This is a genomic window from Giesbergeria anulus (assembly GCF_900111115.1).
Lineage (GTDB): Bacteria > Pseudomonadota > Gammaproteobacteria > Burkholderiales > Burkholderiaceae_C > Simplicispira > Simplicispira anulus.
In genome coordinates this window covers 23,471-81,141 of sequence record NZ_FOGD01000009.1, presented here as the reverse complement: position 1 = coordinate 81,141, position 57,671 = coordinate 23,471, and the positions used below count along the sequence as shown (strand labels likewise).

The 57,671-nt window shown below is 58.1% G+C and carries 47 protein-coding genes and 1 riboswitch (1 of these 48 cut by a window edge); of the genes, 24 read left to right on the top strand and 23 right to left on the bottom strand.

The genetic code is table 11. The features are described 5' to 3' along the window. Positions 1-41: the 5' end (the start) of a hypothetical protein gene (locus tag BMX55_RS12535; protein WP_091458227.1), read on the bottom strand. 1,954 nt of this gene lie to the left of the window's left edge; 41 of the gene's 1,995 nt are visible here — the first part of the coding sequence; it begins with the start codon at positions 39-41; its stop codon lies beyond the left edge, outside the window. A gap of 1,195 nt (positions 42-1,236) precedes the next feature. Between BMX55_RS12535 and BMX55_RS12530 the strand changes: the two genes are divergently transcribed. Both BMX55_RS12530 and BMX55_RS12525 read left to right on the top strand, forming a co-directional pair. Then, entirely contained in the window at positions 1,237-2,133 is an 897-nt protein-coding gene (locus tag BMX55_RS12530) for a hypothetical protein (protein WP_091458225.1), read from the top strand. Between the two features lie 241 nt (positions 2,134-2,374). Beyond that, entirely contained in the window at positions 2,375-3,247 is an 873-nt protein-coding gene (locus BMX55_RS12525; protein WP_177172903.1) for a GIY-YIG nuclease family protein, read from the top strand. 500 nt (positions 3,248-3,747) lie between these two features. Here the strand turns inward: BMX55_RS12525 and BMX55_RS12520 are convergent, their stop codons facing one another. Further along, complete coding sequence (locus tag BMX55_RS12520) at positions 3,748-4,062, bottom strand: DUF6471 domain-containing protein (RefSeq protein WP_281242840.1); 315 nt, start codon at positions 4,060-4,062, stop codon at positions 3,748-3,750. Positions 4,063-4,376: 314 nt separating this feature from the next. Between BMX55_RS12520 and BMX55_RS12515 the strand changes: the two genes are divergently transcribed. The 6 genes from BMX55_RS12515 (at position 4,377) to BMX55_RS12490 (ending at position 12,382) form a co-directional block, all read left to right on the top strand. Continuing rightward, on the top strand, positions 4,377-5,051 hold the full coding sequence (locus BMX55_RS12515; protein WP_177172902.1) for a TnsA endonuclease N-terminal domain-containing protein: 675 nt from the start codon (positions 4,377-4,379) through the stop codon (positions 5,049-5,051). After that, positions 5,048-7,033 carry a DDE-type integrase/transposase/recombinase gene (locus tag BMX55_RS12510; protein WP_091458218.1) on the top strand — a complete coding sequence of 662 codons (1,986 nt, stop codon included), beginning with the start codon at positions 5,048-5,050 and terminating at the stop codon, positions 7,031-7,033. Before BMX55_RS12515 ends, BMX55_RS12510 begins: the two co-directional genes overlap by 4 nt. After that, on the top strand, positions 7,030-7,980 hold the full coding sequence (locus BMX55_RS12505) for an ATP-binding protein (protein WP_091458216.1): 951 nt from the start codon (positions 7,030-7,032) through the stop codon (positions 7,978-7,980). Before BMX55_RS12510 ends, BMX55_RS12505 begins: the two co-directional genes overlap by 4 nt. Before the next feature lie 31 nt (positions 7,981-8,011). Then, positions 8,012-9,826, top strand: coding sequence for a TniQ family protein (locus BMX55_RS12500; protein ID WP_091458215.1), 1,815 nt, complete (start codon positions 8,012-8,014; stop codon positions 9,824-9,826). A 199-nt stretch (positions 9,827-10,025) separates the two neighbouring features. Then, entirely contained in the window at positions 10,026-10,952 is a 927-nt protein-coding gene (locus BMX55_RS12495; RefSeq protein WP_091458213.1) for an S-4TM family putative pore-forming effector, read from the top strand. Next, positions 10,949-12,382, top strand: coding sequence for an SMODS domain-containing nucleotidyltransferase (locus BMX55_RS12490; protein ID WP_091458211.1), 1,434 nt, complete (start codon positions 10,949-10,951; stop codon positions 12,380-12,382). Before BMX55_RS12495 ends, BMX55_RS12490 begins: the two co-directional genes overlap by 4 nt. Before the next feature lie 273 nt (positions 12,383-12,655). Here the strand turns inward: BMX55_RS12490 and BMX55_RS12485 are convergent, their stop codons facing one another. Together BMX55_RS12485 and alr are read right to left on the bottom strand one after the other, a co-directional pair. Beyond that, positions 12,656-12,838, bottom strand: a complete 183-nt coding sequence (locus tag BMX55_RS12485) for a hypothetical protein (protein ID WP_091458209.1) — start codon at positions 12,836-12,838, stop codon at positions 12,656-12,658. Positions 12,839-13,285: 447 nt separating this feature from the next. Next, positions 13,286-14,410 (bottom strand): alanine racemase, encoded by a 1,125-nt coding sequence (alr, locus tag BMX55_RS12480; protein WP_091458208.1) that lies wholly within the window; start codon positions 14,408-14,410, stop codon positions 13,286-13,288. A gap of 156 nt (positions 14,411-14,566) precedes the next feature. On the opposite strand from alr, the gene lplT reads away from it, so the two are divergent. Then, complete coding sequence (lplT, locus tag BMX55_RS12475) at positions 14,567-15,871, top strand: lysophospholipid transporter LplT (protein ID WP_091458206.1); 1,305 nt, start codon at positions 14,567-14,569, stop codon at positions 15,869-15,871. 66 nt (positions 15,872-15,937) lie between these two features. Here lplT and BMX55_RS12470 read toward each other — a convergent pair whose 3' ends face one another. From BMX55_RS12470 to BMX55_RS12455, 4 genes are all read right to left on the bottom strand, one after another. Then, positions 15,938-16,315 carry a PH domain-containing protein gene (locus BMX55_RS12470; protein ID WP_091458203.1) on the bottom strand — a complete coding sequence of 126 codons (378 nt, stop codon included), beginning with the start codon at positions 16,313-16,315 and terminating at the stop codon, positions 15,938-15,940. Between the two features lie 36 nt (positions 16,316-16,351). Next, on the bottom strand, positions 16,352-17,701 hold the full coding sequence (locus BMX55_RS12465; protein WP_143059672.1) for a hypothetical protein: 1,350 nt from the start codon (positions 17,699-17,701) through the stop codon (positions 16,352-16,354). 96 nt (positions 17,702-17,797) lie between these two features. Further along, entirely contained in the window at positions 17,798-19,753 is a 1,956-nt protein-coding gene (locus BMX55_RS12460; RefSeq protein ID WP_245751438.1) for a methyl-accepting chemotaxis protein, read from the bottom strand. A 224-nt stretch (positions 19,754-19,977) separates the two neighbouring features. Then, positions 19,978-20,211 carry an FmdB family zinc ribbon protein gene (locus BMX55_RS12455; protein ID WP_091458200.1) on the bottom strand — a complete coding sequence of 78 codons (234 nt, stop codon included), beginning with the start codon at positions 20,209-20,211 and terminating at the stop codon, positions 19,978-19,980. A gap of 136 nt (positions 20,212-20,347) precedes the next feature. Here BMX55_RS12455 and recQ point away from each other — a divergent pair, with 136 nt between their 5' ends. Then, positions 20,348-22,216 carry a DNA helicase RecQ gene (gene recQ, locus BMX55_RS12450; RefSeq protein ID WP_091458198.1) on the top strand — a complete coding sequence of 623 codons (1,869 nt, stop codon included), beginning with the start codon at positions 20,348-20,350 and terminating at the stop codon, positions 22,214-22,216. A 7-nt stretch (positions 22,217-22,223) separates the two neighbouring features. Here recQ and minE read toward each other — a convergent pair whose 3' ends face one another. The 3 genes from minE to minC all read right to left on the bottom strand — a co-directional run bounded on the left by minE (position 22,224) and on the right by minC (position 24,132). Continuing rightward, complete coding sequence (gene minE, locus BMX55_RS12445) at positions 22,224-22,487, bottom strand: cell division topological specificity factor MinE (RefSeq protein WP_091458196.1); 264 nt, start codon at positions 22,485-22,487, stop codon at positions 22,224-22,226. 7 nt (positions 22,488-22,494) lie between these two features. After that, the gene (gene minD / locus BMX55_RS12440; RefSeq protein ID WP_091458194.1) at positions 22,495-23,310 is read right to left on the bottom strand and encodes a septum site-determining protein MinD; all 816 of its coding nucleotides are present in this window, start codon (positions 23,308-23,310) and stop codon (positions 22,495-22,497) included. A 72-nt stretch (positions 23,311-23,382) separates the two neighbouring features. Next, entirely contained in the window at positions 23,383-24,132 is a 750-nt protein-coding gene (minC, locus tag BMX55_RS12435) for a septum site-determining protein MinC (RefSeq protein WP_091458193.1), read from the bottom strand. Positions 24,133-24,380: 248 nt separating this feature from the next. Here minC and fahA point away from each other — a divergent pair, with 248 nt between their 5' ends. The 5 genes from fahA (at position 24,381) to BMX55_RS12410 (ending at position 32,605) form a co-directional block, all read left to right on the top strand. After that, positions 24,381-25,730, top strand: coding sequence for a fumarylacetoacetase (fahA, locus tag BMX55_RS12430; protein WP_177172901.1), 1,350 nt, complete (start codon positions 24,381-24,383; stop codon positions 25,728-25,730). A gap of 142 nt (positions 25,731-25,872) precedes the next feature. Further along, entirely contained in the window at positions 25,873-26,718 is an 846-nt protein-coding gene (locus tag BMX55_RS12425) for a metallophosphoesterase (protein WP_091458190.1), read from the top strand. Positions 26,719-26,757: 39 nt separating this feature from the next. Next, the gene (locus BMX55_RS12420; RefSeq protein WP_091458189.1) at positions 26,758-27,183 is read left to right on the top strand and encodes a universal stress protein; all 426 of its coding nucleotides are present in this window, start codon (positions 26,758-26,760) and stop codon (positions 27,181-27,183) included. 134 nt (positions 27,184-27,317) lie between these two features. Then, positions 27,318-27,806 carry a C40 family peptidase gene (locus tag BMX55_RS12415; protein WP_091458187.1) on the top strand — a complete coding sequence of 163 codons (489 nt, stop codon included), beginning with the start codon at positions 27,318-27,320 and terminating at the stop codon, positions 27,804-27,806. Between the two features lie 329 nt (positions 27,807-28,135). Continuing rightward, on the top strand, positions 28,136-32,605 hold the full coding sequence (locus tag BMX55_RS12410; protein WP_091458185.1) for an EAL domain-containing protein: 4,470 nt from the start codon (positions 28,136-28,138) through the stop codon (positions 32,603-32,605). 33 nt (positions 32,606-32,638) lie between these two features. Here BMX55_RS12410 and BMX55_RS12405 read toward each other — a convergent pair whose 3' ends face one another. Together BMX55_RS12405 and BMX55_RS12400 are read right to left on the bottom strand one after the other, a co-directional pair. Continuing rightward, positions 32,639-33,301 (bottom strand): Spy/CpxP family protein refolding chaperone, encoded by a 663-nt coding sequence (locus BMX55_RS12405; protein WP_091458183.1) that lies wholly within the window; start codon positions 33,299-33,301, stop codon positions 32,639-32,641. A gap of 74 nt (positions 33,302-33,375) precedes the next feature. Continuing rightward, positions 33,376-33,606, bottom strand: coding sequence for a hypothetical protein (locus tag BMX55_RS12400; RefSeq protein ID WP_091458181.1), 231 nt, complete (start codon positions 33,604-33,606; stop codon positions 33,376-33,378). Between the two features lie 191 nt (positions 33,607-33,797). On the opposite strand from BMX55_RS12400, the gene BMX55_RS12395 reads away from it, so the two are divergent. Next, entirely contained in the window at positions 33,798-34,796 is a 999-nt protein-coding gene (locus BMX55_RS12395) for a recombination-associated protein RdgC (RefSeq protein WP_091458179.1), read from the top strand. Between the two features lie 67 nt (positions 34,797-34,863). Further along, on the top strand, positions 34,864-35,112 hold the full coding sequence (locus BMX55_RS12390) for a DUF3297 family protein (protein ID WP_091458177.1): 249 nt from the start codon (positions 34,864-34,866) through the stop codon (positions 35,110-35,112). Positions 35,113-35,124: 12 nt separating this feature from the next. On the opposite strand, the gene BMX55_RS12385 is transcribed toward BMX55_RS12390, so the two are convergent. Next, the gene (locus tag BMX55_RS12385; RefSeq protein ID WP_091458175.1) at positions 35,125-35,322 is read right to left on the bottom strand and encodes a heavy-metal-associated domain-containing protein; all 198 of its coding nucleotides are present in this window, start codon (positions 35,320-35,322) and stop codon (positions 35,125-35,127) included. Between the two features lie 62 nt (positions 35,323-35,384). Here BMX55_RS12385 and BMX55_RS12380 point away from each other — a divergent pair, with 62 nt between their 5' ends. After that, positions 35,385-37,616 carry a heavy metal translocating P-type ATPase gene (locus BMX55_RS12380; RefSeq protein ID WP_091458172.1) on the top strand — a complete coding sequence of 744 codons (2,232 nt, stop codon included), beginning with the start codon at positions 35,385-35,387 and terminating at the stop codon, positions 37,614-37,616. 4 nt (positions 37,617-37,620) lie between these two features. Here BMX55_RS12380 and BMX55_RS12375 read toward each other — a convergent pair whose 3' ends face one another. The 3 genes from BMX55_RS12375 to BMX55_RS12365 form a co-directional block, all read right to left on the bottom strand. After that, positions 37,621-39,186: a methyl-accepting chemotaxis protein gene (locus tag BMX55_RS12375; protein ID WP_091458170.1), complete on the bottom strand. Its 1,566-nt coding sequence runs from the start codon at positions 39,184-39,186 to the stop codon at positions 37,621-37,623. A 106-nt stretch (positions 39,187-39,292) separates the two neighbouring features. Next, complete coding sequence (locus tag BMX55_RS12370) at positions 39,293-40,693, bottom strand: sensor histidine kinase (RefSeq protein ID WP_091458168.1); 1,401 nt, start codon at positions 40,691-40,693, stop codon at positions 39,293-39,295. 9 nt (positions 40,694-40,702) lie between these two features. Then, a complete protein-coding gene (locus BMX55_RS12365; RefSeq protein ID WP_218144497.1) occupies positions 40,703-41,317 on the bottom strand; it encodes a response regulator transcription factor in 615 nt (204 codons plus the stop codon). A 203-nt stretch (positions 41,318-41,520) separates the two neighbouring features. On the opposite strand from BMX55_RS12365, the gene otnI reads away from it, so the two are divergent. Both otnI and BMX55_RS12355 read left to right on the top strand, forming a co-directional pair. Continuing rightward, positions 41,521-42,333: a 2-oxo-tetronate isomerase gene (gene otnI / locus BMX55_RS12360; RefSeq protein WP_091458166.1), complete on the top strand. Its 813-nt coding sequence runs from the start codon at positions 41,521-41,523 to the stop codon at positions 42,331-42,333. A 10-nt stretch (positions 42,334-42,343) separates the two neighbouring features. Further along, positions 42,344-42,565, top strand: coding sequence for a hypothetical protein (locus tag BMX55_RS12355; protein ID WP_218144496.1), 222 nt, complete (start codon positions 42,344-42,346; stop codon positions 42,563-42,565). Positions 42,566-42,580: 15 nt separating this feature from the next. Here the strand turns inward: BMX55_RS12355 and BMX55_RS12350 are convergent, their stop codons facing one another. Next, positions 42,581-45,553, bottom strand: a complete 2,973-nt coding sequence (locus BMX55_RS12350; protein WP_091458284.1) for a class I SAM-dependent DNA methyltransferase — start codon at positions 45,551-45,553, stop codon at positions 42,581-42,583. Positions 45,554-45,662: 109 nt separating this feature from the next. Beyond that, the gene (gene exaC, locus BMX55_RS12345) at positions 45,663-47,183 is read right to left on the bottom strand and encodes an acetaldehyde dehydrogenase ExaC (protein WP_091458164.1); all 1,521 of its coding nucleotides are present in this window, start codon (positions 47,181-47,183) and stop codon (positions 45,663-45,665) included. 355 nt (positions 47,184-47,538) lie between these two features. Between exaC and BMX55_RS12340 the strand changes: the two genes are divergently transcribed. Then, positions 47,539-49,479 (top strand): sigma-54-dependent Fis family transcriptional regulator, encoded by a 1,941-nt coding sequence (locus BMX55_RS12340; protein WP_091458162.1) that lies wholly within the window; start codon positions 47,539-47,541, stop codon positions 49,477-49,479. Between the two features lie 3 nt (positions 49,480-49,482). Here the strand turns inward: BMX55_RS12340 and BMX55_RS12335 are convergent, their stop codons facing one another. Together BMX55_RS12335 and BMX55_RS12330 are read right to left on the bottom strand one after the other, a co-directional pair. Continuing rightward, complete coding sequence (locus BMX55_RS12335) at positions 49,483-50,316, bottom strand: hypothetical protein (RefSeq protein ID WP_091458160.1); 834 nt, start codon at positions 50,314-50,316, stop codon at positions 49,483-49,485. An 86-nt stretch (positions 50,317-50,402) separates the two neighbouring features. After that, positions 50,403-51,467, bottom strand: coding sequence for a homocysteine S-methyltransferase family protein (locus tag BMX55_RS12330; RefSeq protein ID WP_091458158.1), 1,065 nt, complete (start codon positions 51,465-51,467; stop codon positions 50,403-50,405). Positions 51,468-51,573: 106 nt separating this feature from the next. Continuing rightward, positions 51,574-51,672, top strand: a riboswitch (S-adenosyl-L-homocysteine riboswitch). A 27-nt stretch (positions 51,673-51,699) separates the two neighbouring features. Here BMX55_RS12330 and metH point away from each other — a divergent pair. Together metH and BMX55_RS12320 are read left to right on the top strand one after the other, a co-directional pair. Beyond that, the gene (gene metH, locus BMX55_RS12325) at positions 51,700-54,438 is read left to right on the top strand and encodes a methionine synthase (protein WP_091458156.1); all 2,739 of its coding nucleotides are present in this window, start codon (positions 51,700-51,702) and stop codon (positions 54,436-54,438) included. 81 nt (positions 54,439-54,519) lie between these two features. Next, a complete protein-coding gene (locus tag BMX55_RS12320; RefSeq protein WP_091458154.1) occupies positions 54,520-54,975 on the top strand; it encodes a tellurite resistance TerB family protein in 456 nt (151 codons plus the stop codon). Between the two features lie 146 nt (positions 54,976-55,121). Here the strand turns inward: BMX55_RS12320 and BMX55_RS12315 are convergent, their stop codons facing one another. Continuing rightward, positions 55,122-56,234 (bottom strand): tetratricopeptide repeat-containing glycosyltransferase, encoded by a 1,113-nt coding sequence (locus BMX55_RS12315; RefSeq protein ID WP_177172899.1) that lies wholly within the window; start codon positions 56,232-56,234, stop codon positions 55,122-55,124. A 56-nt stretch (positions 56,235-56,290) separates the two neighbouring features. Then, complete coding sequence (locus tag BMX55_RS16610) at positions 56,291-57,157, bottom strand: hypothetical protein (RefSeq protein ID WP_218144495.1); 867 nt, start codon at positions 57,155-57,157, stop codon at positions 56,291-56,293. A gap of 152 nt (positions 57,158-57,309) precedes the next feature. Here BMX55_RS16610 and BMX55_RS16605 point away from each other — a divergent pair. Next, positions 57,310-57,671: hypothetical protein (locus BMX55_RS16605; RefSeq protein ID WP_218144494.1), on the top strand; the 362-nt coding region annotated here is incomplete at its 3' end.

The following is a 57,671-nucleotide window of genomic DNA, read 5'->3' as shown; positions in this document are numbered from 1 at the left end:
ACCAAGCCTATCGAGATGATGGCGAAAATTAATGAGAACATAGAGCTATCAAAATAGTTGAGCTACGGTTTATGACCACCGCCCACCATCAACCCAGCTGGTTTCAATGTAGTAGGAGGCGTTCAGCGTATAGCTTCAAACTTTGGGTTTTTGGCTCTATCCAGTTCCTTATTTTTGGCAGAAAGCTACTTTTATTGGTTATGCGTATGAATTTTGCTGTTCAAGGGCAGTTATGGGAGAGAAACTTGGCTATACATAGGGCAAACTTCAGAAATGAAGGTTGCCGCTTGGCTGGTCGGGTTTGATAACGACAGCGGCCAAGGGATAACCCTGGACTGTGGGATAGTCTTGAGAATCAGGGCGGAGCGGCGAAGCTAGCACTCCGAAGACGAAAAGGCTGGCGGGCGATGCCGGCTCCGCAGTGCCAGTTGAAAAAGCGGGGATGGGTCTGAAGGCTTCTTGCAGATTATTGACTGCAGGATGGCTGGGCTCATCCTCACCACAATGCCATCAATATGCTACTAAGTGTAAAAGAATGGATGAGCCTAAGGGCTGCAAGAGGCAAGAAGCACCAAAGGTGTGCTACTAGGTATTCAGATTAAATGCAATGCATATTGTAGGAAAGTACTTGATTGAGGCTTTAAGCAGCTGAGGTCAAGGGGGAGGCTCACGAAGTGAGGGGGCGAAGCCCCATCTGGCATAGTATCCGATGCGGGATATTTGGTAGAGGCTGAGGGGTCTCAGTTTACCCAGGTTCTGAAGGGCTATTCGGATTATTCGGTTGGAATGTGGTTGTAGCAGCCTCTGCCGTGCTGGTGGAAACGCTCCTCGCACTCGATGCATATCAGGACAGCGCTATCGATTGCTGAGGGGAATGTCTGTGTATTCTCTCTAACAGGTGCCAGCCGCTTTTCCTTGATAGCCATATTCCGTGGGCGGGATAGACCATGACACAGCACAACCCAAGAACGTGCTGGTACCCAAAATGCTCAATGGCAAGCTGTAAATAAAACTCGCTGTTTTTCCCACCAGAGATTGGCTCCAGTACTCTCGTGCCCTATCATTTAAACCGTTTATTCCGGTTTTCGAGTGTATGAAAGTTCTACTGTTTCAACCACTTATTCCGGATAGCCGTTAGGTCTTAGCTCAGGATAGGCCCCAGTGAACACCCTCATCGGAGGGTGTTTCTCTTTGTGAAGCATCGGCTAAGATAACCCTACTAACTGGGAGCTTTACATGAAGATTGGGGTCTTGTCCGTCGCAGTTGCCTCCCTGGCCCTGCTGACTGCCTGCGGTGAAAAAAACACAGATGTACCGTCATCAGTAGCCCAAAAAACTGCTGCGCCGACACCTCCAACGCCTTCCCCCGAAGAGAAGGAAAAAGAGACGCTGGCCGGATGCACGGCCCGCACCATCAGCATCGAACCTCCAAGTATTGAAGCCTTGGAAGGTCTTCAAGGTCAGATGCGGTGCATCGAAAACTTCCTGGGCGACTACAAGAACACGGCCCACTGGAAAAAAGCCTACGCCGACCGGGCCAAGGCCATGGAAGATTCCATGGTGGTCATCAATGCACTGAGCGGCCCACCTGCGGGCAACGGTGATGGCGACATGGTCAACGCTCAACGGATGTTGATGGACCGCGAGAAGTTAAAAAAACTCAAATCGGAAAACTATTACTTCGTGAAAAGAGCTATTGAGGAAATCACCATTTCAATCCACCATGCTCTATTCCGAGAGCTTCGGGACGGTGGAATGCAAATGGGAAATCCTCAACGGAAAATAGAACAATCAAATCGTATGGCAAAACAAACTGGGGTTTGGGAAGAAAGTGTCTCCGAAGTTCGGGAAGGTGGACAATTTGTCGTAACAAGTTGGGTAGCAGATAAATCTCCTATGTTCATTATTGAGGGTTATGGCTCCACTTCTGTCGTCATCAAGATTGAGGATAGATACTTTGATGACAATGGAACGTTTTCTGAGAAATGCAAAGTCTATTTGGGCATGACTCGAAAAGGACTCTCCTACGATTGCCCTCAATATTTGTCGGGAACTATGGGCCGGGAAGTTCTTGACGCTATGAAAGAACTTATCAAGGAAGATATGGCATTGAAGGCAAGTCGGGCGAATTGAAGGATTGATGGTAGAAATGAAAACACCCTCGTACAGAGGCTGTTTAGAGTGGCTAACATAACTTAGAGCCACCAACACCATTTCCCCTGAGATTGGCATGAAGCTTTTTATGCTTCATGCTTTCATGGCCAGACAGCTCTTACACTCGTTCCGGTGAACGTTGTACAAGACTGTGGAGTGTAGGATGAGGCCGTTTTCGATTCGATTGTTTTCACCTTCCGGGGCACCAGATGGTATCTTGGTGGCATCCCGCGATGACTGGCCAGGACGAGCCGTCATCTTTCCTCGTTCGCTTGCCGGAGAGGTCAAAGGTCGTAAGGAGTACCAGCAGCCAGGGGTCTACCTCTTGGTTGGCAGCAAGCGCATGTACATCGGTGAGGGTGACCCTGTCGGCGACCGAATCGACTCGCATGTCAAGCACAAAGATTTTTGGAGGAAAGGCGTTTTCTTCACGGCAGAGGGAGGGCGTCTAAACAAAGCCCATGTCCAGCACTTAGAGTCCCGTCTTATTTCGTTGGCCAAGTACGCTAACCGGGTACCGTTGGACAATGTCAATCAGCCAACTGTGCCAGCGCTTTCGGAAGAAGACACGGCCTTTACTGAAAACTTTCTCCATGAAATCCTCCTGATGCTTCCTTTGCTCGGTTTCTGGCAGCTTTCTGAAGACGAAGACACCGATGAGGCACAGGAAGATGCTGAAGCCTCTGCACAGGGGGATGAAGCCAGCGTAGGTAGTACCGGGAAGCGCGCGGCGCTCTATTCAAGCATCCCTAAAGGCTTGCAGTTCAAGCTAACAGCCCGCAATGCTGATGCCGCGCTCGAGGTTGTTGAAGGCGGTGTCGTCATCAAAAAGGGCAGCCGTGTGGCAGACCCTGTGGCAGAACGCTTCGAGCTGGATGCCCCCAGTTATGCAGCTCTTCGTCGACAGCTATGTGAATCAAACGTCATCGCACAAACAGCAGGAGGTTGGATATTCACAAAAGACCAGTTCTTTTCGTCTGGCTCCGCAGCTGCTGCTGTTGCGCGAGGAGCCATCAGTAACGCGGATTGGTGGAAAGGTAGTCAGGGCAAGTCTCTAGGTGACTACATTCGTGAGGTGAAGGCTAAAGCATAGGTTGCCGATAGGCAGACCACAGAGTCCGACCTGTGTCGTCTACTTGCGGTATTCAGGCAGAGCTGAATGCCACCGTGCTTCTATGCCGTATGTCGCGCATGTCTCCGGCAATGTGGAACCCACCTGAAAGTCAGTGCACAAGGCCCCCTGGGTATCTTTCCTCCCGCCAAAGTGACGCAGATTGTTCAAGTTCTGGATGTCATCCGAGAGAGAGCGGTTGCTTGATGCCGCCTTGGCAGGCTGTCAAGTCGGTGTTTGTTTTGCTCCCGTCGTCCTGATTCATGCCACGGGCAAAGAAGGCAGGTGCCCTTCTTAAGGGCTTGTGGGTGGTTTGCTACTGTCAGTAGAATCATCGCATCCGACTTACGGATGTTTTGAACTGACATTTCGTCTCATCACGCTCTTCTTGGGTGGGTGGCCCCTTTTTATGAAAGGGGTGAGCGATGGATGCAGTATCTGGACTCAGCAGCAAACGCCAACCTGGCCCGGTTGGCCGGGTGTCAATTCGCAATCCAAGTCTGCTGCTTGCGGTCTTGCCCCGGTGCGAAATCCAAGGTGCCCCCACAGCTTGGGGCCCCGGCCATGTCAATGCGGTGGACTTTCAGTGCGGCCATCACGGCAAAAAAGAACCCAGCATCAAAGGTTCCTCTGCCAATTTTGCGGCCCAAGACCTTCCAGGCAATAGCCATCCCATAGGTCTGTTGCAGCAGCTCAGACAGCTGCCGATACGTCATGTTGCGCTCCAGCAGAGCGTCTTGAAGCAACCCTCGGGCATACCCCTGCCAGGTCTGTTTCAACTTGGCTGTGGTTGTCATCGCCCGTTTCCTCTCTTAGTTGATTGTCCGCCATGGTGGCGCGTCCGTCCTACGACAGCAGGGCAGCAGCATTTCGCCCCTAAAACCTGGAAGGTGTCATTTTTGACACCCTATCGTACCTCTTACCTATACCCCCGAGCCTGCCCTGAGTGCAGGCGTTTTCCGTGGGTACCAAGCCCATGGGGTCGAGAACATAAACCAGAGCTTGATTGAAGGGGTCAGCAATGAACCAACAGTATGGGAAGCGCCCTAGCCTTTCCAGGGTCGATACCGGGGCGCGTCGTGTAGCACCTTCCTACGGGAAGGAGTCCTTTTTGACCTTTGGTCAGAAGTCACAAGGGCTGATGGTGGTCGAGCAAGAGGCCGAGCGCTTGACTTCCCACATGCTGGGTATGGACCCCAGCGTAGTCGGCTACCAATCGCAGCCTTTTGTCGTTGATTTGATAGACCACGCCATTTTGAGAACTGGGGAGCAACGCCAGCAAGCTAAAGCCAAGCACAAAGACAGGCCAGGCCCGAAGCTCTTCACTCCGGACTTTCTGGTGCAACTCAGCGGCGGCAGACAACGTGTGGTGGAAGTCAAGCTTGATGGTTATCTCGGCGATGCCGCCTACCAGCAAAAGCTCGAACTGGCCCAAGCCATCCTCTGGGACCACGGCTATGAGTTCATGCGTGTAGTCGTGCCGATATCACCCAAACATCCACTGCGACTGAACGTCCCGCTATTGCACCAGGCCACGCTGCGCAAAGACCTCATGCCTCAAACAGATGTTTACCGTGAAGTGGAACAGCTAGCGCAGCAGGGGGCTCACACCATGTCGGAGTTCTGCACAGGACTGGCTGTGAGCACCCGCATGGCACCCGTGCTGCTGGCATTTGGTACTTTGAGCATGGATTTGACCGCGTACCAGATTCGGGGAGATGCACCTGCCGAGCCGGCATTCGGCAGTTTAGACCACCTGCAGCTGCTTTGGGGTCTAGGCACATGACACAGCATTTGCTCAAGGGTGACAAGCTCTTTGATAAACGCAGCGGCGATGTCACCCAGCTTGTGATTGACCCGATGCCTCTTGCCGGTCGCATCAAGTTGCTTGACCTGCGCCAGAACATGGATGTTTACGTCGAGTACGAACAGCTGCGTCAGGATATCGCGGCTGGAACCATCACCGTTCAGCGCACGGGTGCCCCAGAGAAAGCAAGCCACTACCGGCTTGACCCGCGACAGCAAGACGAACTCGCTGCCGCATTGGACATCACGAGGCGGTTACAAGAATACGCAAGAAGCAAGCACACCAGCTTTCGGCAGGCCTATTCAGACCTGAAAGCCGAACACGATAAGCACCCGGAAATTGGCCATATTTTCCCCTCGCTGGCCACGGTCTACCGCCATCTGAACCGGCATCGACAAGGTTTGCCACTTCTTTTTAGCAACAGCAACAAAGGCAATCGCAGTCCACGCCACTCCGAGCAAGTCGAATCAGTGGTGACACGGGTGGTTGAACACCACTTACTGCAACCGCTCTCGCGCTGGAGTCTGACCGGTGTGCTGAAGCTGGCCAACCAACTCTTGCATGACGAGCGACTCATCCCTGTTGACGAACAAGTCAGTAAGAAATATGTGCGCCGCATTTTGAGCAATCTGACATCTGACCCGCAACTCGAACGCATGGACCCCAGAACCGCGGCTGCGGCTAAATCGATTGCCAAACATCCCATTCGCGTATCGGCTCCGCTCATGCGCGTCGAACAAGACGCCTTGCACTTGCCCTGGAGGCTGCAAACACCGGATGGTCATTCCACATCCATTCACTTGGTGCATGCCATCGACTGCTATACCGGCATGCCCGTGGGCTGGCATTTGGTGGTTGGCTCACCGACTGTCTCCGACAGCCTTAGGTGCGTGCAAAGCATCCTGTTTTCAAAGAAGGAGCGCTTTGCTGCATTAGGGGTGGACTGTGCGTTGGATTGTTATGGAACGCCTTCTCTTTTGGTATTCGATAACGGCCCGGAAACCAAAGGCGAGCGTATGCAAAAGCTCACCCATTTGGGCATTGACCCTAAGCATTGCAAAGCCCGCCACGCCCAAGGCAAGCCGTACATCGAGCGCCTGAATCGGTCTTTGAAAGAGGCTCTGGAGACCCTGCCTGGGTGCACTCGCTTTGACGGGGTAGATGGGCAGCGCAAACCGGAAGAGCTTGAGGATTTACCGATGAGCCTTGAGGAGTTCGAGCACTGGATTGTGCGTTGGTACTACGAAGAATGGGCCAACACCGAACTTAAAAGGCATGTGCGCTCCATATTCACGGAGACCACCCATTTAGGCAACACACCAGCCCAGCGCTGGCGCACCATCACGCAGGAACATGAAGTTCCGTTGCCATTGCCACCGAGCATTCGCGATTGGCAGATGACCCTTTACGAACGCACGGTCAGGGGGCTATCGCGCAAGACGGGCATTACCTACGAAGGCTACTCCTTCCAGGGCCCACCCATCCCCTACCTCCTCAAGAAGTACGGGGAAGAATCCATCGAGATATTAGTGGACCCAGAAGACTTCCGTCGCATCTACATACAGGATGGCCCCGATGGGGAGCTGGTGGAACTCATCAACCACGATGTAGATGAAACGACACCCGCTTATTCGTTTGCTCAAGCCAAGAAGATGGTGCAAGAAGCCGCAGGTCGTACACCCGAGGAAATCGCGCAAGTCACAGCCTTCCGTCGTGACCTCTTCCTGCGCTCAACCGAAACATCCGCGAAAGCCAGCAAACCCTCGAAGAAATCCGTCGAAGAGTCACGGGAAACTGCCCGTCGCAGTAAGGAAACCAGTGCATTAAACCGCGCCCGGAATAACCCGCTGCCAACCCCTACTGCAGCATCTGGCGCAGACAGTACCAACACCACCCTCAGTGCGGGGGACATTCCGACCCTGCCCGTGCTGGACCGGAAAACCAGAAAAACCATCCTATGAACAGCGCCCTTAACCTGCGTCGCCGTATCGAAAACTGCGAGCTGCCGCACCATTTCTTTGTTGAACACTACACGGCACTGAAACGCCGTATTGACGACACCCTAGCAGGCTTAGCTCCCCGCGTCGATTGGGTCGTCGGCCCGTCCAGAGTCGGCAAGTCCATGCTGCTCAACGCCCTGGCCAGCGAGTACCCAGCACAGCGCATTGGCAACGCCCGCCATGTACCAGTGCTGACGGTGCCTGTGTCGTCGTCGATTTCTTCCAAACTGCTGCCCATCAGTGTGCTCAGTGCATTGGATGTTCCGCTGCCGCAACGAGGTTTGACATCTGGGGTGATGTTCAACCGGATGGCGGACCAATTGCGTCTGGCAAAGACTAAGGTGTTGCTGTGGGAAGAGGCCAGTCACTTGGTGGAACCTGGTTCGCGGGTGCCGCCACGCGCCTCTGGCGATTGGTTTAAGGACGTATACGAACAGTTGGGGGTCACGCTGATTATGTTTGGCGTTCCACGGCTTCAACGTCTTTTCGAGAGCAACGAGCAGCTTAGGCTGCGCGCTTCCGCCAGACGGGAGTTTCGGCCCTACAACTTCAAATCAGAACAAGAGCAGCAGGACTTCTCGTCATGCGTTCGAACCTACGCGATGCTGTTTAGCGAAGCGGGTTGGCCGATTCATGTGGACTTCGATAGCTTGGTCAAGAACTGCTACTTGCTATGCGGCGGGCTCGTGGGCGTGCTTAGCCGGTTTATGCAGGAACTGGCCAGCCAAATAACCTACGAAAAACCCCGTGCGCTGACCTTTGCGGACTGTGCTCGCGCTGCCCAAGCCATTGAAAGCGGGGCCCATCCACACTGCCCGCCATTTGTGTGTGAGGTAGTCACGGCCATTGAGCTCAATCAAGCACATGCCCACGTGCTGGAGTTCAGTGGCATGGCACTACGCCCTTAAAGAAATTTGACCAATACATCAAAGAATTTACATGCAACTTGCCATTATTTTTGGGCCCTTGGATAGGGAGTCATCGCTGGGGTACTACCGCCGCCTGGCCGAATCTAATGCCCTTTGGCATTGGAAAGAACTTGCCAAAATGGCGCAGGTTTCACCCTCTCGCTCGGGCTTACTCGGTCAACCACAGTACATGGCTGAGGCCTTAGGCTTGGATGAGCAGTGGACGGCAACCGCTGCACAACAAGAGCAACGTGCCCGGCGCTGGCGTGGCCTACATCGCAATCAACATGACGCTGTGTGCCCGTTGTGCTTTAAGGAGTCGGTTTATTTGCGCGACCATTGGGAACATGGCTACGCTGTAGCCTGCCATAAACACGGCGTGCAGCTTGTAGACCGTTGCGGGTCTTGTGGTGAGCTTCTCTCTACAACCCGGGAGCATATTGACCGATGTCCGTGTGGTCAGAACCTGTGTGAGCATGTCACTCAGCCTGCAACGCATGGGCAACGGTGGTTGGCGAGACTGCTCGCTGAAGATGGCAGCGCACCTGAGTGCGGGGATGGCCCATTCATTTCAGGTGTGGACATCATGGATTTGACCAAATTGGTTCGAACCCTTTGCCTGTTCAACGACCCACTAGCGGCTACACCTCCCCGAAATGCCGCTTCGGCGGGCACCATCAGAGAAGCTATCGAATTTCTGCATCCTCTTGAGCGCTTGCTCACCCACTGGCCATGTGGATTTGAGACGCATGTGAAAGAGCGTATCGCTGTAGGCAATTCCCAGGCGCGCACCCTTAACAGTTTGTTAGGGAGGTGGTATCAGCAACTTAAGCCGCTGACGACCAGCGGGCCACTGCGCCCATTTATGGATACCTTGCTCCGAGTGGCAGCTTCGAAATTTAATGGAGTCATCGGTCTAGACACGGCTGCTGCAAGCACCGCGCATGGCATCACGCACTTGTTACTCAAGCAGGTATCCAGCCAGACTGGTGTGAGTCGGGACAGCCTGCTGAAACTCATCAACCAAGATTTGCTGACCTATCGCACCAAACGTTATGGTACCCGGGGCCTAGTCTATGAAATTCCTGTGTCGGAAGTCGAACGCATCCAGGCAGCACGCGGACAATGGATGAGTCGGTTCGAGGCGTGCCAGTTACTTGGAGTACCGGCCAGTGTGTTTGAACACATGGCTACAGCGGAGCTTGTGACCACAGACCCGCATTGGCGTGATGACCCGTTCAAGTCAGGGCCCGTGAGCCGCCCTTCAGTGGATGCTCTGGTGAGTAAACTGCAAAGCCATGGTGTTCGACCCGCCAAAGATGAAGAGCTGACAGCGTTTTGCGAACTCACCAGTCGCCGCATGGGAGACAAAACCGCGATTCAGTCAGCGATGAAGGCCATTTACGCTGGTGAATTGCTGCCTACCGCCACTGCCAAACAGGTGGGCAAGCTGCAATTCAGACTGGCCGAGGTCAAGCAATACTTTGGGACTCCAGTTCTGGAAAACGGGCTGGCAGTCAACCAGCTAAGCAAGAAGACCGGCTGGAAGTGGGAGAGTATCAACCACTGGATTGAATTGGGCCTACTGGAATCCGAAAGCATCATGCTCAGAGGACAGCCGTGTAGGGTGGTGACACCAGAACACTTGCTGCATTTTTCACAGCAGTACATTCCTCTAGCCGAGCTAGCAAAGAACATCGGCAGTAAGTCCTCCGCTCTCATGGAGCAATTGGACATCGAGTTGGTGGGGGCTAAGCTACTACCCAACGGATTGCAACGCGGCGCTCTGGTTAGACTCTCCGACCTGACACGACTGGCATTGAAAGCCTCTGCCGGGCGGCGGTGACCTTGCCTCCACCTCAGTATTCCTGAGCAGCCTAGAGGACCTTATGGGCACCGTAGACGGAAATCAAGGTCTCGATGCTGCTACCAATCCCGTTGACTACCCCGACCCGCAGCCCACACGCTGGGCCTGAACATCTATTATCGGACTAACTCGCTGAACACTGCTTAACAAGACCAATTAACCAGATTAACAAATCATAGTGAACAACACACATCAAATCAACGTTGAGCAGAACAAGCCTGAACGGCTGGTTCTACTGCGTGCCCAAAGACTGTTCTATGCCCGTGCGAAACAGTACCAAGCTTGGTTCACTTTGCTAGCACTGGTGCTTCCCCTGATGGGAGTAATTTTCGGTGCCAGCCATCCCGAGATTCGACCTTATCTGGGCTTCGGCTCGATAGTGGTCTTGCTTCTGGAAGTGGGAGTTGTCGCGCGTCTGCAGAAAGAAGATTGCAAACGAGGGGCGAAGGTTCAGGAGCAGTTCGACACCGAGGTTCTGAAGCTTGACTGGAATCAGCTTGTGGCCGGTCGCCGGGTCGATGCAGAAGAAGTGCGAGCGATAACTACTACAGAAATGTCTGACTCAGAGCGAAAGCGCTTGCAGAACTGGTACGAAGTTGATGTCTCCCGGCTTCCTGTTCAGCTCGGTCGGCTAATTTGCCAGCGTACCAACCTCGCGTATGACATGCGCATTCGCAGAAAGTACGTAGCAATCCTAATCGGGGCAGCTGGTGTCATATCGGTGACTTTGGTTTTTGTTGGCATATATCAGGGCCTCAATCTCAATGACCTCATCTTGACACTGTGTTTGCCAGTCTTGCCATTGGTTGCCTATGTACTCCGTGAGCACCGCAAGCAGAACGACACCATTGAGACGCTGACCACGCTGAAGTCAGAGGTAGAAAAGGTGTGGGACAAGGCACTTTCTGGAGCCTCGTCCACGGAGCTGACCACTGCATCACGTGCTTTGCAAGATGCCATTTATCGGCATCGTGCGAGCAATCCGCTGGTTTTCGATTGGCTCTACAACAAACTTCGAAATAACGAAGAAGACCAAACTCGCCATGCAGTCGAGAGGCTTGTTGCCGAAGCGGAACAGAAAATGAACGTGGCGGAGGCCCAATGAAATTGCATGAACATTTCAAGGCATTCCTCAATGACCATGTGAATCTGAATGCCACGCGGTTGCGGCTTCTACAGGACAGCATCGTTGCCGTCGAAAATGCGGTACGAGCACTTGGTTGGGGCCCCAAGATTATTTCGTTTGCTCCGCAGGGTTCTTGGGCCCACGAAACCATCATCAAGCCGCAGTCGGGACAGCCATTTGATGCCGACCTCCTGGTGTTCGTTGAGGCCAAGGAAGGCTGGATGCCCAAGGACTACGTTAACGAGCTTGCAACCAAGCTTGGGCGCCTTCCTGCTTATGAGGAGAAGGTACGTCGCTTCTCACACTGCGCCACGATTGAGTACGCGGGCGAGCGCAAGATTGATGTTGCACCTTGTGTTGTCAATCGACTTTACGCAGGTCAGTACGAGGTCTGCAATCGTGTCACTAACCAGTTCGAAGCCTCTGCTCCTGAGGCTTACACCAAATGGGTGAAAGACAAGAACGGTGTCGCCGGTGGGGATGACCTTAAGAAGGTCACGCGGCTATTGAAGTACATGCGCGATATTAAGGGCAACTTCACTTGCCCGTCGTTCCTGCTCACAACCTTGATGGGTCTGCAGGTCTACGAAAGCGACCGTGGCAGCGCGCAGTTCGCTGACCTGTCAACGACGCTTAAAACGCTCGTCGGCCGTTTGGACGACTGGCTCCAAGCGAGGCAAAGCGTTCCAACAGTGCCAAATCCAAAGCTGCCGCAGGAAGACCAAGCGGGCGGCTGGGACCAAACACAGTACTCAAACTTCCGCGACAAGGTCAATCTGTACAGGGGCTGGATTGATGATGCTTTTGCTGAGCAAGACCGGGACGAAAGCATCGGAAAGTGGCAACGTGTCTTCGGTGAAAACTTTGCCGCTGGCGAAGCGAAGCAGGCCGCAGAGCGGGTTGGCGAGGACTCATCCAGCGGAGCACTTGTGGTCAGCGGGCACTTCCGGGACTTGGTTGAGCTAGTTAAGACTCTTGGCGCTGCAGCAGTCCCTGCCAAGCTTCGCCAACTTCCACATGTGCGTCGGCCAACATGGAGGAAGGCTGCGGACCAGCACACCGTTCTAGTGTCGGCCGTTTTGCGCACAGGGCAATATGGAACCACAATACGAGCTATCAAGTCCGCTGAAGCGCTGCAACCAAATTACTGGGTGCGATTCACTGCGACAGGAAAACATGGCGTTCCTTTCACAGACGACTACAAGGTTCAGTGGCGGGTGACGAACACGGATAAGGTTGCGTCTAAGGCGGGTGCGCTTCGCGGCGAGTTCTACCCGTCGGACGAAGGCACAAGCCGCTCCGAGCGCTTGGAATACCGAGGAGTTCACTTCGTCGAGGCCTTCCTAATTCGCAAACGGGACAACCGACTGGTGGGACAGTCTGAGCCTTTTTACGTCGTCATTGAGTAATTCGAAGTGCCAAACATACCCAACCGGGCGAACACCAGAACCTACACAAGTTAACGGTCAACTGGTCTAAACCCCCGATATAAGCGGGATTGCTATCTGTCTCCAGACAACTGGAGACAACGATGGAATGGCCATGCGGAATTGTGGTCAGTAGAGGCGAACTCTGGGCTACGGTCGAATCAACAAATGGAGCAACGAGCCTGGTGGCGCTGAAGGAGCTTTATCGGCGCGGACTTCCGCCTACCGACAAAACGGTCCGCAGGATGGTGACGGTCAATTTTCGAGATTTTTTTGCCCTGCGATGCCCGCAAGTAAACAACCTATTTCGAAATATTGATGCCCGATGAAGTGGCCTAGTTCGAGGGTCATCAGGTATTCGAAGTGCAACATCAGGGCAAGATGCACTTGGTTGCCCTGATATGTGCGCTGTTTAAGCCTTCCACGAGACTGCTTCATGAAATGTTAGCTCCAGATGCACTGCAGCGCACCCTTTGGCTCGACTGCTCCGATGGAGCTGCCGATGTCGTCATCGATGCCAAGTGGGCAACTTCCTCATTTGAAAATAGCCACAGCAAATGGCGGGGGCCTTTGAGTTGAATGGTCTCTCACCTTACAGCCCGTAGGATGGTCGACAGCGTTCATCGGCATGCGCTTGTGGTTTTGCCGGAGATGCGATGAGCTGTTCGGCCATTCAATTCTCGACATTAATGTTCTCGTCCACTATGCTCCATCTGTGATGGGAGATGGTTCCTTTTCCTTCTTTGCCTACCGAAACGAGTTGGCAGCAAAGTAGAAAATTCTCACGTTATGAGGTTCATTTTCTCAGCTTTTGCTTCCCACAATGCTGTAAGTCATTGTTCTACAATGGAGCGCTTTCTCAGCTTATGGGAACCTCTACACCCATCAAAGGGAGCCAGCTTCTGGCTCTACGACTACGGGCACTCTGGGGGCCAACGCGCACATCAGCTCATAGCCTACGGTGCCTGCGGCTTCCGCGACGTCGTCAATCGGTAGCACGGTGCCATTGGCGGCGCGCCCCCACAGCGTGACATCGCTGCCCATGCCCACCGGCACCCCTGCGGCCAACACCGGGGTCAAATCGACCGTCACCATGTCCATGCTGACCCGGCCCACCAGCCGGGTGCGGATGCCATTGACCAGCACCGGCGTGCCAGTAGGGGCGTGGCGCGGGTAGCCATCGGCATAGCCACAGGCGGCCACGCCAATCTGCATGGGGCCATCAGCGGTAAAGCAAGAGCCATAGCCCACGGTATCGCCCGCTTGGAGTTGTTGCACGGCAATCAGGCGCGTGCTCAGGGTCATGGCGGGCTGTAAATTCCAGTCTGAGGCGTGGTGCTCAGGGTGGTCTGGGGAGCTGCCATAAAGCGCAATGCCCTCGCGCAGCCAGTCGCCACGGGCCAGCACATTCTGGCTGTGGCACAGCGTAGCGGCACTGTTGCCCAAGGTGCATTCGCCGGGCAGGTCTTGGGTGGCAGCGGTAAAGGCGGCCACTTGGTGGGCAATGCCGCGCGGGCCGTCGGCATCGCTAAAGTGTGTCATGAAGGAGATTTCTTCTACCTGCGGCAGGGCGTTGAGCCGTGCCCAAGCACTGCGAAAACGCTGCGGCGTAAAGCCGAGCCGGTTCATGCCGGAGTTCATTTTGAGGAATACGCGGTGCGGCACCTGCGTTTTGTGTGCGGCCAGCCAGTCAATTTGGGCATCACAGTGAATGGTGTGCCACAACCCCAGCCGCGAGCACAGCTCCAAATCACGCGGTTCAAATACACCTTCGATCAGCAAGACTGGGCCGCGCCAGCCCAGTTGGCGCACGCGGGCGGCCTCGTCCAAATCGAGCAGGGCAAAGCCATCGGCAGCGCGCAGGCCCTCAAAAACGCGCTCAATGCCGTGGCCGTAGGCATTGGCTTTGACGACGGCCCACAGGCGGGCATCGGCTGCAGCTGCACGCAGGCGGGCCAGATTGTGTTGCAGGGAAAGGGTATGAATGGTGGCGTGGATAGGGCGCGGCATGGCTGGCACTCAGGGAAGATGCGGGGGATTCTGGCACCGCAATACCACCGCTTGCGTGATATAACCGGCGATCTTTTGCCATCGTAGCCGCCAGCGCCCCTTTTCTTTCTGTACCGGGCCTTTGCCCTGCCCACGCATTCCCCTTATGGCCATTCAATGAAGCGCGGTTTCTACACCATTATGTCGGCGCAGTTTTTTAGCTCGCTGGCCGACAACGCCTTGTTTGTGGCCGCTGTCGAACTCTTACGCACAGGTGGTGCGCCAGAATGGCAGCGCGCTGCGCTGGTGCCCATGTTTGCGCTGTTTTATGTCATCTTGGCCCCCTTTGTGGGGGCCTTTGCCGATGCGCTGCCCAAGGGGCGGGTGATGTTCATCAGTAACGGTATCAAGGTGGTGGGTTGCCTGATGATGCTGTTTGGCTCACACCCGCTGCTGGCCTATGCGGTGGTGGGGTTGGGGGCGGCGGCTTACTCTCCAGCCAAGTACGGCATCCTGACCGAGCTGCTGCCAGCCTCTCAACTGGTCAAGGCCAATGGCTGGATTGAGGGACTGACCATCGGCTCGATCATTTTGGGGGTGTTGCTTGGTGGGCAATTGGTGGGGCCAGTGATTGCACCGCTGCTGCTGGGCATTGATGTGCCCGGCATAGACACCGGCATTGATACGGCACCAGAAGCAGCTATTGCCACGCTCATTAGCCTGTATCTGGTGGCAGCTTGGTTCAATACCCGCATTCCGCTCACGGGCGTAGAGATGCGCCCGCTGCGCCAAACCCCGCAAAGTAGCGTCTTGGCTAGCACGCTGGCGCTGCTGCCCGACTTTTGGCGCTGCAACCGCCGTCTGTGGCATGACCGGCTGGGGCAAATCTCTTTGGCCACCACCACACTGTTTTGGGGGGTGTCGGGCAACTTGCGCTATATCGTGCTGGCGTGGGCAGCGGCAGCGCTGGGTTACAGCACCACTGCGGCCTCGGCGTTGGTGGGGGTGGTAGCCATTGGCACGGCAGCGGGGGCGGTGTTGGCCTCGGCACGGATGCGTCTGGACAGCGCTACCCGTGTTATTCCGCTGGGCATTGCGATGGGCGTGCTGGTGATTTTGATGAACTTTATTGATACCCTCTGGCTGGCGGTACCCTTTTTGATCGTGCTGGGCGGGTTGGGCGGCTTTTTGGTGGTGCCGATGAATGCGCTCTTGCAGCACCGGGGCCACAACCTGATGGGTTCGGGCCGCTCGATTGCGGTGCAAAACTTCAATGAGCAAGCCTGCATTTTGGGGCTAGGTGGCTTGTATGCGCTATCGACCAAGCTGGGGCTGTCGGCCTTTGGTGCGATTGCCGTGTTTGGTATCGTGGTGGCGGGCACCATGTGGGTGATTCGCCGTTGGCACGGCCACAACTGCACCCACCACAGCAAAGAAGTGGAACACCTGCTGCACCTTGCTCGCCACGATGCGCACCATTAGCAGGCGGCGCTAGGCAGAAAGCGCCTGCCAAAACAACCGGCACCCCGTGTGAGGGTGCGGCCATGCTTATTTGAGGACGTAGCTGGCCAGTACCGCTTGCACTTCGTAAATGTTCAGTGTCTTGTTGAACTGCTTTTGCAGCGGAACGGCTGTGCCAGAAATCCAGATTTTGAGTTCGGCATCCAGATCAAAGGTGCCCGCTGTCTCGATGCTGAAGTGGGTGATGCTTTTGTAGGGGATCGAGTGGTACTCGACCTTGCTGCCAGTCAGGCCCTGTTTGTCCACCAGCACAAGGCGCTTGTCGGTAAAAACAAAGTAATCGCGGATCAATTGGTAAGCATGTTCCACCTTCTCGCCCGGTGCCAGAATTTGGTTAAATTCTGACTGAATTTTGGTGGTGTCGATTTTGGAGGCATTGCCCAATACGCCGTCAAAGAGTCCCATGGTGTTGTTCCTTGTGGTGGAGATGAGTGCAGGTTTTTAGCGCAAGCCCGGTGCATGGGGGCCGGGCGCATGAGAGCCAGCCTCCAAGGCATCAATAGGGGCCAGTGCGCGCAAGACCATACAAAACGGCTGCACACAGGCGGTTTCGCCTTGGTAAGGGCAGCCGGGGGTATCACACAGGGCAGCGCTGGCATGCACCATATCTTCTTCTTCATGCCGCACATGGCCGCTGGCCTGTAGCGTGGCCATTTGTAGCCAGGGGTCTTGGCGTAGGTGCAAGGCGCTGGCGTGGTGACCATACAGTGCGTTAGCTTGGGTGCTGGCCGATGAGCGCAGCAGGGGCTGGAACTCCAACAACAGCAGCGCGCTGGTGCGCATTCCGGTCATGCCGGGCGACTCCAGCGCCAGTGCTACCGTGCCCGATTGCAGGCTGGCCGATGGGCCAGCAAACAGGGCTTGCAGTGGGCGCTGTGCCGCTGCTGCGCTAGCCTCTGGAGCGGGTAGTGGGTTGCTGCCTATCCAGCCATCACCGGGGCGCGATGGCATGGCAGCGGCCTGTGCCTGTGCCCAAGCACGTAGCCAAGGCACAGGCACCCGCAAGGTCACAGAGACACCGCGTGGCCCCTCTCTGGTTTGCACAATGCCTTGGTGTACCAGCCAAGTTTGCAAAGGGGCCAAGTCCGGCTCACCTTGGGCCGGTGGTTGCGGATCGACCACCGGCACCAATGCGGCGGGCCAGTGCTGGGCGGCCAGCACCCGCTGCGTGCCCAGCGATGCGGTGGCTTGCTGCACCAGTGTTTGCACTAGGGCGTACAAAGGCTTGCCCACCCCTTGGGACGGCCAGTGCATTGCAGGTGTGGCTACGCTTTCTGCCTCGGTGGTGCTGGTGGTTTGGTTGGTGGTTGTGGCCCCAAAATGGCCTGCCAGCGCGGGCAACTGTGCTCGGCCACCGCCATAGGTTTGCACCAAGGCATGGGCCGGTAGCGATGGGTTGCTGTTGGCAGGTACCGCCGGGGCTGGGGCCGTGGTGGGTGGTGTCTCCAGAGCCGCAGGCACTACCGATGGTGTTGCTGGCCCTGTGGGTGCGGGTGTTACCGCTGTTGGCATGGCTGGTGCTGGCGTGCCAGTTTGCGTGGATGTGCCCAGCGCCTGCAACAGGGTATTTTGGTTTTGCAAGGCAGCCGCCGCTTGCCCCAGACTCTGGCGTCCCTGCGCAGAGATATGCACCAGTGCCCCTTCTGTGGGCGGGGGCGCTGGCAGGGCGGCGGCTGGGGCCGCTACCACCCCTGCCTGTGCTTCACGCAGCAATGGGGGGCCTTGACGGGTTTGCGCCGCACCGGGCAAGGCCGCCGCAGGGGGCAAAGGGGAGTCCAAATGAACAGTCATAGCTGCCATTGAACCGCAAATGGCTGCCGGGCATTCCAGCAAAAAACAGGGCAAAAGAGACCTGAGCACCTACGCTGGTGTGGCCACCGGGCGGCCTCAGCGGCGGAGAAGCGGCGGGTTGCTGCCTTGGCCCAACTTGAACACCCCGACCGCCTGCACCAGATCCTGTGCCTGCCCCTTCAGGCTGGCGGCGGCGGCGGCCATTTCTTCAACCAATGCGGCATTTTGCTGGGTAGCTTGGTCCATCTGCGTCACCGCACCACTGACTTGCGCCACTACGGTGTTTTGCTCGGAGGTCGCGGTGTTGATGTCGGCCATCAGTGCCGTGACATGGCCGATGCTCTCGACCACCTCGCTCATGGTGAGCCCAGCCTGATCGACCAACACTGTGCCCTGCTCCACACGTTCCACACTGGTGTTGATCAGTGCCTTAATCTCTTTGGCGGCATGGGCGCTGCGTCCGGCCAGACTGCGCACCTCTGAGGCCACCACGGCAAAGCCCCGGCCTTGCTCACCAGCGCGGGCGGCTTCTACGGCGGCATTGAGCGCCAAAATATTGGTTTGAAAGGCAATGCCATCAATCACGCCGATGATGTCAGAAATCTTGCGTGAAGACTCGTTGATGCCTTTCATGGTCTCCACCACTTGGTTGACCACATCGCCGCCTTGTTGCGCCACGATAGAGGCGTTTTTGGCTAAATTGTTGGCTTGGTGGGCATGGTCGGTGTTGTCTTGCACCGCTTTGCCCAGCAAGCCCATCGACGCAGCGGTTCTGTCTAATGCGCTGGCTTGCTCTTCGGTGCGAACCGAGAGGTCGATATTGCCTTGGGCAATTTGCGCACTGGCAGTAGCCACCCCTTCGGCGTTTTGGCGCACCGCAGCAATCATGGTGATGAGCGCATGATCTGCTTGGTGTAGGTCGTGCATCAGCTCGGCAAATTCATCATGGGTCAGGGCTTGGGGCACTTGGCCCAAGGTGCCTGTGGCAATAGCGCGTACCGACTCGCTGGCTTGCACCATGCCTTGGTGGATGCCCAAGTACATGCCGATGTACAGATACACCGAGACCAATGCCGTCAGGGCGAGGGCAGCAGCCATCAGGTTGCGTTGGAAGGAGGCCTGCGTGATGTGCTGGGTCAGCAGGTCATCCATCGCTAAACGGTTTTGTTCCACCAAGGCCCAAGCCGCATCTACCGTGGCTTGGGCTGCCTGTCCCGCTTGGGTTTGATCGATGCTGATGCTGTCTGCATTGGTAAAGTGTTGGCGGACAAAAGCCAGATACTCCTTGGAGCTGCTTTTGAGGGTGGCAAAGTTTTGGCCTAGGCGCTTTTCTAGCGCTGGGCTGGCCTTCATTGACTGGCCCAACATGTTCTCGACTGTGCCAAAGGTATCGCTCAGTCGCGCCTCGGTCACCTCATAAAACACCTTGTCTTTAGGCGTGATGTTCCCACGGGCGATGTTCAGTGTGGAATAGGCAGCAATGCGCACTGCAATTCCTGCTGTGCTGGGGGTGTTGTTGAGCAGGGGGTAGCCCAAGTAAAACAATTCCAGATCAGACTCTAACGACACCCCAGAGCGGTCGCCCATATCGCGCATAAAAGCGTACAGGCGGCCATACTCCGGTGCATGGGCGGCAAATGCCTTTTGCGCAAAATCGGCATTGAGTGGCAAGGCATCCACATTTTTTTGCAGCTCTTGCCAGCCGGTGCGCAGGCCACGGGTCGGCTCTTGCATGTCAAACCACGGCTGTGCCTGTACCACGGCCTGCTCAATCTCGGTCAGTTTGCGCTCTACCACGGCGGCCTGCTGGCGAAAGCGCTGGCGCACGCTTTCATCGCCGGGGGCTGCAGTGATGGCAATGCGCCTACTCTCAATCAGCACCTTGTTCCATTCGACCAGATGGGCCATCAAGCCTACGGCGGTGCGCTGTGCCATGAGCTGCTGCACCCGATGGTGCAGGTCATAAACTTGGAGAGAACCAAGGTACAGCAACAAGGCAAAGGTCACCAGACCGGCCAGTGCAAATTTGAAGCCAAAGCGAAGTCGGCCCATTAAGGCGATCGCAGGTAGAAAAAATGAAGTCATTGTGAGCGGGTGGGATCAACCAGATCCCTTGCATCCATTGGAACTTTCAATGTACCCAATGGGCGCTGGGGGAGCCATACACAACCCCATGTATGGCAGTCGGTCAATCCGCGTCAAAGTAGCAATTGGCTACCACTGATGGTATAGCGATAGAAATTATCTTCAAACCACACCGACCACACTCAAGCGCTTCAGTGCATTCCAGCAAAGCCACATGCGCTTGGCCCACCGGGGTGGCTGCAACTGCCACACGGGCTGGCAGGCAATGGCACCGTCCGGGCAGCCTCGCTGGTGGTGGCAAACACCGACAGTTGCTTTTCTAACTGTTGCGACTGGCAACGGGGGCAGGCCGGTACGGTGTTTGAGCGCACCAGCGTTTCAAAGGCGTGGCCGCAGTCTTGGCAGGCATATTCGTAGATGGGCATGGGGTAATCCTGTAAAGGCTTAAAAAAGTGCTATTTTCCGCAGCGGCTGATTACCGGCCCCACACTGGGCACAAGGCGAGCGCAGCGCACAATAGCGCCATTGTCTGCCACCGCTACACCCACAAAGGCTTCTCTCTTGTCCGCTGCACTTTCGGTCTTAAACCGCACTTTTGGCTACCCGCAGTTTCGCGGCCCACAACAGGCCATCGTTGAGCATGTGATTGCTGGTGGCGATGCACTGGTGCTCATGCCCACGGGCGGCGGCAAATCGCTGTGTTATCAGATACCGGCCATCGTGCGCCAGCAGCAGGGCCAAGGCTTGGCTATTGTGGTGTCGCCGTTGATTGCTCTGATGCACGACCAAGTGGGGGCTTTGCACGAGGCAGGGGTCGAGGCCGCCTTTCTCAACTCCACACTGGACTGGCAACAGACGCAAGAGGTGGAGCAACGCCTGCGCACTGGTGCTATCACCTTGCTCTATGCTGCCCCGGAGCGCGTGAACACGCCGCGCTTTCTGGCCTTGCTGGATGCCTTGTACCAGCAGGGTGGTTTGGGCCTGTTTGCTATTGACGAGGCCCATTGCGTCAGCCAGTGGGGGCATGATTTCCGGCCCGAATACCGTGCCCTGAGCGTGTTGCACGAGCGCTACCCAGCCGTGCCACGCATCGCCCTGACCGCTACCGCCGACGCCTTGACCCGCGCCGACATCATTGAGCGGCTGCAACTGCAAGAGGCGCGCCTGTTTGTCAGCAGTTTTGATCGGCCCAATATCCGTTACACCATTGCCGAAAAAGGCAAAGATGTCACGGGCCAGTTGCTGCGCTTTATCAAAGAAGAACATGCAGGCGATGCCGGGGTGGTTTATTGCCAGTCGCGCAAGCGGGTCGAAGAACTGGCCACCGTGCTGGCCAACGCGGGCATTGCTGCCCTGCCCTACCATGCCGGTTTGCCTGCCGAGCTGCGCCAAGCGCACCAAAACCGCTTTTTGCGCGAGGACGGCATCGTCATGGTGGCCACCATTGCTTTTGGCATGGGTATCGACAAGCCCGATGTGCGCTTTGTCGGCCATGTGGACATGCCGAAAAACATTGAGGGCTATTACCAAGAAACGGGCCGAGCCGGTCGCGACGGGCTGGCCGCCCATGCGTGGATGGCCTATGGCCTGAGCGATGTGGTGAACCAGCGGCGCATGATTGACGAAAGCCCCGCCGCCGACGAGTTCAAGCAAGCGCTGCGCGGCAAATTAGAAGCCCTGCTGGCGCTGGCCGAGGCCACCGATTGCCGCCGCGTGCGCCTATTGGCCTATTTTGATGAAGCCTCCACGCCTTGCGGCAATTGCGACAATTGCCTGCACCCGCCCGAAGTCTGGGACGCCACCGACTGCGCACGCAAGCTGCTATCGACCATCTACCGCATCCAACAGGCCAGCGGCCTGAACTTTGGCACCCAGCACACCTTAGATGTGCTGCGCGGCAAAAGTACCGACAAAATTGTGCAACACGGGCACGACAAACTCTCCACCTTTGGCATGGGGCCAGAATTTAGTGAGTTGCAATTGCGCGCTGTGCTGCGCCAACTGCTGGCCACCGGTGCCGTGGGGCTGCACAAGGTGCAACTGGACAACGGCCACAGCTTTGACACCCTGTGCCTGACCGATGCCTCACGTGCGGTATTGCGCGGTGAGCAGCCTGTGCGCTTGCGCGCCTCAGTGGCGGCTCCTGCCGGCCCGCGTGAGCGCCGCCAGCGCCGCCCGGCGGCGAGCCTGCCCCCGGTAGCCGAGGGCTTAGACCAAGCCGCCTTGGCACGTTTTATCAATCTGAAAGCGTGGCGTGCCGAGGTGGCACGCGAGCATGGCCTGCCCGCCTATGTGATTTTTCATGATGCCACGCTGGCGGCCATCGCGCAGCAACAGCCGCACACGCTGGCCGATTTGCAAGGCATCAGTGGCATGGGGGCCAAAAAGCTGCAAGCCTATGGCGCTGAAGTGCTGCGGGTGTGCAGCTAGCACCGGTTTAACGCAAAATTTCAGGCAGCTCGATTTTGACTTCGAGCACTTCGAGGTTTTCTTGGCGCTCCAGATGCACTGTGATGTCATCCAAGTCAATCGAGACGTACTTGGAAATCACCTCCAGCAACTCGCGCTGCAAGGCGGGCAGGTAGTCGGGCATGGCGGCGTTGCGTCCAGTGCGCTCGTGCGCCAAAATGATTTGCAGGCGCTCGCGCGCCACATTGGCGGAGGTTTTTTTCTCCCCCAAAAACAAGGTCAGCAAAGACATGTGCTGCCTACCTCCCGCCAAAGATGCGCTTAAAGAAGCCAGGCTTTTGCGCATCGGTAAAGCGCATAGCCTTGTCCTCACCTAAGAAGCGTGCCACGACGTCGTGGTAGGCCTCTGCCACATCGGTGCCCTTGAGGTGAATGGCGGGCAGGCCCTGATTGGACGCTTGCAGCACCTCTTCAGATTCGGGCACCACGCCAATCAGCGGAATACGCAAGATGTCTTGGATGTCGGTGATGGACAGCATGTGGCCGTCTTCTACCCGATTGGCGTCGTAGCGGGTGATGAGCAGATGCTCTTTGATTGGCTCGCCACCATCGATGGCGCGCTGCGTTTTGCTGCCCAACATACCCAAAATGCGGTCAGAGTCGCGCACCGAAGAGACCTCAGGATTAGTGACCACCAATGCCTCATCGGCAAAGTGCATGGCCATCAGGGCACCGGTTTCGATGCCCGCCGGAGAATCGCAAATGACATAGGCAAAGCCCATATCGGCCAAATCTTTCAGCACCTTGCCCACACCTTCGAGGGTCAGGGCGTCTTTGTCGCGCGTTTGTGAGGCCGCGAGAATAAACAGGTTGTCGCAGTTTTTGTCTTTGATGAGCGCTTGGCTGAGGTTGGCCTCGCCTTGGATGACGTTAATGAGGTCATAGACCACACGGCGCTCACAGCCCATGATGAGATCAAGGTTGCGCAGCCCGACATCAAAGTCTATGACAGCGGTTTTGTGGCCGCGCATTGCGAGACCAGAAGAAAATGCGGCGCTGGTGGTGGTTTTTCCGACACCCCCCTTGCCCGAGGTCACGACAACAATTTTGGCCATGGATTGCAATTCCTGTGCGATATGTGAGATTCTGATCTGGACTCAAGCCGTAGGGCTGTGCGCTGCCGGTGCTCAGAGGGGTTCGATGAGTAATTTTTCGCCATCAAGCCGTACTTGGGCCGGTTTGCCCACCACATCAGCCGCGATGGCGACCTCAGTGGTGCGGTAAATGCCTGCGATGGAAATCAGTTGGGGGTCCATGCAAGTGGTAAAAATGCGTGCTCCGGTATCGCCCCGCGCCCCGGCAATGGCTCGCCCACGCAGCGGTGCATAGACATGGATGTTGCCGTCGGCAATGACCTCGGCCCCAAAACTGACCATTGCCAACACCACCAGATCGGCACCGCGTGCATACACCTGTTGGCCCGAACGCAAGGGCTTGTCTACCACCACGGTGGGCACCCTAGGGGCAGGGCGTATTACCTCGACTTCATGCACCACCTCATGGATGATTTCACGCACCTCAGGCGGGGTTGGGGCGCGCGTGGGCGGTGCATCAGGGGCCGCTACCAGCCCCACGCTACGAGCGGCGGCCATTTGTACGGCGCTACCACCGCGTACGGCTACCGGCACGGTGTGGTGCTGGTGCAGTAAACGGGTGAGCGCCGCAAAATCGATAGGTGCGGGGTCTTCACGCACACCGGTCAGGTCAATCAGCACCGGGTCGTTGTCAAAAAAATCCGGGTCGGCGGCCAAGCGCTGGGCCAGTTCGGCAGCCAGTACCCCGACATCGGTGCTCTTGAGCATTACGGCCACAACGGGCAGTAAAGCGCTCTTGAGGTCAAAGCTGGAGCGGTTTTGCACCGCAGTGTCTATGGCCATGGGCGAGAAGGGTTGAAGAGGAGCGAAAAAAGCGCGCGTCCGTAAGCTGGCAAGTGTACCGCGCACGCCTACCGGATGCACCCGTCTGGCGCTGTCTGTTGCAAACGGCAACACAGCGATTGCACGGTAAAAGGGCGGGAGATTTCTTTTTTTATACCCATAGTTTGCCCCACAATGTGCAAACCCGGCCTTGCGGCACTGCGCCGCCACCGGCCAAGGCTTCTTCTTCATCCAGAAAGACCAACCGCATGATTGCACTGAACCATACCCACGATTCCGCCGCCCGCAGCTGGCTGGCTTCGGCCAATGTGCCCGGCTGTGATTTTCCGATCCAGAATCTGCCTATTGCCGTCTTTCGCCATTTTCGCGAAGATGAGGCGTTTCGGGGGGGCATTGCGATTGGCGACCAAGTGATTGATTTGGCACGCGTGGTGGTGGTCGGCTGCTTAGAAGGGCGCGCTGCTGAGGCCGCCTTGGCTGGTGCGTACCATAACCTTAATGTGCTGATGGCCTTGGGGCCTGATGCTTGGCAGGCGCTGCGCCACGGTTTGTTTGATCTGCTGAAAGAAGGGGCCGAAGGCCCCAACGTAGATGCCCTGCGCACCTGCCTGATCCCGCAAGTGGCAGTCGAATACAACGTGCCCGCCCAAATTGGCGATTACACCGATTTTTACACTTCGGTTCACCACTCGGCCAATATTGGCAAAATTTTGCGCGGTGACAACGGCACCGATCCGGTACTGCCCAATTTCCGCTGGATTCCGGTGGGCTACCATGGCCGCGTTTCTAGCATTGGCGTGAGCGGCCAAGAGTTCCGCCGCCCACTGGGCCAATCCTTGCCTGCTGGTGCTACCGAGCCAGTATTTGGCCCCTGCAAACGCCTAGACTATGAGCTGGAACTGGGCATTTACATTGGCGCAGGCAACGATCTGGGCGATGCCGTGCCACTGGCCGAGGCTGAACAACATATCTTTGGCTTGTGCCTGCTCAACGATTGGTCTGCCCGCGACATCCAAGCCTGGGAATACCAACCCTTAGGCCCCTTCTTGTCCAAGAACTTTGCTACCACGGTATCGCCTTGGATTGTATCGATGGAGGCGCTGGCCCCCTATCGCCAAGCGTGGACACGCCCTGAGGCTGACCCCAAGCCCCTGCCCTATCTGGACGATGCCAGCAACAACGCTGCGGGTGCATTGGATATCCAACTGGAAGTGTCCATTGATACCCCCCAGCGCCGCGCCGCCGGTGCGGCCCCGGTGCGGGTGTCGCAAACCAGCTTCCGTCACCAGTACTGGACAGCAGCGCAAATGCTGGCCCACCATACCGTGGGCGGCTGCAACCTGCAACCGGGCGATTTGCTGGGTACTGGCACCATCTCTGGCCCCACTGCCTCTGAGGCGGGTGCCCTGATTGAGCTGACCAAAGGGGGCCGTGAACCCATCACCCTGAGCGGCCCCGGCGCCCCCGATGAGCAACGCAGCTTTTTGGAAGATGGCGATACCGTCATTTTGCGCGGTTGGTGTGAAAAGCCCGGTGCAGCGCGCATTGGTTTTGGCGAATGCCGTGGCACGGTGCTGCCTGCACGCAACGCTGCGTAATCGCTTGGTAGCTTAAATCCCGCTGCCGCCGCCTGCGCTGCCCACGCCAAGATATTGGCGACGGCGGCACAAGCGGCGGCTTTGCCATTTTTCATCTGCTCAAAAGATAGGCCCCGCCACCATCCGGCCATCGCTCCACATCATGAAAATTCAATTGCTGTCTGATTTGCACCTAGAGGTGCACCCCCATTGGATGCCAGAGCCTGCACCAGGAGCCGATGTGCTGGTGTTGGCGGGCGATGTCGGCTCGTACCAGCGCGGCTCGCTGTTGGCCGATGAGGATTTTGGGTTGGCGCGTTTTTCTCCACTGCCGCAGTTTGCGGGCTGGCCGACGCCGGTGGTGTTGGTGCCGGGCAACCATGAATACGACGGCCAAGACTTTGATGCCGCCCAAGAGCGCCTGCGCCGCACCTGTGAGCGGCTGGGGCTGATCTGGCTGGAGCGCGAAACAGCGGTGCTGGACGGGGTGCGCTTTGTTGGCACCACGCTGTGGAGCGATTTTGATGCGCTGGCGCTGCGTGATGCACAAGCCCCTTTGACCCAGCAGTTGCGCCAGCGCCAAAAAGCGTTCAGTGCGGCCAATTTTTATCTGCGCAAAACGGGCACCACTTGGCGTGGGCAGCCTTTTTTGGCGGCCCAAGTGCGCGAGCAAGCCTTGCAATGCCAGCAGTGGTTGCAGGCAGCACTAGAGCAGCCCTTTGCTGGCTCGACGGTGGTGGTTACGCACTTTGCCCCCAGCCTGCAAAGTGCCGATCCGCGCTATGGCTTGGTGCCGGGCACAGCGGGCTTTTGCAATGCGCTGGACGATTGGTTGCCGCATGCACAGGCTTGGCTGCACGGCCATCTTCACGCCTCTTGCGATTATTTAGCCCAAGGCGTGCGGCCCGATGGCCAGCCTTGGCAATGCCAGGTGGTGGCCAATCCGCTGGGTTATGCCCGTAAAGGTGAGCAGGATACCTTTCAACCCCACTATTGCGTCACCGTATGATGGCTGTTACCTTCGCTTTTACTGACAAGGAGCACAAGCATGAACATTCTGTTGGCCGTAGATGGCAGCCCCTTCACCAAAAAAATGCTGGCCTATCTGGCCGCCCATGAGGAGTTGCTCGGCACCAGCCACCACTACACCGCCTTGACGGTGCAGCCGCCTTTGCCTGCCCATGCCCGTGCTTCCTTGAGCAAAGAGCTGGTAGAAGAATACTACGAAGACGAGAACCAGAAGGTACTCGATCCCGTGGTCAAGTTCATGGCTACCAAGGGTGTGGCACTCCAGACCATCAGCAAGGTGGGCTATATTGCAGAGACCATCGCGGAGGTAGCCTCGCAAGACAAGCAATTTGATTTGCTGGTGATGGGCTCGCACGGCCACGGTGCCTTGGCCACGTTGGTGATGGGATCGGTGACTACCAAAGTGCTGGCACAGAGCACGGTGCCGGTATTGATTGTGCGTTGATCGAGTGTTGGAGCATTTGCTGTGGCGCTTGGTAGCAGGCAGCCACTGCCACAGTGGATAGGAGAGCAAAGATGCACACGGTATGGTGCAGGATGTCTAGGGCTGCCACCGACTTGAGAGGCCGTGGGGTTGGTATGGCATGGTTGGCGCTGGCGCTGGTGGGTTGTGGCTCTGCGCCGCCAGCGGTGCCGCCACCTGTGGCTCGCCAAGGCATCCACACCCCCCCCAGCCCAACGCCAGCGCGGCTATCGCCAGAGATGGCGCACGATATAGCCATCCATGCGCTGGGCTTGGTAGGCACCCCCTACCGCTATGGTGGTAACACGCCCGATGGCGGCTTTGACTGCAGTGGCCTGATTGGCTATGTGTACCGCGCCCGCATGACCGTAGCACCGCCACGCACCGTGGCACAACTGGCGCAGTGGGCGCAGCCGGTGCCCCTAGAGGAACGGCGCACCGGCGATTTGGTACTGTTTGGCCAAGGAAGTAGTCCAAGCCATGCTGGTATTTATGTGGGACAAGGCCGATTTGTCCATGCCCCCTCTACGGGTGGGCAGGTGCGGCTTGACCATTTGCAATCGCGCTATTGGGCTACGCAGCAGGTAGCATTCTTGCGGCCCTGAGGTTGGCAGGCTTTGCTACAGTGAAACTTGTTTTTTCGCACGGAGAAGTGCGAATTATTTGCATAAAATGCCACTCTCACCGTTCAGGGCCGATAGGCCCGTTTGTTATTTGATGGGTAACAAATACGGTTAACCTCTCATCGTACCATTCTGCTGTTTGCAATATGGCATGGTGCATGTAGTATCTGGGCACGTTGCGCGCTAAAAAAGACGTGGCTGCATCTATGTGCCCTTGTGTTCCACTGTCCGCTCGCCATTGCATTCATGCCAAGGTTTTTGTCTTACCTGTTGCGTTGCGCTGTGCCTAAGCTCTTGGGAGGGCAGGGGTGATGTCGCGCCCCGTCGCCACTGCACACCCTCTGAGCACCGCAGCCCAGCGCCAGCAGGCGTTGCAGGCTTACGCCATTCTTGATACCCCTGAAGAAGAGCCATTTGACCAATTGGCGGCATTGGCGGCACATATTTGTGCCACGCCGATGGCATTGGTTAATTTTGTCGATGACCGTCGCCAGTGGTTCAAAGCCCGCATTGGCGTAGCGCTGCACCAGACCGATTTGGCGGTGGCCTTTTGTCGGCATTGGATAGATGGCCGCAACGAGGTAGTTGAGGTACCTGATGCCACTCAGCACCCCTTGTTCAAAGACAACCCGCTGGTCACGGGGGCACCCCATATCCGTTTTTATGCCTGTGCCCCCCTGCTGACCCCCGATGGCATTGCCATTGGCACCCTGTTGGTGATGGACACCCGCCCTAGGGTGCTAGACCTTAGCCAGCGCGCTGCCTTGCAAATGCTCGCCAGCCAAGTCATGGCACAACTGCAATTGCGCCGCCAGCACCAAGCCCTGCGGTTAAGTGAGGAGCGTTTTCACCTCGTGGCCAATGCCACTGCTGATACCGTCTGGGACTGGGATGTGCGCACCAGCAAAATCTGGTGGAGCGACTCCTTTCGCCCCCTGTTTGGTTTGTCTTGTGAGCAGTCTATGCCCGATGCCGATGCTTGGGCGCAGTATGTCCATGTGCAAGAGCGCTCGCGGGTGGTCAAGGCGCTGTATGCCGCCATCCAAGGCCAAGAGAGCACTTGGGCTGCTGAATACCGCATTGTGCGTGCTGATGGCCAGACCATCTGGGTACAAGACCGGGGCTTTGTCATTCGGGATGAGACGGGCCAAGCACTGCGTATGGTGGGTGGCATCCGTGACATCAGTGCTGACAAGCAGGCCCACCTTGATGCCCTGCATGAAGCCCACACCCAAGCCGCCTTGGTGCAGGTGCAGCAACGCATGGCGGCCCAAGAGTGGAGCCAGAGCGCTCTGCTGGACTTGGTAGCGCAGGCCACTTTGGATATCACCGGCGCGCGCAGCGCCACGGTTGAATTGTTGGAGGGCGAGCAACTCATCACCCAAGCGCGGGCCGGGCGTGATGCCCCGCCGCTGGGCCGGGCCATGCCCCTGCGCCAGTGCGCTGCTTGGCAGCGCCTGCTCGATGGTCACACCGTGCAATGCAACCCAGCCAGTGGCCTGTGCGACGACGTGGGCGCGCTGCATGGTGATGCCGCAGTGCGCTCTACCTTGGTCACGCCGCTGCGCATTGAAGGCCAAGCTGTGGGTTTGCTGCAAGCGAGCGCCCAGCACGGCCAAGGTTTTATGGCCCGTGATGCCGCCCACCTGCAAATGCTGGCTGAATCCTTGGGCGCTTTATTGCATTTGCGCCAAGTGGCGGCGCAATTGCGCGCCTCTGAGCAGCAATACCGGCTGCTGTTTGATTTTCATCCGCAGCCTATCTGGATTTATGCACTGGATGAGCGCCTGCGTATTTTGGCTGTCAACCAAGCCATGCTGGCGCTGTACGGTTACACCGAGCAAGAGCTGCTGGGCATGACGATGGCCGATCTGTGGCTGCCTGAGCAACGGGCGCAATTTCGCGCTGAGGTGCTCGCTTTGGGCGAAGGCACCGGGCGGCGCAGCCTGCACCACCGCCATGTGCGCAAAAATGGCGAGCTGATCGATGTGGAAGTGGCCTCGCGCACCATTACCTTCAATGGTGGCCCGGCGCGCCAGATCATGGCCAGCGACATCACCGACCGCCTCAGCGCCGAACGCGAACTCATCCGCCTAGGCCGTGCGCAGCAACTGCTGGGGGCCTGCAACGAAGCCATGGTGCGCGCCACCTCTGAGCCTGACCTGCTTGAGGCCGTTTGTCGTATTGCCGTGGAGATTGGCGGCTACCGTTTGGGCTGGGTAGGTTTTGCCCGCGACGACGCCGCTAAAACCATTGAGTTGGTGGCCCATGCTGGTGTCAACAACGGCTACCTTGACAACATCAACCTGTCTTGGTCGGCTACTGACCCACGCGGCCAAGGCCCCTCCGGCGTGACGGTACGTACCGGCCAGCCGGTGATTGTGCAAGACGTGCGCAGCGAACCCGTCTATGCCGAGCTGTCTGAGCGCCTGCTGGCGCATGGTTTTCATGGCGTCATCAGCCTGCCACTGCACCACGGCGAGCGCACCTTTGGCCTGCTCTACCTGTATGCCCCAGAGGTGCTGCACATCAGCACCCAAGAGTCACGCCTGTTGCAAGACTTGGCCAACGACTTGGCCTTTGGCATTACCAGCTTGCGTGCGCGCAAAGAGCAGCAACGCCTGCACGCCTCGGTGCTCAAAGTGGCTGCCGCCGTCTCTACCGCCACCGGCACCGAATTTTTTGTGCAACTGGCCAGCCAAATGGCCGAAGTGCTTGATGCCCAAGTGGGTTCTGTAGTGCGCCTGTTGCCGCAGCAGTATGACAAACCGGCCCGTGTCAGCTCTTTGGCGGTGGTCATCAATGGCCAGTTGCTGCCATCGACGGAATACACCCTTGAAGGCACACCCACCATGAAGCTGCTCACGCAGCGCCAATACGTGCTGCCACAGGGGGCCAGCGAGAGCTACCCCCACTCTCCAGTGCTGGCAGGGATGGTGCAGGCCCAAGCCTATGTCGGCCAGCAACTGTGCGACAGCTCCGGCGACACCATTGGCATGATCTTCGTGCTGTTTACCAAGCCGCTGGCCGATCCCGATTTTGTCATCTCTACGCTGCAAATTTTTGCTGCCCGCGCTTCTGCCGAGATTGAGCGCCAAGTTTCGGACACACGCATCCGCCAACAGGCATCGCTGCTGGACAAGGCCCAAGATGCCATCATCGTCCACGATCTAGAGCACCACATTACCTACTGGAACAAGAGTGCCGAGCGCGTTTATGGGTGGCCGCAGTGGCAGGTGCTGGGGCACTCGATAGTCTCGCTGCTCTACCAAGACCCTACCCTGTTTTACCGCGCCTCTGAAGCTGTGCTCACCCAAGGTGAATGGGCCGGAGAAATTGTCCAGCACCACCGCGACGGCCACGCTATCGACATTGAAGGCCGCTGGACGTTGGTGCGCGGTGAAGACGGCCAGCCTGAGTCCGTCTTGGCCATTCATACCGATATCCGCCAGCGCAAGGCCACTGAGCGCGAAATTCAGCGCTTGGCCTTTTACGACTCCCTCACTGGCCTGCCCAACCGGATGTTGCTGATGGATAGGATGCACCAAGCCTTGGCCGCAGCGCAGCGCAAGCATCAGGGCGGGGCGCTGTTGTTTATCGACCTCGATAACTTCAAAACCCTCAACGATACTTTGGGCCACGACAAGGGCGACCAGCTGTTGCAACAGGTGGCCCAGCGCCTGAACACCTGCGTGCGCAGCGTCGATACCGTAGCTCGCTTAGGTGGCGATGAGTTTGTGGTCATGCTTGAAGCGCTGGGGCCTGATCCCGGCGCTCTGGCCTTGAGTGCGCGCAGCGTGGGTGAAAAAATCTTGGCTACCTTGGCCGCTCCGTATGAGTTGGCGGGCTACCAGTACCGCAGCACCCCCAGCATTGGCGTTGCACCGTTCCAAGGCGATAGCACCAGTGTGGGCGACTTGCTCAAGCAGGCCGATTTGGCTATGTACCAAGCCAAAACGGCCGGGCGCAACACCCTGCGCTTTTTTGACCCGCACATGCAGGCCGTGGTCACGGCCCGCGCCGCCCTAGAGGCTGACTTGCGCAACGCCCTGACCCAAGGCCAGTTTTTGCTGCACTACCAGCCCCAAGTGAATCACTTAGACGAGTATGTGGGCGTAGAAGCACTCGTGCGTTGGCACCATCCAGAGCGCGGCATGGTCTCTCCGGGGGACTTTATTCCACTGGCGGAAGAGACCGGCATCATCTTATCGCTGGGGCGCTGGGTGTTGGCCAGCGCTTGCCAGTTGCTGGCACGTTGGCAACACCAGCCCAAGCGCTGCCACATCAACATGGCCGTCAATGTCAGCTCGCGCCAGTTTCGCAATGCAGGCTTTGTGGAAGAGGTGGCCCAGCTACTGCAAAGCACCAAGGCACCACCGCAGCGGCTCAAGCTCGAACTGACCGAAAGCCTGCTGGTAGAAGACATGGATACCACCATTGCCACCATGACAGCGCTGGGCGAGTTGGGGGTTGGCTTCTCATTAGACGATTTTGGTACCGGCTACTCTAGCCTGAGCTACCTCAAGCGCATGCCGCTAGACCAGCTCAAAATTGACCAAAGTTTTGTGCGTGACCTGCTGACCGATCCCAACGATGCGGCCATCGTCAACACCATTATTGGTTTGAGCCGCAGCTTGGGCCTGAACGTGATTGCCGAAGGGGTTGAAACCACAGCCCAGCGCGACGTGCTGCTGCGTGCGGGCTGCCAGACCTTCCAAGGCTACCTGTTTAGCCGTCCCTTGCCAGAGCTACAACTGGAAGACTGGCTGCACCAGCGTTAGCACTGAAACGCTGGTGCGTGCTACAGCGGCTGCTTATTGCGCCGCTGCTGGGGCGTTGCGTGCGCCGTGTGGGCCACGGTGGCCATTGCCAGCGGCAGGCATGGCCTGACCATGGCAGCCCGCACCCATCATGGGGTGTGCGCCACGGTGTGCGCTGTGGTTGCCATCAAAGGTTTTTTGCTGGGCCGGGTTGAGTTGTGCATAAAACGCTTTGACAGCATCGCCACGGCGGTCAGCCTCGGCTGCGTGCTGGATGCGCAGGGCGCGCATACGGTCAATGCGCTCAGGGGTGGTGAGCTGCTCCGCGCCTTCCATGCCCAAACGGGCATGGCTGGGTGCGTGCTCCATGGCAGTGGTGAACTCTGTCCAAGCGCCTTCTTGGGCTGGGCTGAGTTGCAATTGTTGTTTCAGCTGGGCGTGGTGTTGGGCGCGGCGCTCTTGCCAGCTTGCAGCGGATGGATCACTGCGCATAGCACGGTGGTGGCGGTAGTGGTGCTGCTTGTGGTAACCCGGCTCGCCACGCTGAGCGCGTGGGCCAGAACGGGCTGTTGCTGGCGTGGCGGCTTCGGTGGCTGGGGCTGCAACTGCTGCGGGCGCACTAGCGCCAGCACCAGCCGCCTCTGACTGTGCCCAACTGGGCAGGGCAAAAACTGCCAGCACGGCAGCAGCAATCAGCTTACGGGGAAGGAAAACCATAAAGACACCCTTTCAAAAAAAACACCGCTGACATCGATATGCCAGCGGTGTAATCACAGTATGCGCTTATCGGCTTAACGTGCCGCGCGATGGGCACGGCGATGGGCGCGGTGCGCACGATGGGCGCGGTGGTGGCGTGCCGAGTGGCGCTTGACATGGTTGGCCTTCTTACGCACGGCGTGGTGGGGGGCCACCATAGGAGCAGGCGCTGCGCCGGGCTGGGGTGCTGGCATTTGCGCCAAGCTGGGCAGGGACAAAGCAGCCAACATAGCAGCAGCGATCAATTTGCGGGGGAAGAAAGCCATGAAAAATCCTTTCGAGGGAAAAATGCACCAGCACGTGCGTGCCTGTGTTCACAAGACAATATCTATGTACTGTGTCAGCGAGTTGTGTTGTAGTGCTGCGCTAATGTAAAGATGCGGCAGATGGCCCCCGCACGCAGAAGAGGTGCCACGGCGGCGGACAATGGCGCCCTGTTTTCTGTAAAAGGGTTTGCATGTTCAAAAACATGATTGTCTACCGCATTGCGCCGACGTGGCAGATCGGGCTAGAACAGCTCGAGGCGGCGCTGGCCCCAGCCCCCTTTGTGCCGTGCAGCGCCACACAAGAGCGCTCTTGGGGTTGGGTGCCGCCGCGTGGCGAGGCCCACGGCCCGTTGGCTGAATCTGTAGGGGGCCAATGGTTGCTGCGTTTTATGACCGAGGCCAAACTGCTGCCCGCCAGCGTGCTGGCACGCAAAGTGCAAGAAAAAGCCGCCCAGATTGAGCAAAGCACAGGCCGCAAGCCGGGCAAGCGCGAAAGCCGCGACCTGAAAGAAGAAGCCAAGCGCGACTTGCTGCCCCAAGCCTTTACGCGGCAAGGCAGTATCGCTGTGTGGATCGACCCACAAGCGCATTTTCTGCTGCTGGACGCCGCCAGCCAAACCCGCGCCGATGAGGTGGTCAGTGCGCTGGTGGAGGCCCTGCCGGGGCTGTCGCTGTGGTTGCTCGATACGCAAACCGCGCCGGCCACGGCCATGGCACAGTGGCTCAGTAGCCAAGAGCCGCCCGCCGGGTTCACCATTGACCGCGAGTGCGAACTCAAAAGCAGCGATGAAGACAAAGCCGTGGTGCGCTACGCCCGCCATCCACTGGATATTGATGAAATTCGCGCCCACATCCAAGCAGGCAAGCTACCCACCAAGCTAGCCCTGACGTGGGCAGACCGCCTGTCTTTTGTGCTCACCGAAGGGCTGCAACTGAAAAAACTGGCCCTGCTCGATGCCGCGCTGGCCGAGCAAAACCCCGAAGACAGCGGCTTTGACACCGACTGGGCCTTGACTACCGGCGAACTGGCCGCGTTTTTGCCTGAGCTGATCGAGGCGCTGGACGGCGAAAGCGAGCGCAGCATTGGTAATCCACCGCCCCCAGTAGCCACGGCACGACACAGCCAAGAAGTCATCACCGGCCCAGCCACGCCGCCCCCTGACACGGCCCCGGACGAGGCCCCGTTTTAAACGTGGACATGCTTGCCGGACAAATCCGGGAAAATCGCCGGTTTTGTCCAGAAAAGAGGCCTTTGCCATGACCGATACCACCACCCCTCCCACCCTGCCCGACCGCCTGAGCATTGACCCGCGCAGCCCACACCATATTGCTGCCGTGTTTGCCCACGACATTGGCATCCGGCTCAATGGCAAGGAGCGTTTTGATGTCGAAGAATACTGCGTTAGCGAAGGCTGGGTGAAGGTGCCCGCGAGCAAGACGGTAGATCGCAAGGGCCGCCCCTTGCTGCTGACACTCAAGGGGGCGGTGGAGGTTTTTTACAAGTAACAGCGTGCCCGCTCAGGGCGCGACACGGTAGCCTTCTTCCGTGATGGCGGCGGCCAAGGTTTCGCGTGGCTGCTCGCTCTCAACCTCCACCCGGTTTTGTGCGCGGTCAACACGCACGCTGGCTTGGGGGTCGAGGTTTTGCAGGGCTTCGATCACGGCCCGTTCACAGTGGCCGCAGGTCATGCCGTGGACTTCAAACTGGTGTTGCATCAGGGTCTTTCGAGGTGGAGGGAATGGAAAACGCGCATCATCATAAGAAATTAGGTGGTTCCATGACCCTTCCCTCTGCATCTTCTCCCCCCTCTCAAGAGCTAGATTTAGCCATTGGCGGTATGACCTGCGCCAGTTGCTCAGGCCGCGTGGAACGCGCTTTGCGCAAAGTACCCGGCGTAGAGGAGGCCACCGTCAACCTAGCCACCGAATCGGCACGGGTGCGTTTTGCACCTTTGGCAACGCAAGACAGCGCCAGCATCGACGCCTTGGTGCGTCGTGCCGTACGCAATGCGGGCTATGAACCCCTGACGCCCGCCGCCACCGAGGCCCGCGAACAGCAAGACTCGCCTTGGGCAGGCTTTGCGCCCGTGGCAGTCGGCCTGCTGCTGTCGTTGCCACTGGTGTTGCCGATGCTAGGTGACCTGTGGGGCGCGCACTGGATGCTACCGGCGTGGGTGCAGTTTTTACTCGCCACGCCAGTGCAGTTTATTTTGGGGGCGCGTTTTTACCGCGCAGGCTGGCATGCCGTGCAAGCACGCAGCGGCAATATGGATTTATTGGTCTCCATCGGCACCACAGCAGGTTGGGGGCTGTCGGTGTGGCTGTGGTGGACAGCCCACCCCGGCCACCAGCCGCACCTGTATTTTGAAGCCTCTGCCGTGGTAGTTACGCTGGTGCTGCTGGGCAAATGGCTAGAAGCCCGCGCCAAGCGCCAGACCACCGCCGCCATCCGTGCCTTGCATGGCCTGCGCCCGGAGGTGGCGCACTGGCTGGGCAAAGGCGGCGAAGTGGATGTACCGATAGCCGAAGTGATGGTGGGGGACACGCTGGTGGTGCGCCCCGGCGAGCGTATCCCGGTGGATGGCACCTTGCTGGACGGTATCACCCAAGTCGATGAATCCATGCTCACCGGCGAGCCGCTGCCCGTGCCCAAGGCGGTGGGTGATGCCCTGACCGGTGGCTCTATCAATGGCGAGGCGCGTATCGTGTTGCAGGTGCGTGCCGTAGGGGCCGAGACTGTCCTGTCGCGCATCATTCGGCTGGTCGAAGACGCCCAAGCCGCCAAGGCACCCATCCAGCGGTTGGTGGATCAGGTGGCTAATGTGTTTGTGCCGGTGGTGTTGGGTATTGCGCTGTGTACGCTGCTGGGCTGGTGGTGGATGGGGGTCGGGCTAGAAACTGCGCTCATCCGCGCGGTAGCCGTGTTGGTGATTGCCTGCCCCTGTGCCTTGGGGTTAGCCACTCCAGCGGCCATCATGGCGGGCACGGGGGTAGCGGCGCAGCATGGCATCTTGATCCAAGATGCGCAGGCGCTGGAGCTGGCACACCGTGTCGATACCGTGGCCTTTGACAAAACTGGCACCCTGACCGTGGGCCAACCCACCCTGACGGCGCTGGAAGTGCCCCCTGATTTAGATCGTGCCGCCGTGCTGCGCGATGCTGCCAGCCTGCAAACGGGCAGCAGCCACCCACTGGCCCGTGCTGTGGTGCAAGCGGCACAACAACAAGGGTTGGACGTACCGGCCCCCGACGCCGTACGCAGCGTACCGGGCCGGGGCAGCGAGGGCCAAGTGCAAGGCCGCAGCTACCTGCTGGGCAGCCTGCGCTGGATGCAAGAACAGGGAGTGGCGCTGGGCAGCTTGGCGGCCCGTGCCGAGCAGTTGCAAACTGAGGGGGCTACGGTATCGGCCTTGGCCCAGCAAACTACCCAAGGCTGGCAATTGCAGGCCCTGATGGCCTTTGGCGACCAGCCCAAGCCTGATGCCCAGCGGGCGCTAGCGCAATTGCGCCAGCGCGGGCTGCGCACGGTGATGATCTCTGGCGACAACCAGCCCGCCGCTGAAGCGATGGCCCGCCGCTTGGGCCTGCGGCCTGAGGCGGGCGAAGTGTGTGCCAACGTGCTGCCCGGCGACAAAGCCGCCCAAGTGCGCGCCTTGCAAAGCGGCGGCCATATCGTGGCGATGGTGGGCGATGGCGTCAACGACGCCCCGGCGCTGGCCGCAGCCGATGTGGGCATGGCGATGGGCAATGGCACGGATGTGGCGATGCACGCTGCGGGCATCACGCTGATGCGCGGCGACCCGCTGCTGGTGGCCGCAGCACTGGACATCTCACGGCGCACCGTAGCCAAGATTCGGCAAAACCTGTTTTGGGCCTTTGCCTACAACGTGGCCGGTATTCCGTTGGCAGCGCTGGGCTACCTCAGCCCGGTGCTGGCCGGGGCCGCGATGGCACTCAGCTCGGTGTGCGTGATTAGCAATGCCCTGCTGCTCAAGCGCTGGCGCATGTAGCGCGTTAACGGAACCGAAACACCGCCAGCGTGCGCCCCAAAAAGCCGGTGTTTTGGCTCATGGCTTGGGCGGCTGCCGCTGATTCTTCCACCAGCGCGGCATTTTGCTGCGTTACTTGGTCTAGGTCGTTGACGGCATCATTGACCTGAGAAATACCCAACGACTGTTCTTTGGCTGCCACCCCCATCTCATGGATCAGGGTATTGACATGGGCCACTGACTGCACCACTTTGGCAATGGTTTGGCCTGCCGACTCCATTTTGTCGGCGCCATGCTGGGTATGGGTGCCAGATTCGCGGATCAGCTCGCCAATTTCTCGTGCGGCGGTGGCGCTGCGCTGGGCCAGTGCCCGCACTTCAGATGCCACCACGGCAAACCCCCGGCCTTGCTCGCCAGCGCGGGCTGCCTCTACCGCTGCGTTCAAGGCCAGAATGTTGGTCTGGAAAGCAATACCTTCAATGGTGGCAATGATTTGCCCCATTTTCTTCGATGAGTCGGCAATGGATTGCACTACTGTGCTGATTTCGGCCACTGCTTGGCCACCGTGGCGGGCCAAGTCGGCACTGTTGGCGCTTTCTTCCTGCACCTGCTGCACCGTTTGCGCCGACTGGCGCACCGTGCTGGCCAGTTCTTCCATCGTGGCGGCTGTTTCCTCTAGGCTGCTAGCTTGCGACTCGGTGCGCCCCGCCAGCTCCTCGGCCCCCTGTGCCACATCACCTGCAATCTGGCTAAAGTTGTCAATCTCAGAGCGTGCATCCCCGATCACAGCACGCAAGTTGACCTGAATTTGCTGCAAACGCTCCATCAGTAGCGCCATCGGATGGCGGCCACCAATGCGCTGATACGGCTCTGACAAGCTACAACCGGCAATGTGGCTGGCAAAGCGATGGGCTTCATTGATCGGCTGCGTGATGCGCTGGTGAAAACGCCACAGAATAAAACCGGCTAGCACTACCCCCAGCCCGCCTTGTAGGGCTGCAGCCTCTAGCCCCGTCAGATCTAACGCCAAAGGCAGCAGGGGCAAGGCCAGCCCCGGCACTGCCAACATAGCAGCCAAGCGTTGGGTAAAGCCGGTTCGTTGCAGGCGGCCGCGCCAGTCGCGCCAACCGTTGTAGCGTACATGGCCTGAGTGCAGGCGAAATGTCTGCCGCCCCGATTCGCGCTCTTGGCGGATTTGGCTGTAGAGCTGCTCTGCTTGGCGTACTTCTTCGCGCGAGGGCTTCATGCGCACCGACATATAGCCAGCCGGTTTGCCGTGTTGCATGAGAGGTGTGACGTGGGCGCGTACCCAATAAAAATCGCCATCGTTGCGGCGGTTTTTGACCATACCAATCCAGGTGCGACCACGGCCTATGGTGTTCCACATGTCCTGAAAGGCTTCGGGGGGCATGTCGGGGTGGCGCACCATATTGTGCGGCTGGCCCATCAGTTCGTCCATCGAAAAGCCACTGACTCTTGCAAAGGCCGCGTTACAGTGGGTGATCCGACCTTGTGGGTCGGTGGTGGACATCAAAAACTCGTCGCCGGAGTAATCGAACTCCCGGTTGCTTACGGGCAGATTGGTACGCATGTTTTGGCTATCACCTAGCTAGTCTTGATACAGCGTAAGTAAATACGAAAACAATTTGAAACACCATTGCCCCTAGGGTCAATGACCCCAGCACAGGCTGCAAAATTCAGTTTTGTGCTTGCAGTTTGAGCTCGACCTGTGCGCCACCCTGTAGATGGTTATAAACCTCTAGCGTGCCACCATGTCGCTGGGCAATGGCCCGTGAAATAGACAGCCCCAAGCCCAGCCCATCGGCCTTAGTGGTAAAAAATGGCTGACAAACCTGTGCCAAAGCCTCGGGCCCAAAGCCGGGGCCAGTGTCGCAGATGCGCAACAGCACCCAGTTTGTTTGCTGCGCCAGCGTTACCATGATTTGGCGCGGTTGTGGCGCATCGCGCATCGCTTGGATGGCATTGCGATAGACATTGAGCACGATTTGCGAGAGTTGAAGACCGTCCCCCTGCACCCACACCGGTGCTGCGGGCAGTGCAAAGGTAAACACCACCTCCGCATTGCGCGCCTCGCAGGCCAGCAGTTGTTTGACGTCATGCACCAGCGGGCCTAGCTCTATCGGCTTGTTTTGCACGGGTACGGGCCGGATAAAACTGCGGATGTGCTCAATGATCTGACCTGCGCGTTGTGTGTGGGTCTCAATGTCGCGCAGCAGCTCTTGTAGCTGTGGTGTATCCAAACGCTGGTGCGCCAAGCCATGCTGGGCCATTTGGGCATTGAGCAAAATAGCGGTCAGGGGTTGGTTCAGCTCATGCCCCAGCGAGGCCGACATTTGCCCTAGGCAGCGCTGGCGGTCGAGCTGGGCAATTTGGGCACTCAGTCGTATGTTTTCTTCTTGTTTGGCCCGTTCTGCCACCGCAGTCATGTCGCTGTGCCGGGCGCGTTCCAAAAAGATGCCAATAAAGCCCATACTGCCCACCACTGAGCTGATGAGGCTAGAGCTGACGTTCAGTAGGCTGTCCCAACCCCCAAACAAGGCATTGGGCTGAGAAAATCCGGTGCCCACCGTTACGCTGCGCAGCACCACCGTACTGCCTACTACCAGATAAGCGCCAGCAACCCAATAGGCGCTGTGCGAATGCTCGCGCTGTCCAATGCGCCCACATAACCAGCTGATATAGAAAAAAGAGGCGGCCAATGTGGAAGATGTCCACAAAAAACGCAGCATCTCGTTGTCTAACCCAAGGCGCAGGTATTCATAACCCAGCACAAAAGCGATGCCCAGTCCGGCTAGCCACTGCGTAGGCCAAGGCTGCTGGGGCAGTTCGTGGTGCAGCGCTTGCACCCGCACTAGATTGGCCAGAAGCATCAAGCCATTAGCCAGCGGGTAGGCGGCCCATTCTGCAATGTGTGCGCGCAAGCCCAGTAGTACCACCCCCATGCCAAACAATGCACTGCCGCCGCACCACAGCAGGGCTGCGCGTGAGCGCAAGCCTGAGAGCACCACCCAAGCTACCGTAGGCATGACCAAGTACATCAGGCCCACAATCAGGTAGGCCGTAGGCAGATTAAACATCTGGGCGTGTTACAGGCTGTGTTCGGGCAGAGCGCGTATTTTGTCGGCCAGTTCTAGTAAAGAGGTGACGCCCATTTTTTCCATCACCCGCGCGCGGTGTACCTTCACGGTTTTCAGGCTGCAATCAAACTGCTCGGCAATTTCTTTGTTCATCAGCCCCTTGACCACCAATTTGCACACTTGGCGCTCACGCGGGGTCAGGCTCTCGTAGCCGCGCTGTACATCGATGGCATCACGAAAGGCACTGAGCTGCTCGCGGCTGCGGGCCATGGCGCGGTGGATGGCCTGCACCAAGTCCTCCATGTTGAAGGGCTTGAGCAAAAAATCAATAGCGCCACCCTTCAAGGCATCAATGATTTCTTGCGTTTGGCTTTCTCCGGAGATAAACACGATGGGTGTGTTGCGCCCCAGCCGCAGCAACTCTTGCTGCAAAGCCAACCCATTCATTTGTGGCATACGCATGTCCAGTAACAACACGGCGGGGGCAATGGGCAAGGAGTGCTCTAAGAAGGCCTCTGGTGAAGAGTAACTCTCTACCGTATAGCCCAGATACTGCAACATGCGCGATAGCGAGACGCGCACGGCGTCATCATCATCAACCAGATAAACATGCTGTCCGATCATTCGCATATTGCTGCTTCTACCACCTGTCGTACACCATTGAGCAGCTTTTGGGTTTGGTGCAAGCGGCTACGGCAGCACCGAGCATGATTCTATCATTCGGGGTTTCTTGAGCCCCCCGTGGTGAACGATGGGGCTTGCGCTCGCCACTGGCGATAAATACAGACAAATGCGCAGAACAGCGCCATTACCTTACCCCACCCACTATGCCCCAGTTCTCTGCTAACTTGAGTTGGCTTTACCCCCATCTTCCCTTTCTGGATCGTTTTGAGGCCGCAGCCCGCGATGGTTTTACGGCGGTGGAATACCTCGCCCCCTATGGTTGGCAGGCCGCCGAGTTGGCGGCCCGCCTGCGCGCCCACGGCTTGCGCCAAGTGTTGTTCAATGCCCCTGCTGCCGGATTAACGCCGCCGGAGATGGCCGCCGCTTGGGGCCAAGGTGCTCGTGGTACGGCGGCGCTGCCGGGGCAAGAGGTGGCTTTTCGGGCCGGTATCCAAGAAGCCTTGCGTTATGCCGCTGCGCTGGACTGCCCGTGCATCCATGTCATGAGCGGCACCGTACCTACTGGGGCCGACCCCGCTGCCATGCAGGCCACCTTGGTCGATAACCTGCGCTGGGCTTGCGCACAGGCGGCAGCCCAAGGCTGCCAGTTGTTGATTGAGCCGATCAACGTGCGCGATATGCCGGGCTACTTTTTGCAGCAGCAGGCCCAAGCCCATGCGGTACTCGATGCAGTGGACTCGCCCCAGCTCAAGGTGCTGATGGATTTGTACCATTGCCAAGTGACCGAGGGCGATGTGGCTAGCAAGCTGCGCCAATACCTGCCCACAGGCCGGGTGGCGCATCTGCAAATTGCCGGAGTGCCTGAGCGCCAAGAGCCAGACAAAGGCGAATTGCACTACCCGTATCTGTTTGAGGTGATTGATGCATTGGGCTACGCTGGCTGGGTGGGCTGCGAATATCGGCCCGCTGCCGATACCTCTAACGGCTTGGGCTGGTGCCAGCGCTATTGGGCCTGAAATTTTTGGCGTGCCTAGTTCGGCCTTTTCCCCTTTGGCAGACATCCTTAGTGTGATTGATGCCTCGGTGCAAAAGGTGGCATCGGGCACGCAGCTAGTGCTGCAACATGCTGGCAGCACCATGCACGACATTGTGGATGCCGTACACCGCATTGGTGGAGCAATTGGCGGCAGCGGCGCACAGCCTACGCGAGCAGGCCCAGCGCCTCAGTGGTGCCGTGCAAGTGTTTAAGCTGGTCGAGCGCGCTCACTGGGCCTGCACCTTGCACCGCCGCGTGGGCTTGGTCGGACTGATGGGGGCCGTGGCTGCCGTTAGGGCTTGGTAGCGGGTAAACAAAAAGGCGACGCGGGCAGCATCGTGGGGCTGGCCTTTGTAGCTATAGGCTGCATCGACGGCTTTGTCGAGTTGCTGGTGGGCTTTGTGTAGCTCTACGGGCATGGTCAATGGGTCGTAGAGGTCGGCCAGCGTGCTATCGGCAAATTGGGCGCGGGCATCCAGTACAGCTTGGGCTGCTGCTTCGATGGCGAGGCGGCGTTTTTGTGCGGTAGCGGGCGTTGGGCGCTTCGGCGTGCTGTTGGGCAGATTGGGCCAAGGGAAAGTGTTGTAAGTAAGTCTTACAGAATACCGAAGGTCGCTTTTCAAACGGCCAGCAGTGATGCCTGTCCAAGCCCTGTGCATCGTGCTGGACAATACACCAAAATGGTACAACGTGGCTTCGGGCACCATTTGTAAGTCGTTGGCGGCTATGACATCGGCGTTTAGATAAGCAATAGGCAGGTAACGCCGATTTTCAGATGAAGTGCGTGGAATAGCTAAGTAATGCCCCATTGCAGGTTGGCGATTTTCGGTGAACAGCGAGGGCGTAGCGGCTTTCTGGCGTGTGGCGGCCTTGCTGCTTTGCTCACGCATAACTTTCACTGCCTGAACGCGCTGCAACACCAGCGGCATAGCCCGCAAGGTTTGTGGTGGGCAACCCGGCAGCCATAAACAATAGCGCAACTGATTGTGGATAAGCCCTTCAGCACCTAAATACGGGCGTATCCAAGCGTGCGCTGCGGGTTCGGTTTGCAATAGTATCTTGTACTCTTCAGGTGACAAAATCAAGTGGCCCCCATCAGCGGGGATGCTACCGTTGACTATTTCGGGCACTGCCATCAAAGGCGTAGAACGCGCTTGCGCTATCACATCAAGCGCATCCGTCAAATAAGGGTTGATGTTTTGTGCCGGTACGGCGGTGGGTTCGCCTCGAATATCGGGGTAGTGGTAAATCACCTTGTCGCTGCGCTCTTCCAAGCCAAAACCGACAATCACGCAATGCACAGCGGCCACGCCTTTGGCATCATTGCTCCATTGGAAGGTGCGGTGGGCAAACTGGATTTTCATGCCTTGGGCCAGCATCCAGCCCCAGAGCACGCCCACCTGTTCGCCCTGCGTGATGCTGTTGGTCGAAACAAAAGCACAACGGACGGTTCCCGGTGCGGCTGGGGTGGGTGTCGAAAGCGATTTCGGAGCCGTAGGTTCCGTATGAGCGTTCGGCATCTGCCCCAGTTGCACCGCCGCGCTGGCCGTCGCGCCCGCGCAGCTTTCACCGCGCACATAGCGCGCCGCCTTGACATACCAAGCGGCCACAAAATCCAGCAAACCGGCGTTATTGACATCTGCCAACACTCGGCGTGTCTCTTCACGCTGGGCATCGTTCATGAACTTGGCCCCAACAAACGGCGGGTTCCCAATCACATAGCTGCATTGCGCAGGCGGCAGCACCCCAGCCCAATCCAGCGTCAAGGCGTTGCCCTGCACAATGTTGGCTTTGCGCACCAGCGGCAGGCGGTTAAAGTGCCCGCCCAGCGCCCGGCTGGCGCGCAGGTTCTCTTGGTGGTCGGTCAGCCACAGCGCCACGGTGGCAATGTGGGCGGCGCTGGCCTCAATCTCAATGCCGTGGCACTGATGCACATCGCACTGGATTTGCTCAAACTCTTTCGCGTCCAGCGTGCCGCTCACCGTGCGTTGGCGCTGCTCTAGCGCCAGCAGGGCTTCTACGGCGTCCAACTCCAAACGGCGGATTTCGCGGTAGGCCAACACCAAAAAATTGCCACAGCCGCAGGCCGGATCAAAAAAATGCAGGCTGCGCAATTGTTCCAAAAATGCCTTCAGCCGGGTTTTGCTGGCGCGTGCGGTTTTTAACTCCGTCTGCAAGCGGTGCAAAAACAGCGGGCCAATCACGCGCAAAATGTTGATCTCGCTGGTGTAGTGCGCGCCCAATTCGCGGCGCTTGCTGCTTTTGGCCGTCACGCCTTCGCCGTCGTGGTGAATCACCGCCTGAAACAAAGAGCCAAAAATGGCCGGGCTGATTTGTGACCAATCAAAGTGCTCGGCACAATCGAGCAACACCCGGCGCGCCGTGCTGTCAAAGTAGCAAGGCTCTAGCCGCCCCGCAAACACGCTGCCATTGATATACGGAAAGCCGCGCAACTCGTGCGGCAGGTTTTTAGGGCGTTTGTCCGGGGCGCGGTTCAGGGTGTCAAACAGATTTTGCAGCGCACCATCCAAGTCCGAGCCATCTTCGCGGGTGTGTTGGCGCAGATATTGGCTAAACGCGCCGGGGCTGTCAAAAATGGCAGTGTCTTCGGCAAACAGGCAAAACAGCAGGCGCACCAAGTAGCGCTCTAAATCGGCCCCGCTGTAGCCACCATCGCGCATGGCGTCGTGCAACTGGGCAATTTTGCGCGCTGCGCCCTCGTTGACAGCAATTTGTTCGGCCCGCGCTTGGGTCTCAAAACCGGCCAGAAACAGATAGGCGTCGATATGCTGGGCAAAATCGGCCAGCCGGTGGCACAGTGGCGCGCTGCCATCACCGCGCCGGTACAGGTGCAGGTGTTCAAAATCACTGACGAGAATGTAATCGGGCAGCTCGGCATTTTGCAGACCGGGCAAATAGTCCAGCGCTTGCTGGTAGGCGGCTTGCAAGTCTGCGCCGCGTGATTTCATCTCTATCAGCAGTTTGCCGGGATAAAACCCATCCATGCGCCCGCTGCTGCCACCCGATTTTTTGACGCGCTGCTCAAAATTGACCAGCCGCTTGGCCGAGAAGCCGAACACCTCACACAAGTCGCGGATAAAGTTCTGCGCTTGGCCCATTTCGTAGCTGGCGCTGGCGTAGTCTTTGGCAAAAGCGTAGGCGCGGTGCAGGATTTCTGCGTGGTTCAGGGTGACGGTCATGCGGCTGGCGCAATCGCCCTGCAGGCGATTGTCAGATTCAGAAAAACGCCAGTATGCACGGGGTGGCCCGCCCAAGCCTTAGCGGCCAGTGCGGGCCTGGGGCCAGCAGTTAGAAGAAGCCCAGCTTCTTCTCGCTGTAGCTCACCAGCAGGTTTTTGGTTTGCTGGTAGTGATCCAGCATGACCTTGTGGGTTTCGCGGCCAATGCCCGATTCTTTGTAGCCGCCAAAGGCAGCATGGGCGGGGTAGGCGTGGTAGCAGTTTGTCCAGACGCGGCCTGCTTGGATAGCGCGGCCCATGCGGTAGGCCACATTGCCGTTGCGCGTCCAGACGCCAGCGCCCAAACCATAGGGGGTGTCGTTGGCAATAGCCAGTGCCTCGGCTTCGTCCTTGAAGGTGGTCACGGCCAGCACCGGGCCAAAAATTTCTTCTTGGAAAATGCGCATTTTGTTGTGGCCCTTAAACAGCGTGGGCTGGATGTAGTAGCCACCGGCCAAGTCGCCTTCTAGCTCGGCGCGGGCACCACCAATCAGGCACTCGGCACCTTCTTGGCGGCCAATTTCCAGATAGGACTGAATTTTGTCCATCTGCACCTGCGATGCTTGCGCACCCATCATGCTGTTGGTATCGAGCGGGCTGCCTTGCTGGATGGCGGCCACGCGCTGCAACACGCGCTCCATAAAGCGGTCGTAGATCGATTCTTGGATCAGCGCCCGGCTGGGGCAGGTACACACTTCGCCTTGGTTAAAGGCAAACAGCACCAAGCCTTCGATGGCCTTGTCCAGAAACTCGTCGTCTTTGTCCATGATGTCGGCAAAGAAGACGTTGGGCGACTTGCCGCCCAGCTCCAGCGTGGCCGGAATCAGGTTTTGCGCAGCGGCTTGGGCAATCACGCGGCCTGTGGCGGTGGAGCCAGTAAAGGCAATCTTGGCAATGCGTTTGCTGGTAGCCAGTGGCATACCGGCTTCGCGGCCCAAACCGTTCACGATATTGAGCACCCCCGGTGGCAGCAGATCAGCAATCAGCTCGGCCAAAATCAGGATGGAAATGGGGGTGGATTCGGCGGGCTTGAGCACTACGCAGTTGCCTGCACCCAGCGCGGGGGCTAGCTTCCAAGCGGCCATCAAAATCGGGAAGTTCCACGGAATGATCTGACCCACCACGCCCAGCGGCTCGTGGATGTGGTACGCCATGGTGTTCTCATCAATCTCAGAGATACCGCCTTCTTGCGAGCGCAGACAACCGGCAAAGTAACGGAAATGGTCAATTGCTAGGGGCAGGTCGGCGTTGAGTGTTTCGCGGATGGCTTTGCCGTTGTCTACGGTTTCGGCGTAGGCCAGCAGCTCTAGGTTTTGCTCTAGGCGGTCGGCAATCTTGAGCAAAATGTTGGAGCGGGTGGCTGCATCGGTCTTGCCCCAGCTCTTAAAGGCGGCATGGGCGGCATCCAGCGCCAGCTCGATGTCTTCGGCAGTGGAGCGGGCTGCTTGCGTATAGACCTGACCATTGATGGGCGTGACCACATCGAAATACTGGCCGCCCACTGGGGCTTGCCATTGGCCGCCGATAAAGTTGTCGTAGCGGGCTTTGTATTGGATTTTGGCACCTTCGGCACCGGGGGCTGCATAGATCATGGTCTTGTCTCCGTAAAGGTTTTGCACGGTTGTCCTGCCTGCTGGCGGGTACACCGCACCTCCTTGCGCAAGACCTGTGCCAGTGTGCGCTGCCGCCGCAGAAAGGGGGCAAAACCACGGGTATTCCCCCATGCCACGGGCCGTATGGGGGCCTGCGGGCTGGCTTTTCTGGCGGTGCTGGGCGTTGGTGTGTGGCCCGCTGTGGCTGGGTTGTCCGCGTTGGTACGGTGACAGGTGTTCCATTTTGGAACACCTGTCCGCAGGGGGGTGTTTCCGAGATGCACAGGGGTTGGTGTGCCCGATACACTGGCGCAATAACCACAGCCGCAGCCCCCATCTGCCACTGGAGACATCTATGCGCGCCCAGCCCCTTTTGCCCGCTACCTTGCTGCACCAAGCCCGGCACCAACTGTTGGAGAGCGGCGGCCAGCCGCCCGATGTGCTTGATGCGCGTCTGGCCCGCTCTTGGCAGCGCAGTTTCTCTGCGGGCCTGCAACCTTTGGGCGGCGCTGCCGGGGCCGACCCTTTGCCACAGCACGGCTTGCAACAGATGCGTGTGCAAAACCACGGCCTGATTCGCCACTCCCTGCCGATCATGGAATACCTGTTTGCCCAAGTGCGCCAGAGCCACAGCATGGTCATCTTGGCCGATAGCCAAGGCGTGCTGATGCACACCTTGGGCGATCTGGACTTTTTAAGCAAGGCCGAGCGGGTGGCCTTGGCGTGCGGTGCCTCGTGGCACGAAAGCCAGCGTGGCACTAACGCCATCGGCACTGCCTTGGCTGAGGTGGATGGCATTGAGGTGCATGGTGCCGAGCACTATCTGGAGCGCAACGGCTTTCTGACCTGTGCTGCGGCCCCGATTCTTTCGGCCACCGGAGAGTTGGTGGGCATTTTGGATATTTCTGGTGATCACCGCAGCCGCCACCCGCACACCTTGGGGCTGGTCTCCACAGCGGCCCGCATGATCGAGAACAGCCTGCTGCTGTCGAGTTGCCAGCACCACACGGTGTTGCAACTGCATACGCAAGCCGAGGGGCTGGGCACCATTGCCCAAGGGGTGGTGGCGCTGTCTGACGATGGTTGGCTGGTGGGGGCCAACCGTCCTGCCTTGCAGTGGCTGGGCTTGCATGCCAACAACATCCGTAGCACGCAATGGGCGCAATGCTTTGATACGCCGCTGCCACAGGTGCAAGGCCATGCCCGCCAGCGTGCTGGCGGCACCTTGCTGCTGCGCACCGTGGCCGGACAACTACTCTATGCCCATGTTCAGCCCCGTGCCAGCGGGCCCATTCCGGTCAGTGCCCCGGCACCGGCACCCGCTATGGATGCTTTGGCCGAGCTAGACACCGGCGATGCACGCTGGCGCAGTGCTGCCGACAAGGCGCGGCGCATGGCGGCCAAATCCATCCCGTTGCTGGTGTTGGGCGAGTCTGGCGTGGGCAAAGAGCTATTTGCCAAAGCAGTGCATGAGGCTTCGCCCCGGCGGGCTGCGCCTTTTGTGGCGATCAACTGCGCTGCCCTGCCCGAACATTTGATTGAATCCGAACTGTTTGGCTATGCACCGGGGGCTTTTACTGGGGCGCGCAAACAAGGCTCACCGGGGCGGCTGCGCCAAGCCCACGGCGGCACGGTGTTTTTGGACGAGATTGGCGATATGCCCCTGTCTTTGCAAACCCGGCTGCTGCGCGTGTTGCAAGAGCGCCAAGTCACGCCACTGGGCTGTGGCGAGCCGGTGGCGGTAGATTTTTGGCTCATTTGCGCTACGCACCAGCCGCTGCGTGCTGCGGTAGAGCAAGGGCGTTTTCGTAGCGATTTGTATTACCGCATCAATGGACTGACGGTGCAACTGCCGGCACTGCGCGAGCGCACCGACTTGCATACCTTAACGCAGCGGCTGCTCGCCCAACTCGATGGCCCGCCGGGCCTGCACCTAGACCCAGCCCTGATGCAGGCGCTGGCCCGCTACGACTGGCCCGGCAATTTGCGCCAATACAGCAATGTGCTGCGCACCGCCGTGGCGCTGCTGGAGCCGCACGAGCAGTGCATCTCTTGGACGCACATGCCAGATGATCTGTGGCCCAGCCTTGCACCAGCCCACAAGCCAACCCACAGCCCAGAGGCTGCCAGCACCACCACGCCCTCGTCGGCTGCAGTAGCGGCGGTGAGTTGGCAAGCGTTGTCGCAGCAAGCCATTGACCAAGCCTTGCAGGCGCACCGGGGCAATGTGTCGGCGGCGGCAAGGCAATTGGGGATCAGCCGCCAGACGCTGTACCGGCGCTTGCGCCCGCATTAAGGTTTAGCGCCAAGGGGGTGGGTCGGGCACAAAACGCCGCTCGCCCGGAAAAGGGTCAGGCTCTTGCTCTGGGCGCTGCTGCCAGCCACCGCGCTGTGCAATGCGTTGGCGCTCTAGCTGGGCCAAGCTGGCATAGTGAATCTGCAAGGTCTCTGCCGGGCGTGGGCTGGCGCGCCGGAACTGCACCTCGCGCACCGAAGAAGGCATCTCTTGCCCATGCCCAGTGCCCATATCCGAGCGGCTTTCGGCAGCAGCCCCAGCGGGTGCCGGTGCCCTGGGTGCCCCTTTGGCGCTCTCGTACTCTTGCCGCCGATAGCCCGGTGGTCGGGGGGGCGGTGCGGCTTCTTCAAATACGGCAAAGCCCAGCACTCCAGTGTTGCCGCCTTGGCCGGTGCGCTCGGCATAAGAATCGTCGGGGGGGGTAAAAATAAACTGCGCTACCGTGTCTAATGATTTGCGCCAGCCCTCAATCTGCACCGTATCTTGGGGGTTGATGATGTAGCCGGTTTGCTCCGGGGCGGCAGGCTCGCCGGTGAGCACATTGACCCCATCCACTGAGATCACCACCAGCACGCGCCGATTGCTGGTGTTGCGCAGCAGCAATTGGTAAGGCTGGCCGTGCTCGCCGCCCACGTACCAGCGCCGCCGGTGCTGAAAAATCGGCAAATTTTGGCGGCGGCGCTGGCCGCCCAGCACCTCCACCTCCAGCCATTGGCCTTGGGCTGCGGGCAGGGCATTGCGGTACTGCACTGGGGCCGGGCGATAGGCGTGGGCCACAGAAGCCCCTCCAGCCCACAGACTGGCACCCAACCAAGCCAAACTTTGGCGACGCTGCATAAAAGACCCCCGAAAATTACACCGAGGTTTTCAGTATAGGCAGCGTGGCCCTTGGTTGCACAGTTTGGGTGTGCTGCCGCAGCGCTTTAGGCTTGCGCTGGGTAGAACATCTTGCGCGTGGGCACTTGGGCCACGGCTTGGGCAATAGCGCCGATATGGTCGGGTGTGGTGCCGCAGCAACCGCCGACGATATTCACCAGCCCCTCGGCGGCAAACTCATGCACGAGGCGGCTGGTCACTTCGGGGGTCTCGTCAAAGCCGGTATCGCTCATCGGGTTGGGCAGGCCCGCATTGGGGTAGCAACTGATAAAAGTATCGGGCGCAGCGCGGTTCAGTTCTTGGATGTAGGGGCGCATCAGTGCCGCCCCCAAGGCGCAGTTCAAGCCGACCGCCAGTGGCTGGGCATGGCGCACGCTGTGCCAAAACGCCGTCACGGTTTGGCCCGACAAAATGCGCCCAGAGGCATCGGTCACGGTGCCACTGATGATGAGCGGCAAGCGCTCGCCGGTTTGCTCAAACACTTCTTCAATCGCAAACAGCGCCGCTTTGGCGTTGAGGGTGTCAAAAATGGTTTCTACCAGCAACACATCGGCACCGCCTTCGATCAGCGCCAGCGTTTGCGCATGATAGGCCGCGCGCAACTGCTCAAAATCAACATTGCGTGCGCCGGGGTCGTTCACATCGGGGCTGATGCTGGCGGTTTTGGGTGTTGGGCCAAGGGCACCGGCGACAAAACGCGGCTTGTCGGGGGTGGAGAACTTATCGCAGGCGGCGCGGGCCAGTTGCGCCGAGCGCAGATTCATCTCATAGGCCAAATCGGCCATGCCATAGTCTTCTTGGGCAATGGTGGTAGCGCCAAAAGTGTTGGTCTCGATCAGGTCGGCCCCAGCGGCCAGATAGCGCTCGTGGATGTCGCGGATCACGTCCGGGCGGGTGAGTGAGAGCAGCTCGTTGTTGCCCTTGACGTCGCGCGGAAAATCTTGAAAACGCTCGCCCGCAGCGTCAGGGCCGTGGTAGCCCTCGCCCCGGTATTGGGCCTCGCCCAGCTTAAAGCGCTGGATCATGGTGCCCATTGCGCCATCCAAAATAACGATGCGTTGGGCCAAAAGGGCAGGAAGCTGGGCAGCGCGGGTGTAGTGGGGTGCTTGCATGGGCAGGTCAAGAAACAGAAAAATCGGTAGAGGCCGATTGTCCCTGCTTCGCCTAGCCCTTGTCTTGTTGGCGTCTCTGGCTAGCGCTGCGCCGTTAAAATCGTGCCTGCCCAAGGAGCGTTGCAACGGCCAGCCATTTGGTGCCGTCAGGCTTGGGCTTCCTGCTTTTACTGCCCACCCCCTCCGGCAACCACGCTCGCCTGTTCCGGGTTCCATTGCACAGGTGCGACGTATGTCCGAATTGACCATCCCCCCCATGAAGCTGTCTGGCCTAGAGCCTGTCTCTATTGGCCAAGGCACGCTGTTTGTCAACGTTGGTGAGCGCACCAACGTCACTGGCTCCAAAGCCTTTGCTCGTTTGATTTTGAATGGCGAGTTTGAACAGGCTCTGGCTGTAGCGCGCCAGCAGGTCGAAAACGGCGCACAAATCATCGACGTGAATATGGACGAGGCCATGCTCGACAGCAAGGCTGCGATGGTGCGCTTTTTAAACCTGATGGCCTCGGAGCCAGACATTGCCCGCCTGCCGGTGATGGTCGATAGTTCCAAGTGGGAGGTGATTGAAGCGGGTCTGCGCTGCCTGCAAGGCAAGGGCATTGTCAACTCGATCAGCATGAAAGAGGGCGTAGAAGCCTTCAAGCAGCAAGCCAAGCTGGTGCGCCGCTATGGCGCTGCCGCCGTCGTCATGGCCTTTGACGAAAAAGGCCAAGCCGACACCTATGCGCGCAAAATTGAAATTTGCGAGCGCGCTTACCGCATCTTGGTCGATGAGGTGGGCTTTGCCCCCGAAGACATCATTTTTGACCCGAATATCTTTGCCGTAGCCACCGGCATTGAAGAGCACAACAACTACGCCGTGGACTTTATCGAGGCCACGCGCTGGATCAAGCAACACCTGCCCGGTGCCAAAGTCTCCGGTGGCGTGAGCAACGTGAGTTTTAGCTTCCGGGGCAACGACCCAGTGCGCGAGGCCATCCACACCGTGTTTTTGTACCATGCCATTCAGGCGGGCATGGACATGGGCATCGTCAATGCGGGCATGGTGGGCGTTTATGACGACCTTGACCCCGAACTGCGCCAGCGCGTCGAAGACGTGGTGCTCAACCGCCGCCCCGATGCGGGTGAGCGGCTGGTCGAAGTGGCCGAAACCGCCAAAAGCGGTGCCAAAGACGAGAGCAAAAAGCTAGAGTGGCGCGGTACCCCCGAAGCGCCCAAAACCGTGGGCGAGCGCCTGAGCCACGCGCTGGTGCATGGCATCACCGACTTCATCACCCAAGACACCGAAGAAGCCTACCGCGAGATTTTGGCTAAGGGCGGGCGTCCGCTGCACGTCATTGAAGGCCCGCTGATGGATGGCATGAGCGTGGTGGGTGATTTGTTTGGCCAAGGAAAAATGTTTTTGCCGCAGGTGGTCAAATCGGCCCGCGTGATGAAGCAGGCCGTGGCCCACCTCATCCCCTACATCGAAGAAGAAAAGCGCCAAGACCAACTGGCCGGGCGCGATGTGCGTACCAAGGGCAAGATCATCATGGCTACCGTGAAGGGCGATGTGCACGATATTGGCAAGAACATCGTCACCGTGGTGCTGCAATGCAACAATTTTGAAGTGGTGAACATGGGCGTGATGGTGCCCTGCCACGAGATTTTGGCCCGCGCCAAAGCCGAAGGGGCCGACATCATTGGCCTGTCGGGCTTGATTACCCCTAGCCTCGAAGAGATGCAGTATGTGGCTGCCGAAATGCAAAAGGACGAGCATTTCCGCGTGAAAAAAATCCCGCTGCTCATTGGTGGTGCCACCACCAGCCGCGTGCATACCGCCGTCAAAATTGCCCCGCACTACGAAGGCCCGGTGGTTTATGTGCCTGATGCTTCGCGCAGCGTGGGCGTGGCACAAAACCTGTTGGGCGATGGCGTGACGCAGTTTGTGCAAGAGCTGGACACCGACTACGACAAGGTGCGCCAACAGCACGCCAACAAAAAGCAAACCCCTCTGTGGCCGTTAGCCAAGGCCCGCGCCAACGCCACCTCGGTCGATTGGAGCAGCTACCAGCCCACCGTGCCGCGTGCCTTGGGCCGGCGCGTGTTCAAAAACTTTGATCTGGCCGAACTGGTGCCGTTCATTGACTGGACACCGTTCTTCCAAACGTGGGACTTGGCTGGCCCCTATCCGGCCATTTTGCAAGATGACGTGGTGGGCGAGCAGGCGCGCAAGGTGTTTGCCGATGCCCAAGCCATGCTGAAAAAGATCGTTGAAGGCCGCTGGTTGCAAGCCAATGCCGTGCTGGGCCTGTACCCGGCCAACCGCGTGGGTGACGATATCGAGTTTTATACCGACGACACGCGCAGCCAAGTAGCCCTGACGTGGTACGGCCTGCGCCAACAGGCAGAAAAGCACATTGTGGATGGCGTGACACGCCCGAGCCGTTGCTTGGCCGATTTTGTTGCGCCTAAAGAGAGCGGCATCGCCGATTACGCTGGCTTGTTTGCCGTGACCACTGGCTTGGGCGTTGAGAAAAAAGAGCGAGACTTCTTGGCTGCTCACGATGATTATTCCGCCATCTTGCTCAAGAGCTTGGCCGACCGGCTGGCCGAAGCCTTGGCCGAATGCCTGCACCAGCGCGTACGCCAAGACCTGTGGGGCTATGCCCAAGACGAGCAACTGAGCAACGAGCAACTGGTGGCCGAGCAATACCGGGGCATCCGCCCTGCACCTGGCTACCCCGCTTGCCCCGACCACAGCGCCAAAACCGACATGTTTGCCCTGTTGCAATGCGGTGACATCGACATGAGCCTGACCGAAAGCTTGGCCATGAACCCTGCTGCCAGCGTGAGCGGTTTTTATATCGGCCACCCAGACAGCGTATATTTCAGTGTGGGCAAAATTGGCGAAGACCAGTTGCAAGACATGGCCCTGCGCCGGGATATGGACATTGAGACTCTGCGCCGCCTATTAGCGCCCAATTTGGGCTGATGGATCGCTATAGGATTGAACTTGGCAGTTTTGTGCTGCCCCTACTTGTTATTTATCACCCTAGCCACAAAGGAATGAAGAATGCGTCACTATGAAGTCGATAGCCCCGAATCTGTATCGCGACTGCTCGCGTTGACAATTTTGGCAGATGGTGGAATTGATCTTGCAGAAATGCGCTTGCTCCAGCAAAGTGATCTGGCCCGTCAGTTTGGAATTGAAGATGCCCAATTTGACCGAGTGATGCATGAGTTTTGCTTGGATTTGATGCAATCTGGCAAAAACCAGTTGGAATTAGATCGGGAGTCTATTGTGCAATTGTTGCATGATGTTCGCAGCCCTACTTTACAACGCAAATTGCTACGCATCATGCTAGATATTGTCGATGCAGATCAATCCTTGGTGGGTAGTGAGTCGATATTGTTAGCTGAGGCAATGATGATCTGGGGAGTGGATATGCACCATCTTTCTCTCAATTCTACACACCCTGTCTCATACTGCATTCCGCTCTACCGCAGGTCGCCCCCGTCCGTGCAATGAATTGGTAGCTTCCACTAGCGTTGCTGCACAAAAAACCACCTAAAACTCTATGGGTGCAGTTGCACTCGACAAAAACTGCTAGAAAGCCACCCATTGACTTTGGTATAGCGCCGCGCCTAAAGCGCGCGGCTTGCTAATACTGTGGTTCAATCGTTATGTACAGCGGCACTGTGTGTTGGTAAGGAGAGCTTTTCTAGCGAGAACTCTCTATTTTTCTTTGTTTGTTCAAAGATATGTGATGGAATTTGATCTTTCATTGTGATTAACTGATTGCACAATAAAACAGACCATTGAAAGTCTCCAGTCCAATAGGCACTGATAGAAAGCTCAAATGCGATCAAATAATGATAAACATCTTTAGAAACAAAAAGCAAGTCTGGGGGTGGCGATATTTTCAATGCTGCACTCAAAAAAATATGCGCTTGGAAAAATTGCTGGTGCAAATTGCACATTTTTCCTACACTGTATAAAGCCTCGGCACGGGTGGGTCGGTATTCGTAAGCCTTTAAGTAATGATGCTTTGCTTTCTGGGTGTCACCCAGTGCTTCATAAAGTAGGCCAATTTCATATTGTGCATACCACACTTCCTCCTGCCAGCCACCGGCGGCAATTCTTTTTTGATACCATTCAATGGCTAATTGAGGTTGTGCAGCATCGCGGTAGCTTTGTGCAATATAAAAAAGGTAACGTGTAGTTAAGTCGGGGTCGGTTTCTTGTTGCAGTGCTTGCTCTAGCACTTGGGCATCGCACAGATATTTAACTACTGGTGCTACCAAATTGCGTGCGCCCAATCTTCTGGATACCATGTGGTAGTCACCAGCAATAAATCCTTTGCTGGCTTCTGGTTTTGAAACACAAAACGCATATTCGTGTAGCACGCCTTTGTACTTCCAGTGCTCTGATCCTTTGAATAATTGGGGTCGCCAGTAAATTAGATCAGAACCGTATCGCAATGAATAAGAGTCGGCATCCAGTCGGTTGATGTCGATATGCCCCACTAAAAGATCATCGGCATCAATCACCCAGAGATAATCTGCTTTTTGGTAGGCGTAGTCAAATACTTGGCTTCTGTTATGGCCAAAATTAACCCAATTTTCAGCATGAAGTTCGCCCGGAATGCCTTCTCGATCAAAAAAATCTTGAATTAAAGACATGGTGTTGTCTGTGGAGCCAGTGTCACAGATTACCCAATAGTCCAGATAGTGTTTGATGCTTTGGAGTGTTTCTAAAATGATATGGGATTCATTTTTGACGATCATGCATAGGCACAATGTTTTATTTTTTATATGTCTCATATCATTAAAAATAGAAAAGATTAGCGTGTAGGGCTGGTGTTGTCGCTCTGCAAGGATGCTTGTGTGTTGGATGCTTGCTGCACTGATAATGCCAATGCCCGTGCATCCACGTCGTAAGAGGCAAAAACCTGCTGCGCTGGACGGGTTTCGGGTAGCACATAAACCACGCCGTTGGTGCCGGTAAATGCGGGTTTAACCACAGTATGAAAAAAATCGACCGGCACATTAATGCAGCCGTAGGAGATGCGGTTATCTAGTGGGCTAGAGCTGATTAGGCGCTGCGCCCGTTGCTCTTGGGGCGTGCCTTTCACCACAGGATGCAGGGATACCGCACCGTGGTAATCCACCCAGAGGATTTGTTGTCCCTTGATGTTGTGTGCCAGTGAGGCAACAAAGCGCCCGGCGGGTGTGGTGCGTTCTTCTGGGCGAATGCTCGATAGTTTGCGCTCGCCAATGCCGGGCACGGCGTCATCGCCTACTGCCAAACCGAGCAAGGCTGGGGCAGCGGCGTGTAGTCGACCATCCGCATAAAAAACATAGACCTTGGCATTCTTTTTATCGACCAGCGCAAAGGGCATGGCGGGGCTGTCGTTGGAATCGACGATCCAGTCGGCCAGCTGTCGTACCTCTAGGGAGGGGGTTTCGTGAGCAAAGTCAGCCCGCCGGGGTGGTAGCCAAGCTGCGCCCGCTTGCCCAGCGGTGGGGCTGGACAGGGGAGCGAGGGCGGCATGGTCTGCGGCGTTGGCATCGGTAGCCTGTGTCAACGGCCATCCCACCAACGCAGCTACCAAGGCAGCAAGCAAACGCTGAAAAAGCCAAGGCCTCACGACATGGCTGCCGGCGCGGCGGGGCCGCGCACTGCTGTGCTCTATAACAGGCGCGCCCACAGGTTTAGTTTCGGTCTTGTTTTGGCGGCAGGACAGGGGCGATGTACGCGGGCGGTGGCACATATGCCGGTACCGGCCTATGTACTGGCGCAGGGACAACTTCCAGTGGCGGTACAGGCACGATGGTCAGCAATTCAGGCGGTACATGGGGAATGACCACTGGCGGCACCCAAGGGGTGGGCCACACGGGCGGCCAGACTTCTGGCGGCGTTTGGGGTGGAAATACCGGCGGTGGAAATACCGAGGGTGGGGCTGTGCCGGTGGTTCCTGTTGGGCCTGTGGTTCCAGTCGTACCTGTGGTTCCTGTAGTTCCGGTGGTTCCAGTCGTGCCTGTAGCACCTGTGGTGCCAGTAGACCCTGTGGCCCCAGTGGTACCCGTAGCCCCAGTGGTGCCGGTTGATCCTGTGGCCCCCCCGGTGGTGCCTGAACCAGTAGCGCCAGTGGCCCCGGTTGATCCTGTGGCCCCGGTGGTACCTGAGCCGGTAGCGCCAGTGGCCCCGGTTGATCCTGTGGC

Coding starts and splice junctions, on each gene's coding strand:
- BMX55_RS12530 (WP_091458225.1), top strand. CDS start 1,237: ATGAAGATTGGGGTCTTGTCCGTCGCAGTTGCCTCCCTGGCCCTGCTG.
- BMX55_RS12520 (WP_281242840.1), bottom strand. CDS start 4,062: ATGACAACCACAGCCAAGTTGAAACAGACCTGGCAGGGGTATGCCCGA.
- BMX55_RS12510 (WP_091458218.1), top strand. CDS start 5,048: ATGACACAGCATTTGCTCAAGGGTGACAAGCTCTTTGATAAACGCAGC.
- BMX55_RS12505 (WP_091458216.1), top strand. CDS start 7,030: ATGAACAGCGCCCTTAACCTGCGTCGCCGTATCGAAAACTGCGAGCTG.
- BMX55_RS12500 (WP_091458215.1), top strand. CDS start 8,012: ATGCAACTTGCCATTATTTTTGGGCCCTTGGATAGGGAGTCATCGCTG.
- BMX55_RS12490 (WP_091458211.1), top strand. CDS start 10,949: ATGAAATTGCATGAACATTTCAAGGCATTCCTCAATGACCATGTGAAT.
- BMX55_RS12485 (WP_091458209.1), bottom strand. CDS start 12,838: ATGAAGCAGTCTCGTGGAAGGCTTAAACAGCGCACATATCAGGGCAAC.
- alr (WP_091458208.1), bottom strand. CDS start 14,410: ATGCCGCGCCCTATCCACGCCACCATTCATACCCTTTCCCTGCAACAC.
- lplT (WP_091458206.1), top strand. CDS start 14,567: ATGAAGCGCGGTTTCTACACCATTATGTCGGCGCAGTTTTTTAGCTCG.
- BMX55_RS12470 (WP_091458203.1), bottom strand. CDS start 16,315: ATGGGACTCTTTGACGGCGTATTGGGCAATGCCTCCAAAATCGACACC.
- BMX55_RS12465 (WP_143059672.1), bottom strand. CDS start 17,701: ATGACTGTTCATTTGGACTCCCCTTTGCCCCCTGCGGCGGCCTTGCCC.
- BMX55_RS12460 (WP_245751438.1), bottom strand. CDS start 19,753: ATGGGCCGACTTCGCTTTGGCTTCAAATTTGCACTGGCCGGTCTGGTG.
- BMX55_RS12455 (WP_091458200.1), bottom strand. CDS start 20,211: ATGCCCATCTACGAATATGCCTGCCAAGACTGCGGCCACGCCTTTGAA.
- minE (WP_091458196.1), bottom strand. CDS start 22,487: ATGTCTTTGCTGACCTTGTTTTTGGGGGAGAAAAAAACCTCCGCCAAT.
- minD (WP_091458194.1), bottom strand. CDS start 23,310: ATGGCCAAAATTGTTGTCGTGACCTCGGGCAAGGGGGGTGTCGGAAAA.
- minC (WP_091458193.1), bottom strand. CDS start 24,132: ATGGCCATAGACACTGCGGTGCAAAACCGCTCCAGCTTTGACCTCAAG.
- fahA (WP_177172901.1), top strand. CDS start 24,381: ATGATTGCACTGAACCATACCCACGATTCCGCCGCCCGCAGCTGGCTG.
- BMX55_RS12425 (WP_091458190.1), top strand. CDS start 25,873: ATGAAAATTCAATTGCTGTCTGATTTGCACCTAGAGGTGCACCCCCAT.
- BMX55_RS12420 (WP_091458189.1), top strand. CDS start 26,758: ATGAACATTCTGTTGGCCGTAGATGGCAGCCCCTTCACCAAAAAAATG.
- BMX55_RS12415 (WP_091458187.1), top strand. CDS start 27,318: ATGGCATGGTTGGCGCTGGCGCTGGTGGGTTGTGGCTCTGCGCCGCCA.
- BMX55_RS12410 (WP_091458185.1), top strand. CDS start 28,136: ATGTCGCGCCCCGTCGCCACTGCACACCCTCTGAGCACCGCAGCCCAG.
- BMX55_RS12405 (WP_091458183.1), bottom strand. CDS start 33,301: ATGGTTTTCCTTCCCCGTAAGCTGATTGCTGCTGCCGTGCTGGCAGTT.
- BMX55_RS12400 (WP_091458181.1), bottom strand. CDS start 33,606: ATGGCTTTCTTCCCCCGCAAATTGATCGCTGCTGCTATGTTGGCTGCT.
- BMX55_RS12395 (WP_091458179.1), top strand. CDS start 33,798: ATGTTCAAAAACATGATTGTCTACCGCATTGCGCCGACGTGGCAGATC.
- BMX55_RS12390 (WP_091458177.1), top strand. CDS start 34,864: ATGACCGATACCACCACCCCTCCCACCCTGCCCGACCGCCTGAGCATT.
- BMX55_RS12385 (WP_091458175.1), bottom strand. CDS start 35,322: ATGCAACACCAGTTTGAAGTCCACGGCATGACCTGCGGCCACTGTGAA.
- BMX55_RS12380 (WP_091458172.1), top strand. CDS start 35,385: ATGACCCTTCCCTCTGCATCTTCTCCCCCCTCTCAAGAGCTAGATTTA.
- BMX55_RS12375 (WP_091458170.1), bottom strand. CDS start 39,186: ATGCGTACCAATCTGCCCGTAAGCAACCGGGAGTTCGATTACTCCGGC.
- BMX55_RS12370 (WP_091458168.1), bottom strand. CDS start 40,693: ATGTTTAATCTGCCTACGGCCTACCTGATTGTGGGCCTGATGTACTTG.
- BMX55_RS12365 (WP_218144497.1), bottom strand. CDS start 41,317: ATGATCGGACAGCATGTTTATCTGGTTGATGATGATGACGCCGTGCGC.
- otnI (WP_091458166.1), top strand. CDS start 41,521: ATGCCCCAGTTCTCTGCTAACTTGAGTTGGCTTTACCCCCATCTTCCC.
- BMX55_RS12350 (WP_091458284.1), bottom strand. CDS start 45,553: ATGACCGTCACCCTGAACCACGCAGAAATCCTGCACCGCGCCTACGCT.
- exaC (WP_091458164.1), bottom strand. CDS start 47,183: ATGATCTATGCAGCCCCCGGTGCCGAAGGTGCCAAAATCCAATACAAA.
- BMX55_RS12340 (WP_091458162.1), top strand. CDS start 47,539: ATGCGCGCCCAGCCCCTTTTGCCCGCTACCTTGCTGCACCAAGCCCGG.
- BMX55_RS12335 (WP_091458160.1), bottom strand. CDS start 50,316: ATGCAGCGTCGCCAAAGTTTGGCTTGGTTGGGTGCCAGTCTGTGGGCT.
- BMX55_RS12330 (WP_091458158.1), bottom strand. CDS start 51,467: ATGCAAGCACCCCACTACACCCGCGCTGCCCAGCTTCCTGCCCTTTTG.
- metH (WP_091458156.1), top strand. CDS start 51,700: ATGTCCGAATTGACCATCCCCCCCATGAAGCTGTCTGGCCTAGAGCCT.
- BMX55_RS12320 (WP_091458154.1), top strand. CDS start 54,520: ATGCGTCACTATGAAGTCGATAGCCCCGAATCTGTATCGCGACTGCTC.
- BMX55_RS12315 (WP_177172899.1), bottom strand. CDS start 56,234: ATGATCGTCAAAAATGAATCCCATATCATTTTAGAAACACTCCAAAGC.